Origin of the sequence: Clostridium sp. TF06-15AC (assembly GCF_003481165.1) — a bacterium.
Classification (GTDB): Bacteria; Bacillota; Clostridia; order Lachnospirales; family Lachnospiraceae; genus Otoolea; species Otoolea fessa.
The window spans coordinates 1-57,671 of record NZ_QUKS01000007.1; the positions used below are offsets into that span (position 1 = coordinate 1).

The window sequence follows — 57,671 nt, forward strand, 5'->3', positions numbered from 1 at the left end:
GATCTTGGAATTCATAATCTGATGACCTGTTATGATTCCGGAAATGGAAGGAGTTTTATTCTAGGAAGAAAATATCTTTCGCTGGAAAGATACTTTCACAAAGAAATCAGCAGGGTTCAATCAATATGGTATGCACAGCAGGTGGAAAACGGCATAAAATATCCCCGATCATCGAAACACATCAAGAGGCTTTATCGGAAAAAACAGAACGCAGTAAAGGATTACCTTCATAAGGTGACCAGATGGCTTGCAGAATACTGTAAAAAAGAAAGGATAAGCTGTGTAATCATAGGAGATATCCGAAACATCCGTAAAGGAAAAGAAATAGGGCACAAGACAAACCAGAAGTTTCACGGACTGCCGTATAATAAACTCTACATCATGCTGGAGTATAAACTGAAACTGTATGGAATATCACTGACAAAACAGGAAGAAAGCTATACCAGCCAGTGCAGCCCGTTTTCACCAGAAATATCAAAAAGATATGCAGAAGCATCAAACCGAAAAGAGCGGGGCATGTATATAACGGATGGAGTAAGATATAATGCGGATGCAGTAGGAGCATTTAATATCCTGCGTAAAAATCTTTCCGTATCCGGAAAACAGAAAGAACTGTCCGTAACCGGATTAAAGAATCCAGAAATAATAAAAGTAGCTGTATAGCCGCAAGGCAAGCAGTAGTGGTGTCATGGACGCACCCTGAAAAAAGGCGGTATCCCGCCAGATTTCAGATGCTCTGGTAACTTAGTTGCCGAGTAGTTCACAACCATATACCTTGCATCATGAGTTCGGATATGTTACATTTATCATATCAAGCATATATTTTTCTTTGTAAACATTTCAAGTATATCTTACATTCCAATCTAATTATGAATCTGAGAAAATCTTATGCTTATCCAATTAAGTAACAATTGAAAAGCAGGAGATTTTCGATGGATTTTGCTCTGACTGTGAGGTGACGGGAGTGTTACAAAGCAGAAGAAATTCTCCTGACAGAAAGGAGGATTTATGAAAAAAGGAACTTACGCAAAGAATATATGCTTTTGGTTGACAGAATTCGTAGATATACAGCCAAGTACGGAGACATACACACAGCTGTTGAGAAAGCGGTGACCGAATGTATCGCAGAAAATATATTGGCTGATTTTCTTAGGAGGAATCGAGCGGAGGTGGTAGAAGTGTGTATATTTGAATACGATGAAAAGCGTGAGAAAGAGCTGATTTGAAAAGCGGAATTCGAACAGGGTGTGAAGGTTGGTCGTGAAGAAGGTCGCGAAGAAGGAGAGAGTATAGGCGAAGAACGTGTATTTGAAGATATGCGGATTCAACAAGGATAACACAGGAAGAAACAGCGTATCCAAAAGCGGCAGAAGAGAAAGAAAAATAACGACAGAATCAATTTAAGTGATAAAATGGGGGATGTTCCGTGAGAGATACAGACTGGCAGATCTTACAGGCACTTTATAAAAATCCAAATATGACGAAGGTTGCCAATTCGTTTTACATGACGCAGCCGTCTTTGACCAAGCGGCTCAAGCAGATGGAGGAGGAATTTGGCGTGACGATCGTCAACCGGACGCCGAAGGGGCTTTCGTTTACACCAGAGGGACGCTACCTTGCCGATCAGGCGGAGCGGTATCTGGTGTTTATGAAGGAGACGACGGAGACGCTGGCGGCAATGCAGAAGAGCACGGAGGAGACGATCGTGATCGGTTCTTCCTATACATACAGTAAATACATGCTTTCGGAACTTTTATTCCAGTACCGGAAAGAACATCCGAGTGTGCAGTTTGAGGTCGTGACGGATCAGAGCGATGCGCTGTTTCGCAAGCTGCTTGACGGGACGGTGGATGTCGGATTTATCCGCGGCGATTATGAGGGGGCGCTGGAGCGCATCCGGGTCGGTAAAAGCGCCGCCTGCCTGGTGACGAAGGAACCAGTTAAGATGGAAGATTTGCCGGGTTTAGATCGGATCGAGTATAAGACGAATGACCGGACAAGAGAGATTCTGGAGCGCTGGTGGAATGAAAATTTCAGCACCCCGGTCGGCAATGGTATGCCAGTTGGTTATATTGATGTGGCATGGCAGATGATAGAACGAGGGTTTGGTTATACACTTTGTTTTCTTCCAGAACATTTTGCCAATGAACACAACCTATGCCTGACTTCACTTTTCTGGAAAGATGGGACGCCGGTGGAACGGAATACCTGGTTTTTCTATCCGAAGAGTAAGCGGCTGTCCCCGGCGCTTTCGCAGTTTGTGGAGTATGTGGCGGAAGGTGCGAAAGCTGGGAAAAATAGAAAATAAAATTCATCCTGAATTATTCATGAAGCAATCCGCAGAACTTCATTTTTCATGATATCTGCGGATTGCTTACCCTTAAAAATAATGATATAACTCACAAAACAGAATTATTTTTGTTACGAAAAAATCTTTTACTGTGCGCTTAGATAGAACAGGCCCTTATTGTCAATCAAAATTAAATTTATCAAATTGTAATATAGAAGACCAGGAAATTATGTCTGGAGAGTTATCATGTTCCTGCGGATATCGTGCTGCGATTCGAAATGGAATAATCTGTGGAGATACAGGTCCGATTAGTCCTTATGATGGAGAAGATTCAAAACGAAATTGTTATCGTATGATGAGCTCGGAGCTTCTGAGTCTGATACAGAAGGCTTATTTGTGGCTTGATGATAAATTAAATACATGTGATACCAACAACAAGGTTATTTTAGAAGATTGTATCAACAATTATTTCTTTTGTTATGCAAATCTGGAAGAGCTTAATCCAAATGCATTCTATATTGTCAGTGATAAGTTTGAAGAAGTTGTAAGTATGTACAAAGATCTTATCGAAAAATTGAATCTTCAAAGGAATATCTTGTATATTGCAGCAGGAAGCCATCTTCTTCCATTGCGTCATGGATGTGTGGATTATTATATTGATTTTGACTCTTCAAATGAATATGCGATCTTGAATCAGAAGTTCGCTTTTAATGAAGTGGAAGAGTATCTTTCTTCCAGTGCAAAGTATTTGGGTGCATTTTTTGGTTTTCAGAGGGGCTGTTCATCTATGCGTGAACTTCGCAGACAATATCCGGATGCTGGAATGCATTGCTTTGATGTATCTTATTTCAAACAATGTCTCAGTCAGAAATGGAACCATGTTTGTTTTGAAGACGAATTTGGTGTTGTCACAGATTCTGGATATGGGGAATCATTTACGTATCATATAAATAATGAACCATTGCGACTTAGTATGTATTTTTGTGAGGGAAGGGATATGAAGAAATAATTTGCTGGTTGCTTTGAAGTGAAAAGGTGTTTACTATAGTCATAGAGGGTTCCTTTGTTTGGGATTGTTAAGACTTTGATCACTTTGATTTTACCAAAAATGGTGTTCTTTTTTCATTCACTTAATAAGTGCAAAGCAATATGCAATTAAAATGTTGAGATAAAGGAGAACTGGAAGAAAATGCGGGAACTAGACTGGCTGATTCTTAGAAAACTGTATGAAAGGCGCAGCATGAGCAAGGCAGCGGAGGATTTGTATATAACGCAGTCCGCCCTGACAAAGCGGGTCAAGGCAATTGAGCAGGAATGGGGCATAGAGGTTGTCAAACGGAGCAATCAAGGTGTAACATTCACAGAGGATGGACGATATCTTGTAAAAAAAGCAGGTATCATGCTAGATTTTCTCGGCGAGATACGTGAACATTTTTCAGAACGCCATGGAGTCAAGGAATTGGTGCGCGTCGGTGTCCCGAACTCCTTTGCAAGACTCCATATGCCGAAACTGCTGAAAGGTTATGTGGACGCGTACAACCGCCTTCAGTTTAAGACATTTCCAAACTCCAGCGATATGCTGATCCGCCAGATTACCGACGGAACGATCGATATCGCGATCGTCTGCGGCGATTACCCATTTCTCGGGGAGAAAATCTGCCTGTTTGAGGAAGAACTTTACATCATGGCGCCGATGGGGACCGCACTGGAGGACGTCGAGCACCTGCCAATCATCGAATCATATTTAAATCCGATGGTAAAATTGCTGCTCAACCAGTGGTGGAAGGATCACTTTGGAGAATCCCTCCATGCCGCTCATTTCGTCCCATATTCGGATATCGCGATCGAGATGGTAGAAAATGGACTTGGCATCTGCTTTCTCTTCGGCTCCGACTGGGCGTTTGACCGCAGCCGTTTCCAGCTCATCCCGATCTACAACAAAGAGCAGGAACCTGTCTCACGCCGCGTCTGGATGATGCTTTCCGATTCCTGCTATCGGAACCAGGATATCATGGATTTTATATCCTTTACAGAAGAGTACTATCACGTCAATAAGATAGAGCGGAAATAAATATGGTAACAGGCGCAGACCCAAGAGCGCAAGCATTTTCTGGAAGAATATCCCTGGGTCTGTGCTGTCCCTCTCGCGATCTCATCCATCACCCGCACCATTCCATTCTGGAATACCCCTACATTCAAATCCTGAATTTCCATTTGTCAATTCTCCATGTTACAATTTTATCAAACCAAGAAATAAAGAATCCGCATATTCGAGGGAACGCGGATTCTTTGGGTAAAAATAAAATGCATTAAAAGGGTCAGGAGGAAACAAACATGAGTTACGCATACGTAGGATGCCGTACCACCCGCGAGAGAAATGCACGCGGCAAGGGCTTAAAGGTTTACGAAATTTCGGAGGCAACCGGCGAATGGAAAGAGATTCAGTGCTTAGAGACGCTGCCGAATCCGTCCTATCAGGCGATGGATCTGGAGGAGAAATATCTCTACTCCGTACACGGCGACAATACACAGGTCAGCAGCTATAAGATCGAGGCAGACGGAACCTTATCTGCCTTAAACACCATCGAGATCGGCGGCAAGAATCCGGTTTTCATCACACCGGACCGCACCAACCAGTACATGGTAGTGGCAGCCCTGCAGGGCGGCGCTGTCTATGTCATCCGCCGCAATGCGGACGGAAGTCTGGGAGAGATTGTCCACACTGCGCATATGGCAGGAAAGAAAGAAGGCGCTATCTCCTTTGCACACCAGTGTATTTGGGATCAGAAGAAAGAATACCTTTTTGTTGTATGCCAGGCGAGACTGCAGGGCTACGGACAGATCGTCGTATTCCGTTTTAACCCGGAGGACGGCAGCCTGACACAGACCGACTGCTACCGCGGACGCGAGTACGATGAGCCGCGCCACGTATCGATTCATCCGAACAACCGCTTTGTTTACTTAATCAATGAAAAAGGAAATTCGATGACCTACCTTTCATTTGATGACAAGAACGGTAAATTAAAGGCGCTGCAGGTACTTCCGACTCTGCCAGATACCTATACGGGCGAGGGACAGGCGAGTGCATCCTTGCTCAGCAAAAATGGCGAGATTCTCATCGGTTCCAACCGTATCCATGAGTCTATCGTGCTCTACCGTATCGACCAGAACACTGGATATATGAAGGAATTAGGCTATTACCCGACTCTGGGTCTGACACCACGTTTTATCTCCTTCAACCGCGATTACAGCTTGTTTTATGCGGCAAATGAGGACAGCGATACCATCGTAGAGATGCGTCTCTGCGAGGAAACAGGCCGCATGGAGTATACCGGACGTATCATCCACACCGAGAGCCCGGTCTGCATTACATTTCGATAGGAGGCTGCTATGAACTTAGGACTTATTTCTTTAATCTGCCTTCTGGCAGCTATCGTGATTGGCTTTGTGAAAAACTGTAACGTCGGTATTCTCTGTACCGGTATCGCTGCCGTGCTGGCGCTGGTATTCGGCATCAAGGCATCCGATATCATCAAGGGATTTAGTGCATCCCTGTGCATCCAGATGGTCGGTATTACTTATCTGTTTGCAATTATTAACGGAAACGGAACCCTGGAACTTTTAGCACGCAAGATGGTAGCGCTGGTTGGCAAACAGAAACGTCTGATTCCGTTTGTTATCTATATTTTAGGATTTATCATCAGTGCCGTAGGACCGGGCGCAATTCCGAGCCTGGCAATCATCCCGGTTATCGCAATCCCGGTTGCGGCATCCGCAGGCATCAACCCGATTATGACGGCGATCATCGGAGACCTGGGCGTTATGTCCGGACGTATGAGTCCGCTGACCCCGGAGGCAGCCGTTGTCCGTGAACTGATGGCAGCACAGGGACTGGAGGCAGATACCGTTCCGATCATGTTCTGCCTGATTCTGACGGCGCTGGCAACCATGGTACTTGTCTACATTTACTATAAAGGCTGGAAAGTGGATGTAAATGCAGTCGGAAAAGAAGCAGAGCTTCCGAAATTTACCGGAAAACAGCTCCTTTCCCTGGCAGCACTGGCTGGTCTGGCAGTCGGCGTTCTGTTCTTCTCCTGGAATGTCGGCCTGATGGGATTTTTAATGGGGTCGCTGTTAATTATCTTTGGCTGCGGTGATGAGAAGAAAGCAGTTCAGATGGTGCCGTGGAATGTGATTATCATGGTTTTAGGTGTTGGCATTTTGATGAATGTTATCTCCCTGTCCGGCGGTATCGATATCATGGTAGCGGCTCTGGAGCACGTTATGAGCAAACGGACTGCTGCGATGATCATGGGTATTACTTCTGGGTTTATGTCCTTCTTCAGTTCCGGTCTTGGAGTTGTATTCCCGACCCTGATTCCGACAGCAAGCGGACTGGCTTCAACGCTGGGAGCAGATGCCATCGAACTGGTATCGGTGATTGTAATCGGTGGAACGATCGTAGGATTTACTCCGATTTCCACAACCGGCGCGCTCATCATGGCAGGTGTTTCTCAGCAGGAGAATGCGGAAGAACGTTTCCCGCAGAACCGTATGTTTGTAGAGCTGTTTGCCGTTTCCTTCCTGGCACTGGCAGTGGTAGCGGTATTTTCTTTCCTGGGTATTTACCATCTGTTTGTATAGTGGAAAAAAAGCATCATATCGGATAGATGAAAGAGCCGGGCAGAAGCCTGTAAAGATATGGTTTGAGAATAGGAAGAGGAAAATATGACAGCAGAAGAGAGAATGATGTGGGTGGAGCGCTATAGCGCCCTCCCGACCGGAAATGTGGCAGATGCCATGGACGGACTTGGTTTAAAACGCGGCAGTGTGCTGGGACTTCATCCGATCGATCCCTCCCAGAAGCGTGCAGCCGGATTTGCCCGCACGATTTTGCAGAAGCGCCGGAGTACACCGTGGGACGGCATGAACCTGGCAAAGCACGGAAAAGTGATCGATGACAAAACGGAACCGGGCGACCTGCTGGTGATTTCCATGGGCGGTATCATGGATGTATCGACGGGCGGTGACCTGCTGGCACTCCGGGCACAGCTTCGCGGCGTGCAAGGCGAGCTGACCGACGGCTGCCTACGCGATACCGATGACATCGCGGCATTTGGTTTTCCGGCATACAGCGCCGGAACTGCACCGAACAAGAGTGCTTACGATATCGAGACGGTCAGCGTGGATGTGCCGGTGACACTCTGCGGCGTCCTGATTTTTCCAGGCGACATGGTCGTGATGGATCGGACCGGCGTGGTCGTGGTTCCGTCCGGAAAGATCGCGGAAGTCTACGAATCTGCCTCCCGGATCGCGAAGCGCGAGGAGCGCGTGGCGGTTCATCTGCGCGAGGGAAAGACGCTGACGGAGTCGCGAAAGCTGGCAGCGGCGGAAGTTGGGCAGTAGGACTCAAAAATCGGCATATGACTTAAAAATAAAATTTGAATGACCCATTTATGAGCACATAAAAGCTCATAAATGGGTCATTTTTTTACATTATGAAAAAATGAGACAAGAACGAGTCATTCCTGGAAGGTTATCAAAAAAATAAATAAAAATTTTAATTCGACAAAAACCTTGTATTTACAAGGAAAACCTCGAATTTTTTGGAAAATAAAAAAGAAAAATATTAAATAAAATCGAAAAACGTAAAAGTTGGCACGGAACTTGCTGTATATATGAGTATCAAGCAAAAGTATCAAGCAAAAAGAAAAATATATTACATGGAGGGAACACATTATGAAAGTTGGCGTATTGAAAGACATCAAAGTAGGCGAGTACCGTGTCATCGCAACCCCGGCAGAGGTAAGCATGCTGGTAGGTGACGGCAATGAGGTTTACGTCCAGAAGGGCGCGGGCGAAGGTTCTGGATTCCAGGATGAAGCATATGTGAAAGAGGGCGCGAAGCTGGTTGATACAAAGGAAGAAATTTATGCAACCTGCGATTTCGTCGCAAAGGTAAAAGAGTTTGAACCGTGCGAGTACAAACTGCTCCGTGAAAACCAGATCGTATTTACCTGCATCCATCCAGCAGCACATCCGGAAGAGGTACAGGCACTTCTCGACAGCAAGTGTATTGCATTTACCGCAGAAGATTCCCACCGTTACGGTTCACCGAACTGTGAGGCAGCTGGTAAGGCGGGTGCACTCTTTGGCCTGGAATCCCTGCTTTCCATCAACGGCGGCAAGGGCAAATTCGTCAACGGTCTCGGCGGTGCTCCGGGCGTTAAGGCGCTGGTCATTGGAGGCGGCGTGGTAGGACGCGCAGCAATCTCTGTTCTTCATGCGCTGGGCGCGTGGGTAACGGTTATGGATATTAATATCGGAACCCTGCGCGATATCGGAAAACAGTTCAATGAGGAAGTCAACACCCAGATTTCCAACCGTTATAATCTGAAAAAGATTTTACCAGAGATAGATGTCGTATATAATTGTGTTAGATGGCCGAAGGATGCCAAAGAATACATGATCGACCGCGAGATGGTCCGCTCGATGGAGAAAGGTTCCGTTATCGTAGATATCAGCAACGATTATGGTGCAATCGAGACATTCCATGAGACCACCCATGAAAATCCGCGCTACATCGAAGAGGGCGTCGTACATTATTGCGTAAGCAACATTCCGGGTGCAATTTCTCAGTCTACCTCGATCGCATACGCAGCATCCGTACTGCCGCACTTCAGAAGCATCATCAACAATGGCGTGGCGCAGGCATGTGCAAAGGATGGTTTCCTGCGCCGCAGCTTAACCACCTACAAGGGATACTTAACCCATGAGGAGACAAGTGCCATCCAGGGCAGACCGTGGGTTCGTCCGGAAGACATCTTAGAGATCGCAGATCAGAAACTGGATCTGGCTCCGTCGGCAACCAAGAGCCATTCGGATAACTTTATCAAATTAGAAAAGTGATTTTCAGATAAAGGATACCGGCAGAACGCTTTTCGTGAAACGTATGGGGATACGGATGAAAAGCGCTCTGCCATTTGAGGGGAGAATAGAAGCGCTTCCAGATGGGAAATAGCTGGAGGCGCATTTGATACAGAAGAATAGGAGGGGTATCTGTGAGTGTTACAGACATTTTAGTGGACTTTGCGATCGCATCGTTTTTTATAGCGGTTGGTCAGCTTTTACGTGCAAAAGTGCCGTTGGTACAGAAATTTTTCATTCCGCCAAGCATGATTGCCGGATTTATCGCGCTGGCACTCGGGGCGCAGGGACTGGGAATCCTGCCGTTTTCTGAAAATATTGGTTCTTATGCAAGTGTTCTGATTATCCTGATTTTCGCAGGTGTCGGAATTAATGGATTTTCTTTCAACAAGAAAGATTTTAAAGCGGAAATTGACCGGATTGGTTCTTATTTTTCCTATAAAGTGTTGGCACAGGCGATTCAGTTTTCACTGGCACCGTTGTTTAGTATTTTAGTAATTTCGAAATTATTCCCGAACATTAACTATGGCTTCGGTCTGCTGCTGGCAGCTGGTTTCTCCGGCGGACACGGAACGGCAGCGGCTGTTGGTACCGCGTTTGAGAGACTGGGTGATCTGGATGCAATGGATATCGCGATGACCTGTGCAACTGTTGGTATTTTATCGGGTATCTTTGGCGGTCTGTTCTTCATCAAGCTGGGAACGAAAAAGGGCTGGACCAAATATATGAAAGGCTTCAATCAGATCTCCGATGATCTGCGCTGTGGTCTGGTGCCCAAAAATGAGCGCAAGTCGATGGGCGAGGAAACTATTTCATCCAACGTCCTGGATCCGCTGGCATGGCATCTGGCAGTGATGCTGATCGCATCCGGTATCGGTGTGGGACTCAGCAAGGGAATCTATGCAGCGATCGGTCTGGATTTGCCGAATTACCTGATGGCATTTTTGACCGCGATCGTGATGTTCCTCGTTTTCCGAAAAGTCGGCGTCGGTGATTATATTGATGAAAATGTAGTGGGACGTATCTCCGGTACTGCGACGGATTATCTGGTGTTTTTCGGAATCGCTTCCATCAAACTGGCAGTTATCGTTAAATATGCAGCTCCGCTGGCACTTCTTCTGCTCTGCGGTATTGTAATCGTAGTGGCAACTCTGATGTTCTTTGGTCCGGCGATGAACCGCGGCAGCTGGTTTGAGCGCGCGATCTTCGTATTTGGCTATTCAACGGGCGTTTTTGCGATCGGCTTCATCCTTCTTCGAATCGTTGATCCGGAAAACCGCTCCAAGACGCTGAACGATACTGCATTTGCAGCGCCGTTTACAACTCCGGCAGAGATGTTTGCGTGGTCGATGGGACCGATGATGCTCTTAAATGGCAGCCATTGGAAGTTTATCGGCATCTATTTGGTAATCATGGCAGCATGCATCATCGCAAATATCGTATTTAAATGGTGGTGGCTGAAACTTCCGTTGGATCGCCCAGGTGTGGAGGAGATCGGATAAACTTGTCTTTGCCTGTTTCCTCTGATACACTTGGAACAGGTGTAAACATAACACCGTTGTCAGGCCGGATGAACGCAGATTCAAGTCGAACGTCCGTGAGACTTAGCGCGTGATTCCGGTCAGCGGTGTTTCAGACAGGGGAGAAATGCATGGAGTTTTTAAGACAGTTATTTCATGGAAAAGGATATATTGACGGAATCACGATCATCAACCTGGATGGCGAGATTCTGTTTTCAGCAAAGTTAAATAGTAAATTTTCAAACCGGAAAGAGAGAGAAGCTTACCAGGCGTTGGTGGGACAAAATTTTTTCGATGTATTTGAAAACCTGAACGCTAAGAACAGCAGCATGATCCGGGCGATGGAGGTCGGACTGCCGGTTTACGTGGAAAACCAGCTGCTGCAGACCAAGGGGCAGGAGGGCATCCATATCAGCTCTCTTTCGATTCCGATCAAGAGCGGGCGCGCCGTGGTGGGCGCGATCGATCTGTCGATGGAGGAGATGACAGACGGCGAGGAAGAGCCGGAGAGTGTGGAACTGACTTCGGAACAGATCCCGGTCGGTGGCGCTGGAAAGCTGAAAAAACACAGCGGCGCATCTTTTACGATGGAAGATATCATCGCAGTGGATGAAAAAATGAAAAATGCCAGAGACTATATACCGGTGGTGGCGGCGTGCGATCTGCCGGTTATGATCTATGGGGAAACGGGAACCGGAAAAGAGGTGTTTGCACAGTCGATCCACAATGCCAGTGAACGGAGGGATAAACCGTTTATCGCGCAGAACTGTGCGGCGCTGCCGGATACCTTGCTCGAAAGTATCTTATTTGGAACGTCCAAGGGCGCGTTTACCGGGGCAATGGAAAATAAGGGACTCTTTGAGCTGGCGGACGGCGGAACGCTGTTCCTCGACGAGATCAACTCGATGCCTCTGTTTTTGCAGTCAAAGCTTCTGCGGGTTCTGCAGGACGGCAGTTTCCGCAGCCTGGGCGGCAGTGAGACGAAACGCACGAATGTGAAGATCATTGCGGCGACCAATGTGGAACCGCTTGAGGCGATCGAGAAAGGACAGCTTCGGCGCGATATTTATTATCGTCTGAGCATGATGTCGATCCGGATTCCGCCGCTGCGGGAACGGAAGGCGGATATTGGACATTTTGTCAAGTTTTATGTAAACAAACACAATGGCACGTTCCACAAGCAGGTTCAGTATGTGTCAAAGGATCTGCTAAAAAAACTGGAAGAATATGACTGGCCGGGCAATGTCCGGGAGCTGGAACACGTGATCGTTTACGGCATGAGCATGGTGGACGAGACGAGCGCCTTGCTCCAGTATAAAGACATCAAGGGAAAGCTTCTGCTGGAAAAGCAGGCGGACAGGAAAAAGACGCCGGAAAGCCTGGAAGAAGTTCCAAAACTCTGCTCGTCGCTTCGTGAGGCGGTGGCTGCCTATGAGGAAAAACTGATTTGGCAGGCGTTGGAGGCGGCGCACGGAAATATATCTGAGGCAGCGCGGATTCTGGATGTGCCGAGGCAGACGCTGCAGAGAAAGGCGAGCCAGCTGCGGGGCGAAAAGGCGAAGGAAAAACAGGAAAAAGAAATCTGAGCGATGGAGGATAGATACGGAAAATTGAGGACGATGCGGGAAGCAGAACCAGCAGAATCAGCCCGGAAAGGATGGAACGCTCAGACAGAATAACAGGAGGAAATGCAGAAATGGAGAAATACATTGGAAAATATTCTGTAAAAGATTTTTTATATCTGATTCTGGGCGCATTTATCTACAGTATCGGCACGCACAGCTTTATTGAGACGGCGAATATTGCGCCGGGCGGTGCGGTCGGCGTGGCACTGATGTTAAACCATGTGACGAACCTGCCGGTCGGACGGCTGACACTGATGGTCAATGTGCCGCTTTTAATATTGGCGTGGTTTCATTTGAGCCGTGCCTTTGCGCTGCGGACGGCGTTTGCGTGCGGAATCTGTTCGGTGGTTCTTGACTACGTGATCGCCCCGGTCTTTCCAGTTTATATGGGCGACCAGCTTATGGGAAGTCTCTACGGCGGCATTCTGGTCGGCGTCGGCATGGCATTCATCTTCCTGTCCGGTTCGACGACGGGCGGAAGCGATGTAGTCGGCTACCTGCTTCAGAAGAAATATCCGCATGTCTCGATCGGGCGCGCCCTGATGATGATCGATGGAATCATTCTCTCCACCTCGATCTTCGTCTTTGGAAATGTCGATGCGGCGCTGTTTGGACTGATTTCCCTGTACGCACAGACGAAGGTCATCGACATGATCATCTACGGAAATGACGCCGGAAGCGAGGCGTCGATCGTGACGAAATACCCGCAGAAAATCGCAGAACGTGTCATCAAGGAAATTGACCGTACAGTAACACTGCTTCCGGGCAAGGGGGGTTACAGTGGCGAGGACACTACGGTGGTTTTATGTACCGTCCGCAAAACGGAGTTCAATCGTTTAAAACGCATTATTGCGGAGACGGATGAGAATGCGTTTGTGATTGTGAAGGAAACCTCGGGCATTTTTGGACTTGGTTTTAAGGATGTAGCGGAGGTACAGCAGTAGGAGCCGGGATTGGAATTAGAAAATAGCGGGATATGCCGTGAACAAGGCGAATATAGATATTATAAGAATGCATCAGGAGCGGTGCACTTGAACGAATGGTTTGAAACACACTCGTTTCTAAAACAAATGCGAAGGCGGCTGTCAGTGGAATTGGCAGTCTGCCTTCTTTTATTTTGCGGCGTCTTTCTGGCGGCACGGTATGCGGGGCTGGCGTCAGCGGGGGCGGACGCTGTGCTTGGGAAGAAAAAGCCGGTTGTTTTCTTGGACGCCGGACATGGGGATTTTGATCCGGGAAAGGTGAGTGTGGACGGAAGCCTGGAAAAGGACATCAATCTGGCGATCGCGAAGCGCCTGAAATGGTATCTGGAGCAGTCGGATGTGGAGGTCGTGATGAGCCGGGAGGATGACCGGGGACTTTACGATACGTCAGCCGGAAGCCGGAAAATGTCCGACATGAAAAACCGCTGCGCCCGCGTCGAGGAATCCGGTGCGGATCTGGTCGTCAGCATCCACCAGAACAGCTACCACCAAGAGGACGTATCCGGCGCTCAGGTATTTTATTACCGGAAGTCGGAGAAGGGAAAACGGCTGGCGGAAATACTGCAGAAGCGCTTCGACTATGCGCTGGGAGACCAGAACCGCAGAAAAGCCAAACCGAATGACAGCTATTACCTCCTGCTCCACGTCAAATGCCCGATTGTTATTGTCGAGTGCGGATTTTTGTCTAACTGGAAAGAAGCGGCGCTGCTGAAAACAGAAGAATATCAGGACCGCGTGGCGTATACGCTGCATATGGGGATCATGGAGTATCTGAATGGGCGCTGAAACCTTGAACTGGCGAGGAATCTTGTGTATACTAGGAGTACTTAGCGAGGTATTTTCGAGCTTAGTACGAGTCATGCCGCGCATACTAGGAGTACTTAGCGAGGTATTTTCGAGCTTAGTACGGAAGATAGATTTATTCATTGTAAGATAGTAGAAAGAAGAATCAATATGCAAAACGAAACCAAAAAAGAACTTCACACCCAGATGTGGAAGATAGAAAATCCAAAGGACTTTACGGCGCATGACCGGGAGGTGCTTGAGAAGGCGGCAGCGATCATCCGCGCGGGCGGTCTGGTGGCATTTCCGACGGAAACTGTGTACGGCTTGGGCGCGAATGCGCTGGATGAGGCAGCAGCGAAGAAGATTTATGCGGCGAAGGGACGCCCGTCTGACAACCCGCTGATCGCGCATGTGTCCTGTCTGGAGGAGGTCGCGCCGCTGGTATCGAATATGCCGGAAAATGGCAAAAAGCTTGCAAAGGCATACTGGCCGGGACCGATGACGATGGTATTTCCTAAGAGCGCGATCGTGCCGTATGGAACGACCGGCGGGCTTGACACGGTGGCAATCCGGATGCCGTCCGATCCGATCGCGGCAGAGTTAATCCGTCTGTCCGGCGTGCCGATCGCGGCTCCGAGTGCGAATACATCGGGACGCCCAAGCCCGACGCGTGCGGATCACGTGCTTCAGGATATGGACGGAAAGATCGATGCGATCATCGACGGCGGTCCGGTTGGAATTGGTCTGGAATCGACGATCGTGGATGTTACGGAGGAAATGCCGATGGTTTTAAGACCGGGTGCGATTACCGTGGAGATGCTGCGTGAAACGGTCGGGGAAGTCGGCATTGATCCGGCGATTTTAGGACCAGTCAGCGCGGACGTGCGCCCGAAAGCACCGGGAATGAAATACCGCCATTATGCACCGAAAGCCGATCTGACACTGGTCGAGGGCGAGACGGAGGCAGTTGTGGAGACGATCAACCGCCTGGCAGGCGAAAAGCTGGCAGAAGGGCGCAAGGTTGGAATTATCTGTACGGACGAGACGAAAGACCGTTACCCGGCGGGGATGCTGGAAAGCATCGGTGCGCGGGCACGTCAGGAGACCGTTGCACACAACCTGTATGCGGTTCTGCGCGATTTTGACGATCGCGGTGCGGAATATATCTTTTCGGAAGGATTTTCGGAAGACAATTTAGGACGGGCGATTATGAACCGGCTCAATAAGGCGGCTGGCTATCATATTTTGAAGGTGTGAGACGATGCGGTACTTATTGGCGGCGATTAATGCCAAATATATACATTCAAATCTGGGAATTTACAGCCTGAGACGATATGCGATGGAGCGGCTGGGGCTGGGACAGAAGGATGAGCAGGGTGCGGCTGTTGGAATGGAAATGGTTTCGGAGGCAGCAGAAGGCGCGAATCGAACGAAAACCGTGTCGGAAATCCAGATCGATCTCGGCGAGTACACCATCAACCACCAGATGGATCAGATTCTGCAGGATATTTACCGGAGAAAACCGGATGTGGTGGGATTTTCCTGTTATATCTGGAATATCGTTTACGTGAAGGAACTGATCCACGATTTGAAAAAGGTTCTTCCGCAGGTCCGCATCTGGATGGGAGGTCCGGAGGCTTCGTATGACGCGGTTCACCTGATGGATGAGCTGCCGGAGGTCGAGCTGATCATGCAGGGCGAAGGCGAGGAGACATTTACGCGGCTGGTGGAGGCGTGTGAGCGCGGGACGGAAGTTTGTTTTTCAGAGATCCCCGGCATTGTCCTACGCTGTTCGGACGATACCGTCGAGGTCCATCGCCCGGCGCCGCTCATGAATCTGGACGACATTCCATTTTCCTACGGAGATTTAAGCGGGCTGGAACACCGCATTATTTACTATGAGAGCAGCCGTGGATGTCCATTTTCCTGTAGTTACTGTCTGTCCTCGATTGATAAAAAAGTGCGGTTCCGCAGCCTTTCGTTGGTGACGAAGGAACTGCAGTTTTTTCTTGACCGGAGGGTGCCGCAGGTAAAGTTCGTAGACCGGACGTTTAACTGCAAAAAGAGCCATTCGATGGCGATCTGGCAGTATTTGCTGGAACACGATAATGGAATTACCAACTTCCATTTTGAAATTTCATCGGATCTTCTGGATGATGACGAGCTGGCGCTGATGAAACAGATGCGTCCGGGGCTGATTCAGCTGGAAATCGGCGTGCAGACGACGAACCTGGTGGTTGTGAAGGAGATCCGGAGGACGATGGATCTGGACAAGGTGGCGCGCCGTGTGGCGCAGGTCAACACCTTTGGCAACATCCATCAGCATCTCGACCTGATTGCGGGGCTTCCGTATGAGGATATCGAGAGCTTTCATCGTTCCTTCAACGATGTATACAAAATGGAGCCGGAACAGCTTCAGCTTGGCTTTCTGAAGGTGCTGAAAGGTTCCTATATGGAAGAAATGAAGCAGAAATACGGTCTGCTCAGCCAGAGCAAGCCGCCGTATGAGGTGCTTAGAACCAACTGGCTTTCCTATGAAGAGGTGATCCGTCTCAAGGGTGTGGAAGAGATGGTCGAGGTCTATTACAACAGCGGGCAGTTCCGCCGCACGATGAAATGCCTGTCGCAGGAATGGGGCGATGCGTTTGATTTGTATGACCGCCTGGCGGCATTTTATGAGGAAGAGGGACTGAATGGAGTGAGCCATAACCGGCTGGCACGGTATGAGATTTTGTATCTGTTTATTCAGAAATGGGGGAACAAAGAAATTTCCTATCAGGATCTTCTCATTTATGACCTCTACCTCCGTGAAAACGTCAAGAGCCGTCCATCTTTTGCAACGGATCCGTCGGAGTGGAAGAACGAGACGAAGCAGTTTTTCATGCGCGAGGCGAAGGAACGCCGTTATTTGAAGGGCTACGAGGCATACGATTCCAGGCAGATGGCGAAAATGGCGCATTTAGAGCGGATGGAAGACGGAAGCTTTGTGCTGTTTGATTACAAAAACCGGGATGCTCTGTTTGGCAATGCGGCGGCATTTTCCATTTCCCAGGATGAAATATAGTGAGAAATGGGATTTTCCAGAGAAAGACAGGAAAAAGAAATTGCGGATGGCGGCAGTCTGAACATCTGAGAATGGGAAGAAATGTAAGATAGCCATATTTTAAATTAGATGGATAGTAAACTGTTCAGTAGGTCTGTGCATTTACTGCGCGTGACTGTGAAGGTACTGAACAGTTACGATGGATAAATAAAATGGAAAAAACAGACAATTCTTATATAGCGATTGACCTGGAGACAACAGGGTTAAATCCCAAAACCGAGCGGATCATCGAGATTGGCGCGGCGCGGGTGGAAGATGGAATCGTGGTGCAGACGTATTCGACGTTTGTCAACCCGGAGCGGGAACTGGATGCGCGCATCCGGGAGCTGACGGGAATCTGTGACGATGATTTGAAGGATGCGCCGGTGCTGGATACAGTTTTGCCGGAACTTCTGGCATTCTGCGGGGAGCTGCCGCTTCTGGGGCATCATGTTATCTTTGATTTCAGCTTTCTCAAGCGGGCGGCGGTCAACCGGAAGTATACATTTGAGCGCGCGGGGCTTGATACCTTGAAAATCTGCCGCCATTTTATGCCGGAGGAGGAAAAAAAGAATCTGGCAGCCGCGTGCCGGTATTTTGCGGTGGATCCGGGCGAGAGCCATCGGGCGCTTTCGGATGCGCTGGCGGCGCACCATCTGTATCAGGAGCTTAAAAACAGGTATTTTCTGGAAGTGCCGGAGGTGTTTGCACCGCAGCCTTTGATTTACAAGGTAAAACGCGAACAGCCCGCGTCAAAAAAGCAAAAAGAAGTCTTGCGGGAATTACTAAAATATCATAGAATAAATTTATCTGCGCAGATTGATTCGCTTTCGAAAAATGAGATTTCGAGACTTACGGATCAGATTATCGCGCAGCATGGCAGAATGCAGAAGAGGTGAGAGATATGTTTAAATTTTCAAATCAGAAAACACGCCAGATCGTATCAGCGGTTGTTATTATAATCGTAGTAGTAGCGATGGTAGCGGGAACCATTTTGGCAGGTCTTATGATGTAAAGGTTCGGTAGATGATGAAAAAAAGAAATTGGATGGCAGGCGTATGCGGTGCGGCAGTGATGGGACTGCTTATAGCCGGTACGGGCACCGCGTCAGCGGGGACGATTCCCACGGGCTTTCAGGTCGGTGGGTTTGATCTTTCCGGGATGACACGGGAAGAGGCGGATCAGACGATTGAGAAATCGATCGGGGAGATGGAAAATCAGACCATTTCGATCCGGGTAGAAGGTCATGAGGTTCAGACGACGGCGGCGGAGCTGGGATTTTCCTGGGTCAACCAGAACGAGATTGATGAGGAAGTGGAGAAACTTTCCGGCGGAAATCTTCTGCGCCGGTATCTGAATCAGAAGGAATTAGAGCAGTCCGGCATGGATCTGCAGATTGAGACAGCGGTCGATGAAGCGAAGGTTGCCGAGTTTGTGCAGACCCGGTGCGCGGAATTTACGACAGCGCCGCAGGACGCTGTGATCACGCATGAAAATGGAGTCTTTCAGGTCAGCCAGTCTTCGGCGGGACAGGAAGTGGACATAGATGCGACGACAAAAGCACTGAATGAGGCGCTCGCGGGCGGTCTTTCGGAACCGGTTTCGGTGGATGCAACAGTCAAAAATGCAGAGCCGACCCGCACGACAGAGGCATTATCTACGATTCAGGATGCACTTGGAACATTCAGTACCGGATTCAACCCGGGAAATGTGTCGCGTTCCAAGAATCTGCGGAACGGTGCGGCGAAGATCAACGGCACGGTTCTGATGCCGGGAGAAGAATTTTCGGCTTATACATGGCTGACCCCATTTACGGTGGAAAATGGCTATGCATCGGCAGGTTCCTATGCGAACGGTCAGGTAGTCGATACGGTCGGCGGTGGCGCCTGCCAGATCTGCACGACGCTCTACAATGCAGCGCTTCTGGCGGAGATGGATATCACCCAGCGCCAGAATCATTCGATGATTGTTACTTACGTTCCGGCATCGCAGGATTCGGCGATCGCGGGTACTTATAAGGATCTGAAATTTAAAAATCCATACGATACCCCGATCTATATGGAAGGGGCAGTGAACGGCGGGACTATTTCATTTACGATATATGGAAAAGAGACACGGCCGGCAAACCGGACGATCAAATACGTTTCGGAGACACTGTCGAAGAAGGATCCGGGCGAGCCGATCACAAAGGTGGATGCATCTTTGAAGCCGGGTGCGAGGGTGAAGGAACAGTCGGCGCACTATGGGCTGCAGTCACGGCTCTGGAAATACGTCTACGTGGACGGCGTGGAGACGGAGAAAACCTTGCTGCAGACGGATACCTATATGGCATCGAAGGCAATCTACCGTGTAGGTCCGGCCGTTGCAGCTGCGGCACCGGCGGTTCCGGCTGGACCGCAGCCTGAGACACCGCAGCCTGAGATACCACAGCCGGAAAATCCGGTTCCGGCACCGACGGAAGCACCGGCAGCACAGGAGCCGACCCCGGCACAGCCGCAGGGACCAGCCGGTCCGGCGCAGGAAGCAGCGCCGCCGATGGAGTGATAGCTTATATCGGATCATATATAGTGATGGTATGAGAGCAGAGATTTGTGGTAACATGGTGTGGTAAACGCAGAAAATTACTGTACTTGAATGTGAAGCTGGGAAAGGAATCAGAATGAACATAAAAGATGAAATTTTCGAGGTATACGGGGAGATGAAAGCCGAGCAGGATCTTCTGGCGGTCGGTTACACCGCGCTTCTTGGTACCTCGATGGCGGCAAAAAGCGGCGAGGCGGCGCTTTTGAACCGATTTTCTGCACGGTATGTGAGAGAATGCCAGAATCTCTATGAGAAATGGAATCCGTCTCCGCTTCTGGAGACATTTGCTGCACATAAAGAGCGGAAAGTGCTGACCCGTCTCGGCGCATCTGCGTGGTATCCGGCGGGCGGGGGCGGCGTCATGGCAGCGCTGTGGCATTTTTTTGATGGATTCGGACTCGGATTTGAGATGGATCTTAGGAAACTTCCGATCCGCCAGGAGACGGTGGAGGTCTGCGAGGTATTTGACCTCAATCCATACCGTTTACAGTCGCAGGGCTGCATTCTGCTGACGGCGTCTAGCGGTCCGAAACTGCTAAAGAATCTGGAGAGAGAGGGCATTCCGGCGGCGCTCATCGGTCGGACGCGCACCGCGATCGGACGCGAGATTTACAGCGGCGAAGTACATAGCTTTCTTGACCGGCCAAAACCGGATGAGATAGATAAAATGAAAGACTTACCAAAATCCCATTAACAGGAGGTAGTAAAGTGAGAGAGAGAATTTTAGCGGTCATTGAAAAAAACAGCCGCATCAGCGTCAAAGAGCTGGCGGATTTACTCGGGGAAAATGAAGCTGCGGTCGCGGCGGAGATCGCCGAAATGGAAAATGAACATATCATCTGCGGTTACCATACCCTGATTAACTGGGATAATACAGATGAGGAGAAGGTCATTGCACTGATCGAAGTAAAGGTAACGCCGCAGCGCGAGATGGGCTTTGACAAGATTGCCGAGAGAATCTATCAGTATAGCGAGGTGACTTCGGTATACCTGATGTCCGGCGGCTATGATTTTACCGTTATGATCGAGGCGAAAACCATGCGTGCAGTTGCACAGTTCGTGGCAGAAAAGCTTTCCACGATCGATTCTGTGCTGAGTACCGCGACCCATTTTATTCTTAAAAAATACAAAGACCATGGTACCGTTCTCTGCGACGGTCCTCAGGATGAAAGGATGTTGATTGTTCCGTGAGAAACCCATTATCAGATACGATTGTAAATATTCCGCCGTCCGGAATCCGGAAGTTTTTTGACGTTGTCAGCGAGATGAAGGGCGCGATCTCCCTGGGCGTGGGCGAACCGGATTTTGATACACCGTGGCATATCCGCGAGGAGGGCATTTATTCGCTGGAAAAAGGACGTACCTTCTATACGTCGAACTCTGGTTTAAAGGAACTGCGCCAGGAGATCTGCCATTATCTGAAACGTCGTCAGCGCCTTGAGTATGATCCGAATACAGAAGTGATGGTAACGGTCGGCGGCAGCGAGGCGATTGATATCGCCCTGCGCGCGATGCTCAATCCGGGCGATGAGGTTCTGATTCCGCAGCCGAGTTACGTTTCCTATGTGCCGTGTACGGTGCTGGCGGGCGGTACGCCGGTCATTATCGAGCTGGAGGAGAAGGATGAGTTCCGTCTGACGCCGGAGAAGCTGCTGGAGAAAATCACACCGAAAACAAAGGTGCTGATTCTTCCATTCCCGAACAATCCAACGGGCGCGATCATGAACCGCACCGATCTGGAGGCGATCGCGAAGGTGATTGAGGAGAAGGATCTGTTTGTGCTGAGTGATGAAATTTATTCCGAGCTGACCTACAGCGGCAAGCACGTTTCCATCGCGGAGATTTCCGGGATGCGTGACCGCACGGTGTTGATCAACGGATTTTCCAAGGCATATGCGATGACCGGGTGGCGTCTCGGCTATGCGGCGGCTCCAGCGCTTATCTTAAAACAGATGCTGAAAATCCATCAGTTTGCGATTATGTGTGCGCCGACCACCAGCCAGTATGCAGCGGTTGACGCCCTGCGGAATGGCGATGAGGACATTGCCCGCATGAAGAAAGCCTACGATGAGCGCCGCCGCTATCTTTTGAGAGAGTTCCGGGGGCTCGGCATGGACTGTTTCGAGCCGTATGGAGCATTTTATATGTTCCCGTGCATCAAACGGTTTGGCATGACCTCGGATGAATTCGCAAACCGCCTGTTACAGGAAGAGAAGCTGGCGCTTGTGCCGGGCACCGCGTTTGGAGACTGCGGCGAGGGCTATCTGCGTGTTTCCTATGCGTATTCGCTGGAGGATCTGCAGAAGGCGATCGAGCGCATCAAGCGGTTTGTGGCACGGCTGGATGGAGAGAAAAAATGTTAAATATTGTACTCTATGAACCGGAGATGCCGATGAATACAGGAAATATAGGACGAAGCTGCGTGGCAACGAACACGCGGCTTCATCTGATCGAGCCTCTCGGTTTTAAATTGAATGATAAAATGGTAAAAAGAGCGGGTCTTGATTACTGGCCACATCTGGACGTGACAGTTTACAGTGATTTTAAAGATTTTCTGGAGAAGAATCCGGGCGCGCGCCCGTATATGGCGACCACGAAGACGACGCAGGTGTATACGGACGTTCACTACGATCCGGACTGCTATATCATGTTCGGACCGGAAAGCCGCGGCATCCCGGAAGAACTCCTGATCGAAGACCCGGAGCGCTGCGTCCGCATCCCGATGTGGGGTGAGACGCGTTCTCTGAATCTGTCAAACTCGGTGGCGATCATTCTGTATGAGGCGCTGCGGCAGAATGGGTTTGAGAAGATGAATACGGAGGGGCATCTGCATCACCTCCAGTGGAAATAAGGTGGATTCTCTCCCACACGTGCGTCATCAACGTCTCAGATGAAACAGGAATTAGTGGCACCAAGTCCCACAGGCACTGATATTTCCGTCGCATTCGGCGTCGGAGTCAGTGCCATTTTTATTGTTGTCCGGCAGGTGGACGCCGCAGGATGGTCCGTTATTTCCGCTCCGGTCAAAGTGAAGCATTCCGTTTAAGAAGTCTTCGACGCGGTCTTTAGGAGCGCCTTTGGCGCCGCCGAGAACCTGGATGCTGGTTTCGCGCAGGGCGATCATCATCGGAATTGGGAGAGCGTCGCAGAGGAGGACGGCAATATTTTCTTTTTTGAGAAATGCCACCAGCGCGCCGGGATCGTTTGAATAGGCCTGTTCCACAGTTTTGGTGGAAATGATCTCATCGTCAACTACATCGAAAATTAAAAACTCCTTTACCTGAGCCAGGTGGGAGCAGATTTCTCCGTTTTCATAAGGGACTGCAATTTTCATGATTGACCTCCTTTTTTAGAGATAGTATAGCGCTTAAAATTGAAAAATCAATATAAATGTATATTTAATTTTATGGATAGATAGAAGAAATTTCTATCAAGAAAAGAACCAGCAGAAGGGAAGTTCCCAATAAGACAGTACGAGAACATTACTGACATAGGGTAGCTGCCGTACAGGAGTGCGGCAAGAAAAATTGGCGATACTTGGTTTTCATAGCCAGGTATCGCCTTTTTCTATCTTTAACAGAATGTTTGAATAACGCAGTAAGTCCCTTAATCCGACTTGACTTCTTTCCACAAACTATTATAAAGCTCGTCCGCCTCATCCCCAAGATACCGGTAAACCTCGCAGTTTTTCAGCTGCTCCGCATCTGGGAAGACGGCTTTGTTGTTCTGGATTTCTTTGTCCAGCATTTCCTTGGCTGCCTTGTTTGGCGTCGCGTAGGTAATGTACTCAAAGTTTTTGACTGCGACATCCGGGCGGCAGAGGAAATTGATCCATTTTTCTGCGTTTTCCTTATTTTTCGCATTTTTCGGAACTACCCAGGAATCGAGCCAGACGTTGGTTCCCTCTTCGGGGATCACGTATTCCAGGGAGAATGGGAGGTTCTGTGCGGCTACCTCATCCTGGATGTACATGATCTCGCCGGAGTAGATGACGCCGATGGCTGCCTCACCGCCGATCATCTTGTCACGTACCTGATCGATGACGTAAGCCTGTATGAGCGGTTTCTGGTCAATCAGATCCTGCTTTGCCTGCTGGAGTTCGGTTTCGTCGGTCGAGTTGGCAGAGAAGCCGTCTTTTTTGAGCGCTACCATGAAGGCATCGCGGACGCTGTCCTGCATCAGGATCTCGCCTTTATAAGCCGGATTCCAGAGATCGGACCATTTGGTCGGAACTGGAAGTCCTTTTTCTTCGATGAGCTTCGTATTATAAAGAATACCGACGGTTCCCCAGGTGTATGGCACGGAATATTTGTTTTCCGGGTCGAACTGCTTGGACATTTCCATGTACTGCGGGTCAATGTTTTTGACATTTGGAATATTGTCAAAGTTGAGTTCGGCAAGCAGGTCATTTTCCTTCATTTTCTGAATCATGTAGTCGGATGGGCAGACTACATCGTAGTTGACGCCGCCGGCTTCGATGACCGGATACATTTCTTCCAGGGTCTCAAATACGTCGTAGGTAACCTTGATTCCGGTTTCCTGTTCAAATTCCTCAATCAGGTCCGGATCAATATATTCGCCTGCATTGTAGACGTACAGTTCGTTTGAATGAGTCGTGGTGTAGCGGCTGTAGGTGCTGACACCAACGACAAGCAGAATCAGCGTGCAGGCAAGTCCCAGAACGCCGTTCTTGATCTGGTTGTTGCGTTTGCGGCGCTTGATGGTCTCTGTGTCAATCACAGTCGCATTGCCGGTGGATTTTTTCTCCGGGGCAAAGTTGGTGATCACCAGGAGCACCAGGACTGCCACGAAAATCAGCGTGGACAGGGCGTACATCGTCGGCTGGATGCCTCGGCGCACCTGGCTGTAGATCAGGGTGGATAAGGTATCCATACCGGCACCTCTTGTAAAGTGCGTAATGATAAAATCATCGAGGGACATCGTAAATGCCATCAAAAAGCCGGAGAGGATACCCGGGACGATGTCCGGAAATACGACCTTGAAGAAAGCATATAGCGGGCTGGCGCCGAGATCCAGAGCGGCTTCGTAGGTGTACCGGTTCGTCTGCTTGAGTTTCGGCATGACACTTAATATCACATATGGAATATTAAATGTGATATGCGCGATCAGCACGGTTTTAAATCCGAGAGAGATACCGAACGCGATAAATGCCAGCATCAGGGAGATACCGGTTACGATATCGGAGTTCAGCATCGGGATGTTGTTGATTCCCATGACGATGGTGCGCGGAATCCGTTTCATGCTGTTGATGCCGATGGCGGCGATCGTGCCGATGACGGTCGCGATCAGAGCCGACGCAAACGCGATGAGCAGCGTATTGTTTAAGGCATTCATGATGGCGGAATCCTGGAACATCTGCGTATACCAGCGGGTGGTAAAACCGCCCCAGACGGTTCTCGATTTTGTGTTGTTAAAGGACAAAACGATCATGGTCACGATCGGGATGTATAAAAAGAGCAGGATGAGCGCCAGGTAAAAGTCCTGGAAAAACTGTTTTAAGCGGTTATGTTTCATCAGAACGCATTGCCCTCCCCTTCTTTATCGTATTTGGCGATAAGCGCCATACTCAGTAAAATGAAAATCATCAGAACCAGCGAGAGACCGGAACCTAAGTGCCAGTTGCTTCCCTTGGTGAACTCCTGCTCGATGACATTTCCGATGAGCAGAATCTTGCTGCCGCCTAAGAGACTGGAAATAACGAAGGTTGTCAGCGCCGGGACAAATACCATGGTAATGCCGCTGATGATGCCCGGGATGCTGAGTGGAATCCAGATGTGAATGAGTGTCTGGAAATTGTTTGCACCCAGGTCTTTGGCGGCGTTGATGGTATTGTCGTCGATCTTTGCCAGCACATTATAAATCGGGAGAATCATGAAAGGCAGGAAGTTGTATACCATGCCCAGAATGATCGCCCACGGGGTATTGATGATGGCAATATTTGGCAGATGGAGAAAGGAAAGAATGCCGTTGATAACGCCATTTTTCTCCAGGAGCGTCTGCCACGCGAGGGTGCGGAGCAGGAAATTCATCCACATCGGAAGGATGAAGACGAATACCATGAAGCTGCCTGCCCCAATGCCGCGGCGGCGCAGCACCAAAGCCAGCGGATAGGACAAAAGCAGGCAGATGGCGGTCGCAGCCAGAGACAGACCCAGGGATAAGAGCAGCGCCTTCATATGCTCCGGTGTCGTGATGGAACAGACATTTGCCAGTGTAAATGCCCCGCTTTTGGTTGTCAGACCGTAGTATACGATCAGCAGGAGCGGGATGATGGTAAAACCGATCATCCAGAGAATATAAGGACCGGCGAAGAGCCGTTTCACGTTTGATTTCATGCTAAGTCCGACTCCTTTCTATTCATTGACGCCCACAGCTTCCTCGTCCTCTGACGCCGGCTTGTTCATGATCTGGATGTCAAACGGGTCTACATGGATGCCGACCTTCTCGCCGACCGGGAACATATCCGTGCTGTGAACCAGCCATTCATAGCCGTCCGGTGTGGTGACTTCCATCTCATAGTGGACGCCCTTAAAAATCAGGTGGGTGACAATGCCCTGCAGCGTGCCTTCCTCCGGTTTTACGAGGTCGATGTCCTCCGGGCGGATGACAACGTCTACCGGTTGGTTTGTTCCGAATCCCTTATCGACGCAGGCAAATTTCGCACCGAAGATTTCAACCAGCTCGTCGTGGATCATCAGACCGTCCACGATGTTGCTCTCGCCGATGAAGTCGGCAACGAATGCGTTTTCCGGCTCGTTGTAGATCTGTTCCGGGGAACCCATCTGCTGGATATAACCCTGGTTCATGACAACGATGGTATCGGACATCGTCAATGCCTCTTCCTGATCGTGGGTAACATAGATAAAAGTGATGCCTAACTCATTTTTCAGACGGATCAGCTCATACTGCATGTCCTGTCGCAGTTTTAAATCTAGGGCACCGAGCGGCTCATCGAGAAGCAGGACCTTTGGCTCGTTGACAATCGCACGCGCAATGGCGATACGCTGCTGCTGACCGCCGCTCAAAGAGTCAATGCTGCGATGCTCAAAGCCGTTTAGGTTTACAAGCTTTAAAGCGTACTTAATTTTGTCATCAATATATGCTTTTGATTTATTCTTAATTTTTAGCCCAAATGCGATATTATCTGCGATGCTCATATGCGGAAACAGTGCGTATTTCTGGAATACGGTGTTTAGCTGGCGCTTGTTTGGCGGAAGTTTGGTGATGTCTTCGCCGCCGAAAATTACTTTTCCTGTATTTGGGGATTCAAATCCGCCGATGATGCGGAGCGTGGTCGTCTTGCCGCAGCCGCTGGGACCTAAGAGCGTTACAAAGGAATTTTCCTTTACTGAAAGGCTCAAGTCATCCAGGACCAGGGTGTCGTCAAAGCGTTTCGAGATATGCTGTAAATCGATTAATGGCTGGCTCATGCGTTTCCTCCGTAAATAGTAAAATAATGTGTAGTATTAGAAACTTGGCGGCGAGCTGACCCAGAGGATCGTCGCGCCGGAGCGGCTTTCAAGGTAATGCGTCTTGTCGCTCGTATAGTAAAAAGATTCGCCCTTTTTGGCTTTGTACGTCCGGTTCCCCAGATGAATCAGGATGCTGCCGGAAAGAACGTAGCCAAATTCCTCACCCTCATGCGGGCTGTCCGGATAGGTGGAGCCGCCGGCACCGAGTGTCAGGCGGATCGGTTCCATCGTGTTCTTCTGGGCGTTCGGGATGATCCACTGAATCTCATTTTTCAGTTCCGGATCTTCCTTGATAAAATAGTCGTTTTTTTCAAATACAATCTGCTCTTCCGGAGCCTCGTTGAAAAACTCCCCTATGGTTGTGCCGAGACACTGGAGAATATCCATCAAAGTAGCGATGGACGGGGAGGTCAGATCGCGCTCTACCTGGGAGATAAATCCCTTCGAAAGCTCTGCGCGGTCAGCCAGCTCTTCCTGCGTCAGACCCTTTAAAATTCGCAGTTCCTTTAATTTTCCTCCTATACTCAACAGAGGGAACCTCCTTTCCTGGTTTCATAGGAAATTGCGTCCTACGAAACAAAAAACGCTCCGCGAGGATGCGCTAGGGCACATTCTTTTTTATAAAAACCGGGTGGGAAAACCATCCGTCCGGCGTTTTTTAGAAACATGCAAAAGTAAGATGAAAGTTTAGAAATTCTAAAATGAATGTAAAATTAATCTTTTTGTTTAGAAATAATAAACTTGCTTCCGAGTATCTATTATACAGAATGTGGGGAAGGTGTCAAGGAAAAAAACGGGAAAATCCGGGGACTCTCAAATTGTGTGAAAAAAGGGTGCAAAAATGGCGGTATGATGATAAAATAGGGGCAGATAATTTGATAGAAACCGTTATAACGGTTCTGGGGGATCAAAGGAGGAACATTTCATGCAGGATAAGTATATGGCATATGTGGGTTCTTACTCATACAACGGTCAGGCAAAGGGAATTACCGTGTATGATGTGGATGTAAAAAAGGGAAAATTTATCTACCGGTGCGAGGTGGAAGTGGACAACTCTTCCTATTTAACTGTTTCACATGACGGGCGGATGCTCTATTCCATCGCGGACGAGGGCGTTGTGGCGTTCCGGATTCTGGAAAACGGCGCACTCAGCCGTGTGAACAGCGCAAATATCAAGGCGATGCGCGGCTGCCATATTGCGACCGATGCGGAGGACAAGTTTATCTTCGTATCCGGCTATCATGACGGCAAGGAGACGGTGGTCCGCCTGAAACCGGACGGTTCTATCGGGGAAGTGACCGACGGCGTTTACCACAAGGGACTTGGAAGCGTGGCAGAGCGTACGTTCCGCCCGCATGTGAGCTGTGCGGAGCGCACGCCGGATGGCAGATTCCTGCTGGTAGCCGATCTGGGAATTGACCAGGTCAAGATTTACAGGTTTGATGGCGAGAAGGGAACCCTTTCATTGGTGGACGCGATCCGCTGTGATTTGGAATCTGGTCCGAGACATTTCATGTTCAGCAAGGATGGAAAATTCTTGTATTTGATGTATGAAATCAAAAATGTGATTGATGTATACACGTATGAAACGGGCGATCGTGTGCCGAAGATCGAGAAGATCCAGACGATCCCATCGACCGCACCGGAGCGCACCAGCCAGCTGACTGCAGCGTGCACGATCCGGATGTCCGAGGACGAGACACATCTGTTCTGCAGCAATGCGGGCGATAATTCAGTCAGTGTCTACGAGCGTGATGCACAGACGGGGCTTTTGAAGCTGCTCTGCTGTCTTCCGATCAGTGGAGATTACCCGAAGGATATCGCGATTTTTCCGGATGGAAACCATCTGGCGTCGATCAACCACGGCAGTAACAGCATTTCTTTCTTCCAGGTGGAATATAAGGAGAAACTGCTGGTGATGAGCGGACGCAGTATTTCGGTGAATGAGCCAAACTGCTGTGTGATTACAAAGGTACCTACGAGAGGAAAGAAAGCAGACTAAATGGCAGAAGGAGTTAATAGCGAGAATGGCAGGATCAACATACGGAAAAATACTGACAATGACAACGTGGGGCGAATCCCACGGCGCAGGCGTGGGCGTGGTCGTAGATGGCTGTCCGGCGGGGCTTGCGCTTTGTGAGGAAGACGTTCAGCGTTATCTGGACCGCCGCAAACCGGGGCAGAGCCGTTTTACGACGAAGCGCAGCGAGAGCGATACGGTGGAGATCCTGTCAGGCGTTTTTGAAGGGCGGACGACGGGCACGCCGATCTCGATGCTGGTGTGGAACCAGGATCAGCATTCGAAGGATTACAGTGAGATCGCCAGTTATTACCGTCCCGGACATGCGGATTATACCTTCGATGAAAAATACGGTTTCCGGGATTACCGGGGCGGCGGACGTTCTTCGGGACGCGAGACGATCGGACGCGTGGCAGCAGGCGCCATCGCGGCAAAGTTGCTGGAATCCTTGAACATTCAGGTAAAAGCATACACGAAAGCGATCGGACCGGTGGAAGTGGCGCAGGAACGGTTTGAACTGGCAGAATGTGAAAAGAATAAGCTGTATATGCCGGATGCAGTCGCAGCCGCAGAGGCAGAACAGTATCTGGAAAGGAAGATGGCGGAGAAAGATTCTGCTGGCGGTATCGTGGAATGTGTGATTGCCGGTCTTCCGGCAGGGCTTGGCGAACCGGTTTTTGATAAATTTAATGCGAACCTGGCAAAGGCAATCTGCTCGATCGGTGCCGTTAAAGGCTTCGAGATCGGAGAGGGATTTCATGCGGCGCAGATGGCAGGGAGCGAGAATAACGACGCATTTGTCATGGAGCCGGATGGAAGCGTCGGCAAGGCGACGAACCATGCAGGTGGCATTTTAGGCGGTATGACGGATGGAAGCGAAGTTGTGTTCCGTGCGGCATTTAAACCGACCCCGTCGATTGCCGCAGAGCAGAGAACCGTCAATAAGAGCGGCGAGGAGATCGGCATCAGCATCAAGGGACGCCATGATCCGATCATTGTGCCGAGAGCGGTTGTCGTGGTTGAGACGATGGCGGCATTTGCGGCGGCGGATATGCTGCTGGGCGGCATGACGGCGAGGCTGGATCGGATTCAGGAGTTTTACCGGAAGTAAGGGAATGCAAATAAAAATTTTGGAAAAGCTGCGGCGGGCTCAGCCTGTTTGGTCCGCGGCTTTTTCTGGTATTAAATCAGGAGGCAGCAGGATGAGTGCAACAGGAATTTCAAAAGAAATAGAGACGGCAGGACAATTAGAGGAGCTGCGCCAGGAGGTACGGATTGCCGCAGAGGAACTTCTCAGTGCGGCAAACATGAAGACGGGACAGATTTTGGTGGTCGGATGCTCGTCCAGCGAGATTGCATCGCATAAGATCGGTTCCTATTCCAGCGCCGAGATCGGAAAAGCGGTGTTTGAGGAGCTGTATGCAGTCACCAAGTCGCAGGGGCTTTATCTGGCGGCACAGTGCTGTGAACATCTGAACCGGGCGCTGATTGTGGAAGAAGAAGCGGCGGAAAAATATGGTCTGGAGATGGTAAACGTCGTGCCGCAGCTAAAAGCAGGCGGTTCTTTTGCAACGGCAGCCTATGCGGGATTTGAACATCCGACAGCCGTAGAGCGGATTCAGGCACACGCGGGCATCGATATCGGAGACACTTTCATCGGTATGCACCTGCGCCCGGTTGCAGTTCCGGTGCGGACCTCGATCCGTGCGATCGGCGGCGCCCATGTGACGTGTGCGAGAACGAGGCTGAAATATATTGGCGGAGAGCGGGCGCATTATCTGGATGCGAAATAAAGAAAATGAGGAGTACAAAAAAACGTGGAAATCAGGAAAAATGATGAATTTGAACTGACAATCGAAGATATGAGCGAAGATGGAGCCGGGATCGGAAAGCAGGACGGCTATATCTGGTTTGTAAAAGATGCCGTGATCGGGGATCGGATCCGGGCGCGGGCGATGAAAATGAAGAAAAATTACGGCTTTGCCCGTCTGATGGAGGTGCTGGAAGCATCCAAAGACCGCGTGATGCCGGAATGCCCGGTCGCAAGACAGTGCGGCGGCTGCCAGCTTCAGATGATGAGTTATGAGGCGCAGCTTCATTTTAAGGAGCGCAAGGTCTACAATAACCTGCGCCGGATCGGCGGGATGGAGAATCTGCGGCTGCCGGAGCAGGCAGATAGTGTGATTGTGGATAAAACCATCGTGATGGAGCCGATCCTGGGGATGGAGCACCCGTGGCGCTACCGCAACAAGGCACAGTTTCCGTTTGGGCGTGATAAGGATGGAAGAATCATTGCCGGATTTTACGCGGGACGCACCCACCATATTGTGGAAGCGGAGGATTGCCTGCTGGGTGTCGAAGAAAATGCGGTAATTCTGGATATTATCAAGAAAATCATGGAAGAATACCAGATTGCGCCATATGACGAGGAGACGCACAAGGGTCTGATTCGCCATGCATTGATTCGGAAGGGATTTTCAAACGGCGAGCTGATGGTCTGTCTCGTCATCAATGGAAAGAAGCTGCCGCACGCGGATATTTTTGTGGAACGCTTAAAAGAAGTCCCTGGCATGACCAGTATTTCCTACAACATCAATCAGGAAAAAACAAACGTGATTCTTGGTTCGGAGCTTGTAAACTTATACGGACCGGGCTATATCACAGATAAAATCGGAAATGTATCGTACCAGATTTCACCGCTTTCCTTCTATCAGGTCAATCCGGTGCAGACGGAAAAGCTCTATGGAACGGCGCTGGAATATGCAGGTCTGACCGGGGGCGAAACCGTCTGGGATCTGTACTGCGGAATCGGAACCATTTCCCTGTTTCTGGCGCAAAAAGCGAAGAAAGTGTACGGCGTAGAGATCGTCCCTCCGGCGATCGAGGATGCCCGCCGGAACGCGGCATTAAATGGCATGGAAAATGTCGAGTTTTTCGTCGGAAAAGCTGAAGAGGTACTTCCAAGGGAGTATGAAAAAAATCAGGTCTATGCCGATGTCATCGTCGTCGATCCGCCGCGCAAAGGCTGTGACAGCGTCTGCCTCGACACGATCGTCCGGATGCAGCCAAAGCGGGTAGTCTATGTCAGCTGCGATTCCGCCACATTGGCGCGCGATGTGAAGTATCTGGATGAAAGAGGATACGCGGTGGAGCGCGTGAGATGCTGTGATATGTTCGGGATGAGCGGGCATGTGGAGACGGTAGCTTTATTAACTAAAAAGATAGCGACAAGAGAAGTGTAAAATTCAGGGTATCCTGCGTGCGTATATCGCACAGGGCGAGGTGCTTCCGGTCGCGACGCATTCCTTTGGTTTCATCGGTATTTTTGCCATCCCGGAGATTGGCTTTAACCAGCCGAAGGGAATGCTTTATAAGACGGAGAATCCATTTGCCTGAACAATAAAAAGAATATTTGCTGATTTCTCATGAACGTGATACACTTATAGATAAGCTGTATCGGCTGTCGATCACGACCGTTTCGGCGGTGTGAAAATGAGAAATTCCGGCACCGGAGGCTTTCAGAGTCACGATCATGCGATCGTGCGAAAGTTCCGGTGCCTTTTTATTTCAAAGGAAAGTGCGCCCTGATGAAAGCGGCAGAGAATATTTTGAGCGGTATTTGAGAAAGGAAACAGGAGATGGATGACAAAAAAATAGCCGTACTGATCGATGCGGAAAATGTGTCCGGCAAGTATATCAAGCTGATTTTAGATGAGGTCAGCAATTATGGAAGTGCGACATACAAGCGCCTTTACGGCGATTTTCAGACGCCGAGCGTGCGGGCGTGGATGAAGAACCTGCGCGACTATGCGATCACGCCGGTTTTCCAGTACAATTATACGCAGGGGAAAAATGCCTCCGATTCGGCGCTGATCATCGATGCGATGGATATTTTATATTCGGGCAATGTGGATGGCTTCTGTATCGTCACCTCGGACAGTGATTTTACGAAGCTGGTGCTGCGCCTGCGTGAGTCAGGCATGACGGTGATCGGCATGGGAGAGCGCAAGACGCCGAATGCATTTGTCTCGGCGTGTGAGACATTTAAATTCCTGGATATTTTATTAAACGATGAAAATCCGTCGCAGAATCCGTCCCTGCCGCAGACGCGCAAGGAGAGTGAGGCGGATGGTTCCAGAAAAGAGGCAGAGAAAGAAAGCGATCCGAATGCAGTCAGCAATATTCCGAACATGGAGGAGATGGAGAAAGAGATTATCTCGATCATCAATACACATGCGGACGATGACGGATGGGTGGATTTATCGGAGCTGGGAGACAATCTTCCAAAGCGTGTGCCGGGATTTGACCCGCGAAATTATAAATGCACGAAGTTAAAGCAGTTTATCGAGCTGTTTGATTCCGTTGAGGTTCGGTCAGCGCGCAATCCGCACAATAAGATTCTGTCGATCATCTATGTGCGTGTCAAACAGAAAGAAGAAAAGCCGGTACTTTCCAAGGTACGGCGCGGCGGAAAACGAAAGAAGGATGCGGACGCGGAAGAATAGTAAGCATATGCGGTTCGTATGAGAATAAAAAGTTGCAGAAGCGGCTGTGATTCGTATGAGGCTGGAAGAATGCAGCAGTGGTTGTAGTGTTGTGTCAGGTGTTACAAAGACAGACTGTAAATTGAAAAGTGAAGGATAGCAGATAGGAGAGACAGGAACATGACAAAGGAAGAGCTTGCATTAGAGGTAATTGACCGCCTGAAAAAAGAATATCCGGATGCGGGTTGTACGCTGGACTACAATCAGGCGTGGAAGCTGCTGGTCAGTGTCCGTCTGGCGGCGCAGTGTACCGATGCGCGTGTCAATGTGGTAGTCAAGGGATTGTTTGAGAAATATCCAAATGTGGCGGCATTGGCGGATGCCCCGGTGGAAGACATCGAGGCGATTGTGAAGCCGTGCGGTCTGGGACACAGCAAGGCGCGGGACATCAGCGCTTGTATGAAGGTGCTGCGCGACGAGTACGGCGGGCATGTGCCGGATGATTTTAACGCTCTGTTAAAGCTTCCGGGAGTCGGCAGAAAGAGCGCCAACCTCATTATGGGGGATGTGTTTGGAAAACCGGCGATTGTCACGGATACGCACTGCATCCGCCTGGTAAACCGGATAGGGCTGGTGGAAGGAATCAAGGACCCGAAGCGCGTGGAAATGGCACTCTGGAAGCTGATTCCACCGGAGGAGGGCAGCGATTTCTGCCACCGCCTGGTGTATCACGGGCGTGAAGTCTGTACGGCGCGGACGAAGCCGTACTGTGACAAGTGCTGTCTGCAGGATATCTGCGCGAAGGCAGGCGTGGAGTAGAAAGTCTGAAAAAGTCATGGAAACAGATGCAGATAGGAAAAGGATGACAGGAGGCAGAAAAATGGACGAAGAACGGCAGGAGACAGCGGATTGGCGCATCGTTTGGCAGATGTTTTTTCCGTGCGTCATCAGCGATTTAATCGGCGGATGTGTGGAGGTGCTGGGACATCTGGAGGGAAATGCGGGAAGAACCGTGTCGTCGTTGCTTACATTTGCCGTGATTTATCCATTTTACTGGCGGAGGATCCAGAAAAAGAAAGAAAACAGGCGCATAGCAGAGGCAGACGGGATGAAAGAGCAGGTCTCTCCACAGATAGAGACGACAAAGGAAGAGAAAAGTGGATATTTCTGGGAAAAAGTGCCGGATGTGTGGAAAATCCTGCTGGGGGCAGCTGCGTTCAGCGCTGTGTTTAACATGATTTTCTGGGCATTAGAAAAAAAGGAGATTTTCCTGGGAGTGCTGCATATTGCAGTGCAAAAGGTTCGGATGACTGGGCAGGCAGCTGAAGCGGTGTCTCTGTGTTTGAAAATGCCTCAGGGGGATATGCTTGCGGCAGCTCTGGGAAAAGGTGCGTCGGAGGGCACCGCCGCTTTATTTTCCGGCGCCCTGTGGCAGCAGTTCTTTCTCATGGGCATTGCCGCCCCACTTTCCGAAGAACTGCTGTTTCGCGGCATTTTATTTGAGCGCCTGCGTATGGCGCTCCCATTTTTCTGGGCGGCACTTGGATCGGCGGCATTTTTCGGGTTGGTGCATGGAAACTGGGCGCAGGGGATTTATGCGGCGCTCATGGGACTTATACTGGCGTGGCTGTATGAAAAAAAGAACCGTCTGTGGGAACCTGTGTTATTTCACGGTGCAGCAAATTTGACGGCGATGCTGATGCGGGTGCTTCTCTGGCACTGGTGAGGACATAAGAATACAAACAATTTCGGGAACGCAGGATTGTGTTTGCTCGAAGAAAGAACAGGAGGAGATACTACGATGCTTTCATTTGCAAGCGATTATACAGAGGGCGCCTGCGAGGAGATACTTCAGAAGCTGGCGGAGACGAACCGGGAGAGTCTGCCGGGATATGGCATGGACCGGTACTGCCAGAGTGCCGCCAGAAAAATACAGGAGGCGACCGGATGCCCGGAGGCGGAGGTTTATTTTCTGGTGGGCGGTACCCAGACGAATGCGGTCGTGATCAGCAGCATTCTTGCACCGTATGAGGGCGTAGTGGCAGCGCAGACAGGGCACGTGAGTATTCATGAAGCCGGGGCGATCGAGTACACCGGGCATAAGGTGTTGCAGCTTCCGGAAAAAGATGGGAAGATTGATCCGGCGGATCTGCAGGAATATCTGCAAAATTTCGAGGCGGACGCAAACCATGATCATATGGTATTTCCGGGAATGGTGTATCTTTCCCATCCGACGGAATACGGAACCTTATACAGCCGGAAGGAGCTGCAGGCGATCTCGGAGATCTGCCGTTCATATGAAATCCCGCTCTATCTGGACGGGGCGCGTCTTGGATATGGTCTGGCGGGAGAGGAAAATGACCTGAGTCTTTCGGAGATCGCGCATCTGTGTGATGTATTTTATATCGGCGGCACGAAGGTTGGCGCATTCTGCGGAGAGGCAGTTGTATTTGGTGAGAAGAATGTTCCGGCGCATTTTATTACCCGGATCAAGCAGCAGGGCGCGCTGCTGGCAAAGGGACGCCTGCTGGGAATCCAGTTTGATGTGCTGTTTACAGACGGGCTGTACGAGCGCCTGGGACGCCATGCGGTAGAGATGGCGGCAGCTTTAAAGAAAGGGTTAAAACAGCGCGGTTATACGTTTTTCCGTGAGTCCCCGACCAACCAGCAGTTTGTGATCTTGGAAAATGATCGGATGGAGCAGATTGAAAAAGAGGTTTCCGTGAGCTTCTGGGAGCGGTATGACGAGGATCACACCGTTGTCCGTTTTGCGACGAGCTGGGCGACCAGAGAGGCGGATCTGGAACATTTGTGGGAGATTTTAGATCGGATTGAGGCAGAAAGAGAGAAGTAGAGATGGAACGTAATGTAACGATGGCGGAGATTTCAGATGGAAAGCTGTACAGCCGGGACGATATGGTAAAAGCCGGATGCGATGATTGCCGGGGATGTTCGGCGTGCTGCCACGGAATGGGTAATTCGATCGTGCTGGATCCATATGATGTGTACCGTCTGACCACCTTGCGCGGGGACACGCTGGAACATCTGCTGGAGGAGAAAAAGGTGGAGTGGAACGTCGTGGACGGACAGATTCTGCCGAATCTGGCGCTCCGGAGCGGGGCGGATGAAGCCTGTGGGTTTCTCGATGAAGCAGGGCGCTGCCGGATCCATGCATACCGGCCGGGTATCTGCCGCCTGTTTCCACTGGGGCGCTTTTATGAAAATGGAAGTTTCCAGTATTTTCTCCAGATTCATGAGTGCAAAAAGGAAAACCGGACGAAAGTCAAAGTGAAAAAATGGATCGATACGCCGGATTTAAAGCGGTATGAGGCGTATATCAGCCGGTGGCATTATTTCTTAAAAGATATAAGAATGGCGGAAACGGAGGCGGCGCAGAACCTTTTGGCAGAACCATGCATCGGAACGCCGGAGGAACAGGAGATACAGAAGAAAAACCGTGCCACTGCGGCAGCCGAGCGCGAAAAACGGCGCAATCTGTTGATTATGAAACTGTTCTATCTGCTTCCGTATGATGGAGAGAAGGACTTTTACGAGCAGTTTGAAAAGCGGATGCAGATGGCGGAGCGGAGTTTGCGATAAATCCTTTGTTGAAGATAAATCCGCAAGGATGTTTGCCCGCAGCTGTGAAGAGGCTGAACCGTTTTGACAGAGTGAAATAAGAAAGGAGATTACCGATGCTTCATACGGATTTTCACACCCACACCACGTTCTGCGACGGAAAGAGTACGCCGCGGGAGATGGTGGAGGCGGCATACCGGATGGGAATGACCGATTTTGGTGTTTCAGGACATGCTGATTTTTCGATGTTTGAGCCGGGATTCGGGATGGACGACGAGAAGCTTCGCCAGTATACCGAAGAACTTCAAGAACTCCGGGAGGAATACCGGGGAAAGATGAATCTCTATATCGGGATCGAGCTGGATGGACTGGGACCGGTGCAGAAAGCAGAGTACGCGATCGGCTCGACCCATGCGCTCATCAAGGATGGCGGGTATGTTTGTGTGGATGATACGGAAGAGAAACTGGTAAAAGCAGTCGAGACGCTGTGGCATGGTGACTGGTACGCCTTTGCACGGGAGTATTTCGAGGCAGAGGCGCAGATTTATGACCGGACAAAATGCGATTTCATCGGACATTTTGACCTGTTGACAAAATTTAATGAGGGATATAAACATTTTGACGAGACGAAAGACGTCTATCTGGAACCGGCGATCACGGCGATGCACAAACTGGCGGCTCTGGGGATTCCGTTTGAGATCAACACAGGCGCCATGTCCCGCGGCTACCGGAGTGCGCCGTATCCGTCCGCAGCCCTGTTAAAAGAGCTGTGTGCCTGCGGCGGACGTATCCTCATCAACTCCGACAGCCACAGTGCCGACACGATCGGATATGGGTTTAAGCAGGCGCAGGAGCTGGCGGTGGCGTGTGGATTTAAAAGTGTGTGTGCCCTGAAACCGGGTGGCGGATTTAGGGAGATACTTCTTGTATAAAAAAGACAGAAAGAAAAATATACAAATTCTAAATTTCAACCTTAAAAATGCTGAAAATAAAGCCGAAATATTTTTATTTTTAGTGAATCGTTTTCAGAGAACCCTGCTATAATATGAGCCGTAACAAGGAGATAGATACTTAACAAAACCCCATGGCTGAGGGCTGCTAAGCACAATGTGTTTTCCACACAGAGTGTGCGGAAGGCGCAGATCAGATTTTTGGAGGAAAAGACAAATGACTACTTTAAAAGCTGAAAAAAGAAGCATGGATGTTAAGGCAAAGAGACTCAGAAGAGAAGGCTATGTAACAGGCAACGTATTTGGCAAGAAGATTCAGGGCTCCATTCCTGTTAAGATGGAAAAGAAAGACGTGGATCGTCTGCTGAAGAACGAGACCAAGGGCGGACAGATTATGCTGGATGTAGAAGGCGAAGTCTACGATGTCCTGATCAAGGAAGTTGACTATGATGCAATGGCAAATCAGGTTGTAGAAATAGATTTTCAGGCGCTGGTAAGCAATGAGAAGGTTCATTCCGTTGCTGAGATTATCTTCGAGAACCACGACAAGGTAGAAACTGGCGTTCTGCAGGAGGTACTGAAAGAAGTATCGTACCGCGCATTACCGGCTGCACTGGTTGAGAAAGTCAAAGTTGATGTTGGTGAGATGGAGATTGGTGATACAATTCGTGTCAAAGACCTTTCGATCGCAAAAGATAAAGACGTTGATATTCTGACCGATCTGGAGGCAGTAGTTGCTACCGTCACAGCGGTTCACAACAATGTACCGGAGACCGATGAAGAGGCTGACGCAGAAGAAGCTAAATAATTGGTGCCAGGATGAAGTGAAACGGGATGCTGTCCGCAAGGCAGATAAAAAGTTTCGCGGAATGATTGAAACATGAGAAAAGGCGGATGTACTGACCAGATGGTCGGTATATCCGCTTTTGAATTTTGTATGAACTTTTTTTGCAGACGGTAAAAGAAGATGAGGTTATGGCTCCATATATGCGTCATAAATTTCCGGATCAATATTCTCGCGGATATTCTCATATACGCTTCCAGCCGCCTCCCGGATGGCATCGCGCGTTTCATCCGAGAGAGTTAAAATCGCGGTGCCGCTCGCTTCGATCGTAGCGATACGGTTGGAGATGCGCGCGTCGGACTGTTCTCTGGCATACTCGGTCGCGGTTTTGGCTGCCTGCGTCATGATTTCCTGTTCTTCCGGATTTAGGTTCTGGAAGAAATCGTCATTGACAATCAGGGAGATCAGATGCGGCAGGTGGTTCGTCTCGACCACATAATCCTGCTGTTCGTAGAGACGGTTGGAGACGATGACCTCATACGGGTTCTCCTGCGCGTCGATCGTGTGCTGCTGGAGACCGATATACACCTCGCTGAAGGTCATCGGCGTCGGATTGGCGCCGATTGCTTTCCAGAATGCGAGATGATAGCTGTTTTCCATGGTACGGATTTTCTGCCCTTTGAAATCCGCCAGGGAGTAAACTGGTTTATTTGTGCTCATGATGCGGAATCCTTGATCTGCCATGCCGAGCAGGTGGTAACCGCCGTCGGTGTACACCTGGCTGATGAGATTGTAAAAATCCGGATCATCCAGCTTTTTGCGGCAGTCATCCAGCGAATCAAAGACGCATGGAAGGTCAAAAACGGCGAGATCCTTCATGAAAGAAACCTGAGGGGCGGTGTTCTGCACGACAAACGGGATATCGCCGTCCGCGCACGTTTCGAGCAGGTCGCGGTCACCGCCGAGTGTGGAGTTGGCGTAAACCTGAATCCGCATTGCGCCGTTGCTTAAGTCATGTACTTCCTCCGCAAATTTTTCGGCAAACAGCTGCGTTACCGTGTCCTCCGGGCTGGCGGTCGCCAGTGGCCAGGAATAGCGCTGTTCTTCCTTGCTGGAGGCGCAGCCGCTCAGCGCGAGCGAGGCACCGAATAAAAGAACCGAGGAAGAAATGAGCGCCGCAGCGAATCGGGAAGAAGTCCGGCATCGGCGGGACACTAGGTTTGAAATATAAATCATAATGGGAGATCCTTTCAAATTTAAAAACATCCATTTCATATGTGAAATATTCCATTCACAGCCTGAAAGCGTGAAGCAGGTCGTTATATGAAATCTTTCAGAACTTCAACATTTCCAAGCGTCCATTCAGCATTATAACAATCCCAGCGACAAAGCCGGTATAAACGTAATCAGCAGCAGCGCCACCAGGAACAATCCAATCATTGGCATCGCTTTTTTGGCGATCGCCATGATCGGGACGTCGGTCAGGGAGCTGGCGACAAAGAGGTTGACGCCGATCGGCGGGGTTACGAAGCCGATTGCCAGATTGACAACCATGATCACACCGAACTGGACCGGATCCATGTTGATCGCTGTCACGATCGGGAGCAGGATCGGGGTCAGAATCAGGATCGCCGGGGTTGTATCCATGACCATTCCCACGATAAGCAGGAACAGGTTGATGACAAGCAGGATCATGACCGGGCTGTTGAAATGTTCCAGGATAAAGCTGCTGACCGCCTGCGGCACCTGCATCAGGGTCAGGACTCTGGAAAATGCCGTGGAAGCTGCCAGAATAAAGAGGATCGGTGTGAATGTGCGGATCGCTTCCACAAAAATTGGCGGGATATCCCGGAATTTCATGGTCCGGTAGAGGAACAGGCTGACAAACAGGGCATAGAAAACGGAGATAACCGCTGCTTCCGTGGGGGAGGCGATGCCGCTGTAGATACAGCCAAGGATGATGACCGGGCTTAAGAGAGCGAAAAAGCTTTCGCGCAGCACCCGGAACAGTCCTTTTTCGTGCAGCAGATGGATTTCAGCGTGGATTTTTTCTCTATCTTCACCGTAACGTCGGCAGTGATAGATGGCATACAGCATCAGGAGCAGACCAATCATCAGACCCGGAATGACGCCGGCTAAGAACAGGCTGCTGACAGAGGCACCGGACGCCATGCCGTACATGATAAACGGGATACTCGGCGGAATGATAACGCCCAGACCGCCTGCGACTGCCACGATCGCGGTAGAGAAAGTCCGGTCATAGCCGAGGGCGCTTAAAATCGGGATCGTCATGCTTCCGACGGCTGCGACGGTTGCCGGGGCAGAGCCGGAGATAGCGCCGTAGAAGAGGCAGGTCACGATGACCGCGCATGGCATACCGGCGGTAAAATTGCCAAGAAAGAAGGCGAATACGTCAAACAGTTTCTTGGAAATACCGCCCTTTGCCATGATGATGCCGGATAAGACGAACATCGGCACGGCGAGCAGGGGAAAAGAATCCAGTCCGCCGAACATGGCGCGGATCAGATACTTAGCGCCGACCGTGAAGGACGGGTCAAAAACGGAAGGGAGAACCGAGGCGATACCGAGCGTGATCGATACCGGGATCGCGATGACAAGCAGCACGACAAAGATAACAAATAAGAGAGCAGCAGGCATCAGTGTTCCTCCTTTCCAGATGGTGTATTTGCCTCGATGAGAGATTCGATTTCATTGGATTCCTTTTCCGGCATATCTGCATTTGCATGGATAAAGGATTCCGGTGTATTGCGCTCCGGGTGGGCCGGATCGTAGACATCTTCGCCGCGGGCAACCTTAAATTCGATGATCCAGCGCTGCAGAATGCGGAATGTTACCAGAAGAAAGGAAACAAACGGCGCTGCCTGAATATAGTACATCGGAATCCCGCAGGCGGGGGATAACTGTCCGCTGTGAATGGTGGACATCATGTAAGAGTATGCAAATGGGATCATATAGAGGAAAAAAATCAGCTCAAAGGTGTGGTTGACAACCTTAAAAAGAGCCTTACCTCTGCGTGGAAAGGCAGCGACGAACTGTTCGATCTTGATAGACAGGCACTTTTTGCTGCAATAGCTGACGCTTAAAAAACCGCTCCAGATAAAGAGAAAACGGGTAACCTCCTCGGACCAGGACAGCGACTGCCCAAGCGCGTAGCGGGAAAATATCTGGATTCCCATAATGAGTGTCATCGCAGCCAGCATGACAACCAGCAGAAATTCTTCCAGGTTTTCATCCAGCCAGTGAAGTGTTTTTTTCATGAATAATCCCCTTGTAAATACGGATAATAGGTTGCTGTTTATGCAGGCACGTTTGAAAACGGATGTGCCGCTTGATAACAATAATAGACCTGCGATGGAGGTAGCAGGTCTTGAGTGTCTCGCGGAAAATCCCTCCGTACCCGCAGGTACAGGGATTTCCGGGAGTAAAAAAATAGGTGGCTAAAAGTATAATATAGGCACTTTTGGAACCGAAAGTGCCGTAAGATAGCGTGGTGGCAGCTGGAATTTGCCGTATTTAAATGCGAAGCCACGGCAAATTCAGTTACTGGGCACGTTAGCGTGAACAGTAACCGAATAACTGGATAAGCCAGATATTACATCGCACTGTGAAGCAGTCCCAGTACAGTCTCCAGATCCTTTACGCCCATCTGACCCGGTGCGGATGCTTTCTTGGCAGCGCCGAAGGTCATGGAAGAACCAAATACCTCGCCGCAGAGACGGCTGATAACGCCGGTGCCAGCCATCGACATGGTAATGATTGGACGGTCCGCATAGAGGGAAGTCATTTCCTCAGTGGCAGAGAGAAGTGTTAAAACATCTTTCTTGTTCTGCGGCATAACTGCGATCTTCGGGATATCTGCATTCATATCCTGCATCTTACGCAGGCGGTAGATGATGTCGGATTTCTCCGGCGTCTTGTGGAAGTCATGGTTGGAAGCGATGACTTTCACGCCAGCCGCATGTGCGCCGTCGATGATCTTGGTTACAATTGCGTCGCCGGTAAAGATCTCTACGTCAATGAAATCGACATAGCCGGTCTGAGCTGCCTTGATGTTCAGCTTTGCGTAATCTTCCGGCTCGATGGATTTCTCGCCGCCCTCTTTGGAGGTACGGAAGGTCATCAGAATCGGAGTCTCGCCGAGAACGGCACGCAGTTCCTTTAAGACGTCTTCTACCTTCTCAAAATCAAAGACATCTTCGAACCAGTCTACACGCCATTCTACCACATCAACCGGAATAGAATCAAACGTTTTGGCCTCGTCGATGATTTCCTGTTTGGTAACGCCTACGATCGGAACGATGATCTTCGGTGTGCCGGAGCCGATTTCGATATTTCTAACTTTGATAGTATTCATAATCAGAGAATCCTTTCATTTTATCAATAAATATTTATTCGTCGCTTTCTGCCAGAGACATCATTTTCGCGTAGCGGGCATTGACAAAGAGTCCCAAGAGAACGCCGATGGCAGTCAGTACGATATTCATTATCATAACATGGGATGGTGCCATTTTGGAAGCGGCAGTCAAAATTGTGTAATTACATAAGGAAGAAGCAATCATAACCAGTGCGGTTACGGTTCCCTTGATCTTCGGGAACAGCATGTTGCAGACGGAGGTTACAATCTGTAACAGACCGCCCGCGCCTGCCCAGCCGATGATGAAAGCGCCTGCAATCATAAGGGTCTGGCTGTGACCGATGAGTACGGCAACCAAAGTAACGAGGCAGATAACCGGGTAAACGAGGATGAAACGTACATCCTTGATTTTACGGGTCAGCAGGGAGGTGACAACGAGCGCCATCAGGGTACCTGCGGAATAGTAGGTCTGCATGATGGACGGGTTCGCCCAGCCTGCATTTTCTTTTGCGAAGTTCTGCGCGCAGTTTAACCATAACTGGAAGGTACCGGTGCAGGTGAAACCAATCACGATCATGGCGATGGACTCAAACGAAAAATTTGTGTGTTTTAAGCTGGCGATGAGTCCCTCGGATTTGCCCTCTGCCTTCTGCTCAGAATCTGGCAGCGGGAACAGGAAAATAAGTACAAATAAAACAGCGTAAATAATACCGCATCCGATAAATAACGGATTGTAAGATACCATGCCGGTGGCGGTGGTTGTCACAGCAACACCGAGTACGAACGGCAGAAGCATCTGCGCGATCGCAATGAAAAATTTGATTCCCATGGTAGCGACACCCGGAGCGCTGCTGATAATCTCGGCAACCGCCGGATAGATACCGGTATCAAGGAACGAATTGGAGATACCTCCGATGATTGCACATACATAAGCGATTTGATAGCCGCCGTTTTGTCCGGCGCTGAAAGCGAAAGCAAGTCCAATCAGGTAAACCGCGTAGGAGGCGCTGCCGATCGCGGTTGAGATGCGGCGTCCCAGTTTGTCGGAAAGTGGTCCGGCAAATGGAAGTGCAATCAGACGTCCGAGTCCTAAAGCAGCGGAAATCGCGGTGATCGCCATTGCCTCAACGCCCCAGGCTGCGGCAAGCGCTTCCTTGATGACTGCCTGTCCGAGAATCGAACAGCCGACGCCATGGATAAAGTAGTTTAAGTACATGATAAGTGCACTTGGCAGATATTTCTTGTTCATGATTTTCTCCTTAATTCAAGATCCGCCTGTCGTGCTGCCGTTTCGGAAACCGGGCGGATGATGGCTGATGTTCTGTCACAAACACAAAGGAGATGCCGATATAAAAAGTTCTGTTTTAGTGTTAGAAAAATAACACGTTTGATGCCTTTATTCTAATAATTATTATAGCCGAAGTCTAATACTTTTATAGCAAAAAAACAATGCATTTTAAGCATTAATGTGTTATAAATATGATTATGGGTTACTGTTCACGGGTAGGCACTTTTGGAACCGAAAGTGCCGTAAGAAAACGTGGTGGCAGCAGGAATTTGCCGTATTTAAATGCGAAGCCACGGCAAATTCCGTTACTGGGCACGTATGCGTGAACAGTAACGATTATGGAAGTTTGGTGTGATGCATTTACGGCTGATATTGCGAAGAGTTAATACGAAGATACATAAAGACGGGGGACGTTAGGAATGACATTGAATCAGATTTTATATTTTCAGAAGATAGCGAATCTGGAAAATTATCATCAGGCGGCGGAAGAATTATATATATCACAGCCATCCCTGAGCCGGTCGATGGCGTCACTGGAAAATGAGCTGGGCGTGACGCTCTTTGAAAAAGAAGGGCGCGGGGTGACCCTGACGAAGGCGGGGAAGATGTTTTTGGAGTACGCGGACCGGATTCTCACAGACTGCCACATAGCGGTCGGGAAAATGCGGGAAATTTCGATGAATGGGGGAAAGATCGACATCGGTTACGTGTTTCCGCTGGCCGGTCACTATATCCCGCACCGGGTCAAGCTCTTTTTAGAACAGCCGGAAAATCAAAAGGTTGTGTTTAATTTCTGGCAGAATCACACACCGGCGATTGCAAAAAAGGTAAAAACGGGTGAATTAGATGTAGGCTTTGGCGGCTGTCTGGAAAAGGATGACATGGAATTTTTCCCGGTGGCGAACCAGAAGCTTGTCATCATCACGCCGAAGGATCATCCGCTGGCAGAGCGGGAGAGTATTCCATTTGCGGAGCTGAACCGGTATCCGGTAATTGGATACGATAAGGACTCCTGGATGGGGACGCGCACCCGCGCGCTCTATGCGAAATACAACATCCAGCCGGACATCATTGTGGAGTGTCCGGACGAATATTCGATCGTCGCACTGGTGCGGGAGAGTTTTGGCATCGCACTGATGCCGCGCACGGACATTCTGGAGCTTTCTCAGGGAGTCTGCATTCACCCGATTGAAAATCTGGACATTTATCACCAGATTTTTATGTTCTGGATGAAAGAACGCTACCGGCTTCCGGCGGTGGAACGCTTTATTGAATATATGAAACAGCAGGCGCGTCAGGACGGTCTGCAGGCGGAACGGGAAACCGATAGCAAAAACGTATTGAAAATTTACTTGAAAGATATTGTTAATTTTTAAGCAAAACGGTTAAGATAAAAGTGTCACAAACACAGGGATGCCTCTCATGCAATGGAGAAGGAGAATTTCATCATGAAGAGCAAATACCCGAAAATTTTTGAACCGATTACCATTAAGCGCATGACGATCAAAAACCGTGTTGCCATGACGCCGATGGGTACTAACTATGGCGAGACGAGCGGTGAGATGAGCAACCGCCATATGAATTATTATTCCCTGCGTGCCAAGGGAGGAACTGGTCTGATTATTCTGGAGAATGCCAATATCGAATATCCGGTTGGTTCCAATGGCACAAGCCAGATCCGCATCGATCACGACAGCTTTATGCCGCGTTACTATCAGTTAGTCGAGAATCTTCATAAGAATGGCGCGATGGTAGCGATTCAGGTCAACCATGCGGGTGCTTCTGCATCCTCTGCCAGAACCGGTATGGAGACGGTGTCTTCCTCCAATATCCCGACCAAGGCAGGCGGCGAGATTCCGCGTCCGATGACAAAGGAAGAGATCCTGACGACCGTAAAAAAATACGGCGAGGCGGCGAAACGTGTACAGGCGATCGGATTTGATGCGATTGAGATCCACTGCGGTCATTCTTATCTGATGAGTCAGTTTATTTCCCCGTATTACAACAAAAGAACCGATGAATTCGGCGGCTCTGTCGAGAATCGTCTCCGTTTCCCGAAGATGGTTCTGGAAGAGGTGCGGAAAAATGTAGGTCCGTGGTTCCCGATCATCGTCCGTATCTCTGCGGAAGAGCGCGTGCCGGGCGGCAACACGCTGGAAGACACACTGGAATACCTCGAATATCTGGATGAGTACGTAGATATGTACGATGTATCCTGCGGTCTGAACCCGTCCTTACAGTATCAGATTGACTCGAACTTTCTGCCGGATGGCTGGCGTTCCTACATGGCAAGAGCCGTGAAGGATAAATTTGGTAAACCGGTTATCAATGCGGGCAACTACCGCGATCCGGAGGTCGTTGAGAAAGTATTGGAGAGCGGCGATGTCGATATTGTCGGCATGGGACGCGGACTCATTGCAGAGCCGAACTGGGTCAGCAAGGTGCAGAACGGCGAGGAAGAGATTCTCCGTAAATGTATCTCCTGTAACGTTGGCTGTGCGGGCAACCGAATCGGCGTCAACCGTCCAATTCGCTGTACCGTCAACCCGGCTGTTCCGGAGGGCGATATCTACAAGAAGCTGAAAGTCAATAAAAACTGCAACGTAGTTGTAGTCGGCGGCGGTACAGCCGGTCTGGAAGCAGCCTGCACGGCAGCCGAGGTTGGATGCAACGTATTCTTATTAGAAAAGAGTGGTAAATTAGGCGGACTTTCCACCTTTATCTCTGACTTGCCAAGCAAGAACCGTATGAAAGACTTCCCGAAATATCTGGAAGCACGTGCGAAGAGACTGAAAAATCTGTATGTATTTCTGAACTGCGAGGCAACCGTGGACAAGATCAAACAGTTCAAGCCGGATATCATTGTCAACGCAACCGGTTCCGTTCCAGTCGTTCCGCCGATCAAGGGACTCAAGGAAAACATCGCAGCCGGTCATGTCGATACCATTTTCGAGATGATTCAGAAAGTAAAAGCCGGAGAATACCCGGAAGATTTCTGCAAGGGCAAAAAAGTGGTTGTAGTCGGCGGCGGCTCTGTTGGTCTGGATGTTGTGGAGTATTTCGCACCGCGCGGCGCGGAGTGTACTATCGTGGATATGCTCCCGCAGATTGGTATGCTGGCAGATCCGATCACGAAATGTTCCATGCGTGAGACACACGACAAATATGGTGTGAAAGAGTATGTGAATACTGCGCTGCAGGAAGTCAAAGAAAACGCATTTACCGTGAAGCTGCCGGATGGCACGATCGAGGATCTGAACTTTGACCTCGGCTTCAACTGTCTGGGAATGCGCGCCAACAATCCGATTCTGGCACAGCTTGAAGAGGCATTTGACAACACAGATACCTTCATTTACCCGATCGGAGACTCTGTCCGCGCCCGCCGTATCATGGAGGGAACGATGGAAGGACGTGCGATTCTGAACGTGCTGGAAGCGAGAGGATTTTTAGAGCTGGCACCGTTGGAGTAAGAAATTGAATATCGCATTTGAAAGATTCTGACTGTTCGCTGAACGAATGATATCGTTTTATTTGATTATAAAAAATAGAGAAGAAAAGAGGAAATTATCATGCCAAACATTACAGGACATACCGAATTAGTAGGATTAATGGCTTACCCGATCCGTCATACACAGTCTCCGACCACCCACAACCTTGCCTATGACAAGAATGGCGACGATGTTATCCAGCTTGCGTTCGAGGTAGACAACGATACCCTGGAAGCAGCAGTTGAGAGTATCCGTGCGCTGAAGATGCTGGGTTCCAACATCTCCATGCCGAACAAGACCGTCGTTCACAAATATCTGGATGAGGTAGACGAGGCTGCAAAGCTGTGCGGCGCGATCAACACTGTAGTCAACACCCGTGACAAAGACGGCAATGTAACCGGATACCTGAAGGGTTACAACACTGACGGTATGGGTTACTGGCAGGGAATCAAGGAAGAAGGCATTGATTTCAAGGGAATGAAGATGGTTCTCATCGGTACCGGCGGTGCAGCGACCGCTATCGCAGTACGCGGCGCACTGGACGGCATTGCAGAGCTGCATATCTTCAATATCAAAGATAAATTCTATGCACGCGGCGAGGAGATCGTTGATATCATCAACAAGAACTCTAACTGCAAGGCCGAGATGCATGACCTGGGCGATCTGGCACTCTTAAAAGAGAAAATGCACGAAGCAGACATTTTCTGTGATGCAACCGGCGTTGGTATGCACCCGCTGGAGGATCTGTCCAATATCCCGGATCCGTCCTATTTCCGCAAGGATCTGATCGTAACTGATACGGTATATGCACCGCGTGAGACCGTGATGATGAAGCAGGCCAAAGAAGCTGGCTGCACCCGCGTATACAACGGCATGAGCATGATGCTGTTCCAGGCGCTGATCGCGATTGAACTGTATACAGGAAAATCAACACCGGTGGATTACATGAAGGAGAAGCTGGGAATCTAATTAAACGATAGCCCCCACAGTTATACCTGCTATTCCGCATTAGCACTTGCGTTCATATCCTGATTCGGGTATAATAATAAAACACACTTTCAATGTAAAGTGCAAAAGTGATTTGAATGAATACAAGTGAAGAAGGATGAGACAGATGGATGAATTAAAGAAGCTGCGAAATGATTTGGACATGTGCGACGAGATTCTGATCGATGCCCTGCGGATGCGCTGCCAGATTATCCAGGAGATTACAAATTATAAACAGAAAAACGGACTTCCGATTTATCAGGCAGAGGAGGAAGAGCGCAAGAAGAGCAAGATGCTTGCGAAGCTGGATGATTATGAATACAAAAAGTCAATCATGGCAGTTTACGACAGCGTCCTCTACCGGAGCAAACGGATCCAGTCCCATGAGTTGTTTGGATTCAATATTTTCCTGATCGGATTTATGGGAGTCGGAAAGAGCACCGTTTCGAATGCACTGCAGAATACCTTTGCGATGGATGTGGTGGAAATGGATGAAATGATCGCGAAAAAGAACAACATGAGCATTTCCGAGATCTTCGATCTGCACGGCGAGGAATATTTCCGCAACGAGGAGACAAACCTGCTTAAAGAGGTAGGAAACGAGAAGAACAAGATTGTATCCTGCGGCGGCGGCGTAGCGATGCGCGAGGTCAATGTACAGGAGATGCGAAAGAGCGGCAAGGTTATACTTCTGACCGCGAAGCCGGAGACGATTCTGGAGCGTGTCAAAGAGAACCATGACCGTCCGCTTCTGGAAAATAATAAGACAGTGGAATATGTTTCCGAACTGATGGAGAAGCGCAGACCGGCGTATGAAGCGGCAGCGGATATTGTGATCGCGACCGATGGAAAATCAGCGAATGAGATCTGCGAGGAGATCATTGCACAGGTGAAGAAGTTTAAATAATGTGACTGCTCAGAAAGTTCTGACAGAGAAAACGAAAGGGGAAAAAGATGTCGAATCATATCACAGGACACACAGGTTTACTTTGTTTACTGGGAAGCCCGGTCGCACACAGTGTTTCGCCGGAGATGCACAACGAGGCGTGCAGCCAGTTGGGTCTGGATTATACATATCTGGCGTTTGATGTGCCGGAAGAGAAGATGCCGCAGGCGGTTGAGGGACTGCGGACGATGGGCGCGCGCGGCTGGAATATCACGATGCCGGGCAAAAATATCATGTGCAAGCTGGCAGACAAGGTTTCACCGGCTTCCGAGATTTCCGGCGCCTGCAATACGATTGTCAACGACGACGGTGTTCTGACTGCTTATACGACCGATGGCGTCGGATTTATGCGTGCAGTTGCAGAAAATGGTGTAGACATCATTGGCAAGAAAATGACGCTTTTAGGCGCTGGCGGCGCCGCAACCGCGATTCTTGTACAGGCAGCTTTAGACGGCGTGGCAGAAATTAACGTATTTAACGTCAAGGACGCGTTCTATCCGAGAGCCGAGGAGATTGTAAAGAAACTGAACGAGCGCACAGGGTGCAAGGTAACCCTGCATGATTACTCCGATCCGGAGATCCTGCGCCAGTCCATCGCAGACAGCGCGATTCTGGTAAATGGTACTTCCGTCGGCATGGCTCCGAAGACAGACAACACGATCATTACTGATACAACGATGTTCCACAAAGACCTGTTCGTATTCGATGTCATCTACAATCCTCAGGAGACCCGTTTACTGCGCGAAGCAAGAGCGGCAGGCTGCAAGACCAGCAACGGTATGTACATGCTTCTCTATCAGGGAGCTGCATCCTTTGAACTCTGGACAGGACAGCAGATGCCGGTGGAGATCATTAAAGAGAAATATTTTACAAAATAGGATTTGAAGAACGGCACACCGCATTCTCGTTACTTAGTGATGAGAATGCGGTGTGCTAATTATTTTAATAACCGTTATTATATAAAAAGTTTGCACAATGCGTGAACGGCAGCATCTAAAAATGTTTTCACAAATTCTTCATAAAAAATTAGCACTCTACTCTTGACAGTGCTAACAACAAGTGTTATATTACTGCTAGAACAAAAGAAGACCAAAAGGTTTTCACAGATTGTTCGAAAGGAGGCAGGTTTATGAATATCAGTAAATTTACCCAGAAGTCTCTGGAAGCCGTTCAAAATACGGAAAAGCTGGCGTATGAATATGGAAACCAGCAGATTGATCAGGAACATTTGCTGTACAGTCTTTTGACTGTGGAAGACAGCTTGATTTTTAAATTAATAACAAAGATGGGAATCTCGGGCGACCAGTTCCGTGATGAGGTGCAGCAGGCGATTGGAAAGCTGCCGAAGGTATCCGGCGGTCAGGTGTATTTCTCCAACGATGCCAACAAGGTGCTGGTGAACGCGGAGGACGAAGCCAAGGCGATGGGGGACGAGTATGTTTCCGTCGAGCACTTATTTCTGGCGATGTTAAAACAGCCGAATAAGGCGGTCAAGGAACTGTTCCGTCTCTACGGCATTACGAAAGAGAGCTTTTTGCAGGCGCTTTCGACCGTGCGCGGCAACCAGCGTGTTGTCAGCGATAATCCGGAGGCAACGTATGACACTTTAAATAAATACGGTTACGATCTGGTGGAACGTGCGAGAGATCAGAAGCTCGATCCGGTCATCGGCCGTGACGGTGAGATCCGTAACGTGGTTATGATTCTCTCCAGAAAGACGAAAAACAACCCGGTTCTGATTGGTGAACCTGGCGTCGGTAAGACAGCCGTTGTCGAAGGACTGGCACAGCGTATCGTGCGCGGCGATGTCCCGGAGGGCTTGAAGGACAAGAAATTGTTTGCCCTGGATATGGGTGCTCTGATGGCGGGCGCGAAGTACCGCGGCGAGTTCGAAGAGAGACTGAAAGCGGTGCTTGACGAGGTCAAGAAGAGCGAGGGACAGATTATTCTGTTTATCGATGAGCTGCATACGATCGTCGGCGCGGGCAAATCCGAGGGCGCGATGGACGCCGGGAATATGCTGAAGCCTATGCTGGCTAGAGGTGAACTGCACTGTATCGGTGCGACGACCCTGGATGAGTACCGTAAATACATCGAAAAAGACGCAGCTCTGGAACGTCGTTTCCAGCCGGTTCACGTTGATGAGCCGACCGTGGAAGATACGATTTCCATTCTGCGTGGTCTGAAAGAGAGATATGAGGTTTACCACGGGGTCAAGATTACCGACTCTGCGCTTGTATCGGCGGCAATCCTCTCGGATCGTTATATCACGGATCGTTTCCTTCCGGATAAGGCGATCGACCTGGTTGATGAAGCGTGCGCGATGATCAAGACAGAGATGGATTCAATGCCGGCGGAGCTGGATGAACTGTCGAGACGTATCATGCAGCTGCAGATTGAAGAGGCTGCGCTTAAGAAAGAGACTGACCGCTTAAGTCAGGATCGCCTGGCAGAACTGCAGAAAGAACTGGCAGAGCTCAAGAGCAGCTTTTCGACCCAGAAAGCCCAGTGGGAGAATGAAAAATCTTCCGTTGATAAGCTGTCCAAACTGCGTGAAGAGATTGAGCATGTAAATGGCGAGATTCAGGCAGCGCAGCAGGCATATGACCTAAACAAAGCGGCTGAACTCCAGTACGGCAAGCTGCCGGAACTGCAGAAACAGTTGGCGGAAGAGGAAGAGAAAGTGAAAAATCAGGATCTCAGTCTGGTACATGAGAGTGTCACCGAGGATGAGATTGCCCGGATTATTTCGAAGTGGACCGGTATTCCGGTTGCCAAACTGACCGAGAGCGAGCGCAGCAAGACCCTGCATATGGACGAACTGCTGCATAAACGTGTCATCGGACAGGATGAGGGCGTTACCAAGGTAACGGAGGCGATTATCCGTTCCAAAGCGGGCATCAAGGATCCGACGAAACCAATCGGTTCGTTCCTGTTCCTAGGTCCGACCGGTGTCGGCAAGACAGAGCTTGCAAAAGCGCTGGCGGAGGCATTATTTGACGATGAGAACAACATGGTTCGTATCGATATGAGTGAATACATGGAGAAACATTCCGTTTCCCGTCTGATCGGAGCGCCGCCAGGATATGTCGGATATGACGAGGGCGGTCAGCTGACCGAGGCAGTACGGCGCAAACCGTATTCCGTTGTCCTCTTCGATGAGGTTGAGAAAGCGCACCCGGATGTATTTAACGTCCTGCTGCAGGTTCTGGATGATGGACGTATCACGGATTCGACCGGCAAAACTGTCGATTTCAAGAATACGATCCTGATTATGACCTCCAACATCGGTTCCCAGTATCTGCTGGACGGCATCGATGAAAAGGGACAGATCAAGCCGGAGGCGGAAAGCTCCGTTATGCATGACTTGAGAGCGCACTTCCGTCCGGAGTTCCTGAACCGTCTGGATGAGATTATTCTCTTTAAGCCGCTGACGAAAGGCAACATCGGAGGCATCATTGAGCTTCTGATTGCAGATGTCAACAAACGTCTGGCGGATAAGGAGTTAAAGATTGCCCTGACGGACGAGGCAAAGGATTTCATCATTGAAAATGGCTACGATCCGGTTTACGGTGCAAGACCGCTGAAACGGTACCTGCAGAAGAACGTTGAGACACTGGCAGCGAAGCTGATTCTGGCGGACGGCGTCCGTGCGGGCGATACGATAGAGATCGGGCTTTCGGATGGCAAGCTGACGGCTTCGGCTGTCCATAGCGCGTAAGCGGAAAACGTCTTACGGCGGATTTATAACTATTATATAGAAGAAACAATAGGGCGCGGAGAAGTGCGAAAGAGCTTCCTCTGCGCTCTTTTTATGTATTTCTGAGATTTTCACAGTCTTGACATTGCCCGGCAACTTTACTAAAATGATTCCATAATGACCGGACTATATCATTTGTTCCGGAAGTCAGTCAGATGAGGAGAAGATGAGATGAAAATTGCGATTGGAAATGACCATTCGGCGGTAGAACTGAAGAACATTATTGTGGATTTCCTGAAAGAAAAAGGAATCGAAGTGTTAAATCTGGGTACAGACAGCAGCGAGAGCTGTGATTATCCAGTTTATGGAGAGAAGGTAGGTCGTGCAGTTGTTTCCGGCGAAGCCGATCTGGGTATCGCAATCTGCGGTACCGGTCTTGGTATTTCACTGGCAGCTAACAAGGTAAAAGGCGTGCGCGCCTGCGTGTGCAGCGAGCCGTACACAGCGGTGATGTCCCGCCGCCATAACGATGCCAATGTACTCTGCTTCGGCGCCCGCGTGGTAGGAAGTGAGCTTGCGAAGATGATCGTTGACGAGTGGATCAACGCAGAATTTGAGGGCGGACGCCATCAGAGACGCGTGGATATGATTATGGCGATTGAGGAGAAAGACTGATTCAGAGTCAGAGGTAACGGATGAAATCATAAGGCAGGCTGACAGCAGGATGCGGGATGCCTGTGAGAACAAAAAGAGGCAGCTGTAAAGAGATGGAGCAGCTGCGAAAAGAACAGGAGGAAGCAGGAAATGATCACAGAAGATATTCGCTACATCGGTGTAAACGACCATGACATTGACTTGTTTGAGGGGCAGTATCAGGTGCCAAATGGTATTTCATATAACTCATACGTGATTATGGATGAAAAGATCGCGATCATGGATACGGTAGACAAGCGCAAACAGACGGAATTTCTGGAAAATCTGGAAACCGCACTGGCTGGAAGAACCCCGGATTATCTGGTAATCAGCCACATGGAGCCGGATCATGCATCAAGTATCCAGGCAGTCGTAGAACGGTACCCGGAAATCACACTGGTAGGCAATGCGAAGACATTTCCGATGCTGAAACTGTACTTTGATCTTGATACCAGCCGTGCGCTGACGGTCAAGGAGGGCGATACCCTGAAACTGGGGCGCCATGAGCTGACGTTCGTCATGGCACCGATGGTACACTGGCCGGAGGTTATGGTAAGCTATGATTCCTGCGACAAGGTGCTGTTCAGCGCCGACGGTTTCGGCAAGTTCGGTGCGCTTGATGTGGATGAGGACTGGGACTGCGAGGCGAGACGCTATTATTTCAATATTGTAGGAAAATATGGAATGCAGGTGCAGACACTTCTTAAGAAAGTAGCCGGTCTTGAGATCCAGCTCATCTGCCCGCTGCATGGATCGGTTCTGAAAGAGACGATCGGTCATGTGCTTGAAAAATACCAGATTTGGAGCAGCTACGGCGTCGAGTCTGAGGGTGTATTTATCGCATATGCGTCCCTGCATGGCAATACCGAGGATGCGGCGAAGAAATGCAAGGAAATTCTTGAGAAAAAAGGATGCCCGAAGGTGGCAATCGCGGATCTGGCGCGCGGTGATATGGCGGAGGCGCTGGAAGATGCATTCCGGTATGGAAAAATTGTATTGGCAGCACCGTCCTATGACGCGGGTGTGATGCCGGTTATGGCAGATTTCCTGCACCACTTACAGAGCAAGAATTACCAGAAACGCACCGTTGCCCTGATTGAAAACGGTTCCTGGGCGCCGAGTGCAGCGCGCACGATGAAGGGAATGCTGGATGCGATGAAGGAGATCACGGTGGTTGAACCGGTCGTTACGGTTCGCGGGGCGCTCAAGGAGAGCGATATTCCGTCGCTGGAGCAGATGGCGGAAGCGCTGCTGGCATAAGAAGCGTCTGGTGACAGAATGAGCTTGTTTGCTTTTGACAGATGGCGAAGTAAATGAGCAGAGAAATTCAAAAAATTGCGAAATAGTGAGCGTATTTAATGAGACTTGAAAAAGGCTTTTTTAAATAAAAAATCCGGAGAGACAAAAGTGTGGTTTTTATATTTATATATGAAAAATCCACTTGATGATTTTGTATGGATGACAGAAAAGAATAGGAGAAACAGACATGGTAGATGAGGTAATGAAGTTCATTACAGAGGCAGACCCGGAAGTGGGAGAAGCCATTGAAGCAGAGGCGGCCCGTCAGAGAAGAAACCTGGAGCTGATCGCTTCGGAGAATATTGTATCGGAGCCGGTTATGATGGCGATGGGATCGGTATTAACCAACAAATATGCGGAGGGATATCCGGGAAAACGTTACTACGGCGGATGCCAGTGTGTCGATGTTGTAGAGTCCATCGCGATCGAGAGAGCGAAAAAGCTGTTTGGCTGTGATTATGCAAACGTACAGCCGCATTCCGGCGCGCAGGCAAACATGGCGGTATTTATCGCAATGCTGAAGCCGGGTGATACTGTTATGGGCATGAACCTGGATCACGGCGGACATCTGACACACGGAAGCCCTGTCAATTTCTCCGGTTTATATTTCAACATTGTGCCGTATGGTGTCGATGACAATGGCGTGATTGATTACGAAGAGGTAGAGCGCATTGCACTGGAAGCAAAACCGAAGCTGATCATTGCAGGTGCAAGTGCCTATGCAAGAGAGATTGATTTCAAACGTTTCCGTGAAATTGCAGACAAAGTAGGCGCATACCTGATGGTCGATATGGCTCATATCGCTGGTCTGGTAGCAGCCGGTCTTCACCAGAGCCCGATTCCGTATGCAGATGTTGTTACGACAACCACTCATAAGACACTGCGCGGACCGAGAGGCGGTCTGATTCTGGCAAATAAGGAAGCAGCTGAGAAGTTCAACTTCAACAAGGCGATTTTCCCGGGAACCCAAGGCGGTCCGTTAGAGCACATCATCGCTGGCAAGGCAGTCTGCTTCGGCGAGGCGCTGAAGCCAGAATTTAAAGAGTATCAGCTTCAGGTAAAGAAGAATGCAGCAGCGCTGGCAGCCGCACTTCAGAAGCAGGGATTCAAGATTCTGACCGGCGGAACCGATAACCACCTGATGTTAGTTGATCTGCGCGGCATGGATATTTCCGGTAAAGAGCTGCAGAACCGCTGCGATGAAGTATACATTACCCTGAACAAAAACACCGTTCCGAACGACCCGAGAAGCCCGTTCGTTACCTCCGGTGTCCGCATCGGTACTCCGGCTGTTACCACCCGTGGACTCAAAGAAGAAGACATGGAAGTCATCGCAGAGTGCATCTGGCTGGCAGCTACCGACTTCGAGAACAAGGCAGATTACATCCGTGCAGAAGTGACGAAGCTGTGTGAGAAGTATCCGTTATATAAATAAGTAGAGAAGAATACGGAGCGAAAAATTTGCCAGTCTATAGATTCAGAAAAATGCTGGAAAATTAATGCACAAATAACAATAAGAAAAAGGCTGTATTGCCTGCCGCATGGAAGCGCGCGGTGGGTGATACAGCCTTTTTTATTTCAACCATTTTTCCTAGAAATTAAGTTTTTGTCCAATTCCTTTGTCCAATGCTTTTTCATAGATAAGCTGTGCCGTCCGCACATCAAAAAGTCCCATGCCGACTGATTTAAAGCAGCGGGTCTCGTTCTGCTCATGCGGATGTCCCTGCTTGGTATCTTCGATCAGATCCTCGATAAAGTGGACGCGCTCCTGTGTCAGAACGCCCTTTTC

51 protein-coding genes (1 of these 51 running past the window's edge) are annotated in these 57,671 nt (G+C 49.6%); 40 read left to right on the forward strand and 11 right to left on the reverse strand.

The window, feature by feature from the left end:
- From DXC57_RS12815 to trmL, 20 genes are all read left to right on the forward strand, one after another.
- Nucleotides 1–663: RNA-guided endonuclease TnpB family protein (locus DXC57_RS12815; protein ID WP_147354104.1), on the forward strand; the 663-nt coding region annotated here is incomplete at its 5' end.
- 763 nt (nucleotides 664–1,426) lie between these two features.
- Nucleotides 1,427–2,308 carry a LysR family transcriptional regulator gene (locus tag DXC57_RS12825; protein ID WP_118652986.1) on the forward strand — a complete coding sequence of 294 codons (882 nt, stop codon included), beginning with the start codon at nucleotides 1,427–1,429 and terminating at the stop codon, nucleotides 2,306–2,308.
- Between the two features lie 211 nt (nucleotides 2,309–2,519).
- Nucleotides 2,520–3,299, forward strand: coding sequence for a hypothetical protein (locus tag DXC57_RS12830; RefSeq protein WP_147354105.1), 780 nt, complete (start codon nucleotides 2,520–2,522; stop codon nucleotides 3,297–3,299).
- A 180-nt stretch (nucleotides 3,300–3,479) separates the two neighbouring features.
- Complete coding sequence (locus DXC57_RS12835) at nucleotides 3,480–4,361, forward strand: LysR family transcriptional regulator (RefSeq protein ID WP_118652990.1); 882 nt, start codon at nucleotides 3,480–3,482, stop codon at nucleotides 4,359–4,361.
- A 263-nt stretch (nucleotides 4,362–4,624) separates the two neighbouring features.
- Nucleotides 4,625–5,671 (forward strand): beta-propeller fold lactonase family protein, encoded by a 1,047-nt coding sequence (locus tag DXC57_RS12840; RefSeq protein ID WP_118638471.1) that lies wholly within the window; start codon nucleotides 4,625–4,627, stop codon nucleotides 5,669–5,671.
- A gap of 9 nt (nucleotides 5,672–5,680) precedes the next feature.
- Nucleotides 5,681–6,934 (forward strand): SLC13 family permease, encoded by a 1,254-nt coding sequence (locus DXC57_RS12845; protein WP_118638472.1) that lies wholly within the window; start codon nucleotides 5,681–5,683, stop codon nucleotides 6,932–6,934.
- 84 nt (nucleotides 6,935–7,018) lie between these two features.
- The gene (locus tag DXC57_RS12850) at nucleotides 7,019–7,696 is read left to right on the forward strand and encodes an RraA family protein (protein ID WP_118652992.1); all 678 of its coding nucleotides are present in this window, start codon (nucleotides 7,019–7,021) and stop codon (nucleotides 7,694–7,696) included.
- Between the two features lie 333 nt (nucleotides 7,697–8,029).
- Nucleotides 8,030–9,199 carry an alanine dehydrogenase gene (locus tag DXC57_RS12855; protein ID WP_118652994.1) on the forward strand — a complete coding sequence of 390 codons (1,170 nt, stop codon included), beginning with the start codon at nucleotides 8,030–8,032 and terminating at the stop codon, nucleotides 9,197–9,199.
- Between the two features lie 152 nt (nucleotides 9,200–9,351).
- Nucleotides 9,352–10,719 (forward strand): sodium/glutamate symporter, encoded by a 1,368-nt coding sequence (locus tag DXC57_RS12860; RefSeq protein WP_022358860.1) that lies wholly within the window; start codon nucleotides 9,352–9,354, stop codon nucleotides 10,717–10,719.
- Between the two features lie 149 nt (nucleotides 10,720–10,868).
- The gene (locus tag DXC57_RS12865; protein WP_118293786.1) at nucleotides 10,869–12,323 is read left to right on the forward strand and encodes a sigma 54-interacting transcriptional regulator; all 1,455 of its coding nucleotides are present in this window, start codon (nucleotides 10,869–10,871) and stop codon (nucleotides 12,321–12,323) included.
- 110 nt (nucleotides 12,324–12,433) lie between these two features.
- Complete coding sequence (locus DXC57_RS12870) at nucleotides 12,434–13,306, forward strand: YitT family protein (protein ID WP_118652996.1); 873 nt, start codon at nucleotides 12,434–12,436, stop codon at nucleotides 13,304–13,306.
- An 87-nt stretch (nucleotides 13,307–13,393) separates the two neighbouring features.
- Nucleotides 13,394–14,131, forward strand: a complete 738-nt coding sequence (locus tag DXC57_RS12875) for an N-acetylmuramoyl-L-alanine amidase (protein ID WP_347502091.1) — start codon at nucleotides 13,394–13,396, stop codon at nucleotides 14,129–14,131.
- 204 nt (nucleotides 14,132–14,335) lie between these two features.
- Nucleotides 14,336–15,388 carry an L-threonylcarbamoyladenylate synthase gene (locus DXC57_RS12880; protein ID WP_182457317.1) on the forward strand — a complete coding sequence of 351 codons (1,053 nt, stop codon included), beginning with the start codon at nucleotides 14,336–14,338 and terminating at the stop codon, nucleotides 15,386–15,388.
- A 4-nt stretch (nucleotides 15,389–15,392) separates the two neighbouring features.
- Complete coding sequence (locus DXC57_RS12885) at nucleotides 15,393–17,195, forward strand: B12-binding domain-containing radical SAM protein (protein ID WP_118653000.1); 1,803 nt, start codon at nucleotides 15,393–15,395, stop codon at nucleotides 17,193–17,195.
- Between the two features lie 191 nt (nucleotides 17,196–17,386).
- Complete coding sequence (locus tag DXC57_RS12890; protein ID WP_118653002.1) at nucleotides 17,387–18,112, forward strand: 3'-5' exonuclease; 726 nt, start codon at nucleotides 17,387–17,389, stop codon at nucleotides 18,110–18,112.
- 127 nt (nucleotides 18,113–18,239) lie between these two features.
- Entirely contained in the window at nucleotides 18,240–19,757 is a 1,518-nt protein-coding gene (locus DXC57_RS12895; protein WP_243101479.1) for a VanW family protein, read from the forward strand.
- Nucleotides 19,758–19,872: 115 nt separating this feature from the next.
- Nucleotides 19,873–20,490 carry an AIR synthase-related protein gene (locus DXC57_RS12900; protein WP_118653004.1) on the forward strand — a complete coding sequence of 206 codons (618 nt, stop codon included), beginning with the start codon at nucleotides 19,873–19,875 and terminating at the stop codon, nucleotides 20,488–20,490.
- A 14-nt stretch (nucleotides 20,491–20,504) separates the two neighbouring features.
- The gene (locus DXC57_RS12905; RefSeq protein WP_022358850.1) at nucleotides 20,505–20,987 is read left to right on the forward strand and encodes an Lrp/AsnC family transcriptional regulator; all 483 of its coding nucleotides are present in this window, start codon (nucleotides 20,505–20,507) and stop codon (nucleotides 20,985–20,987) included.
- Entirely contained in the window at nucleotides 20,984–22,159 is a 1,176-nt protein-coding gene (locus tag DXC57_RS12910) for an aminotransferase class I/II-fold pyridoxal phosphate-dependent enzyme (protein WP_118492791.1), read from the forward strand. Before DXC57_RS12905 ends, DXC57_RS12910 begins: the two co-directional genes overlap by 4 nt.
- Nucleotides 22,153–22,647, forward strand: coding sequence for a tRNA (uridine(34)/cytosine(34)/5-carboxymethylaminomethyluridine(34)-2'-O)-methyltransferase TrmL (gene trmL, locus DXC57_RS12915; RefSeq protein ID WP_022358848.1), 495 nt, complete (start codon nucleotides 22,153–22,155; stop codon nucleotides 22,645–22,647). Before DXC57_RS12910 ends, trmL begins: the two co-directional genes overlap by 7 nt.
- A gap of 51 nt (nucleotides 22,648–22,698) precedes the next feature.
- On the opposite strand, the gene DXC57_RS12920 is transcribed toward trmL, so the two are convergent.
- The 5 genes from DXC57_RS12920 to DXC57_RS12940 form a co-directional block, all read right to left on the reverse strand.
- On the reverse strand, nucleotides 22,699–23,130 hold the full coding sequence (locus tag DXC57_RS12920; protein WP_118653006.1) for a NifB/NifX family molybdenum-iron cluster-binding protein: 432 nt from the start codon (nucleotides 23,128–23,130) through the stop codon (nucleotides 22,699–22,701).
- A 272-nt stretch (nucleotides 23,131–23,402) separates the two neighbouring features.
- Nucleotides 23,403–25,331 carry an extracellular solute-binding protein gene (locus DXC57_RS12925; RefSeq protein ID WP_118653008.1) on the reverse strand — a complete coding sequence of 643 codons (1,929 nt, stop codon included), beginning with the start codon at nucleotides 25,329–25,331 and terminating at the stop codon, nucleotides 23,403–23,405.
- Entirely contained in the window at nucleotides 25,331–26,152 is an 822-nt protein-coding gene (locus DXC57_RS12930) for an ABC transporter permease (protein WP_022358845.1), read from the reverse strand. The genes DXC57_RS12925 and DXC57_RS12930 overlap by 1 nt, the downstream gene beginning before the upstream one ends.
- A gap of 18 nt (nucleotides 26,153–26,170) precedes the next feature.
- Nucleotides 26,171–27,247, reverse strand: coding sequence for a spermidine/putrescine ABC transporter ATP-binding protein (gene potA / locus DXC57_RS12935; protein ID WP_107001835.1), 1,077 nt, complete (start codon nucleotides 27,245–27,247; stop codon nucleotides 26,171–26,173).
- Between the two features lie 36 nt (nucleotides 27,248–27,283).
- Complete coding sequence (locus DXC57_RS12940; protein ID WP_022358843.1) at nucleotides 27,284–27,817, reverse strand: helix-turn-helix domain-containing protein; 534 nt, start codon at nucleotides 27,815–27,817, stop codon at nucleotides 27,284–27,286.
- A 397-nt stretch (nucleotides 27,818–28,214) separates the two neighbouring features.
- Here DXC57_RS12940 and DXC57_RS12945 point away from each other — a divergent pair, with 397 nt between their 5' ends.
- The 11 genes from DXC57_RS12945 to DXC57_RS12995 all read left to right on the forward strand — a co-directional run bounded on the left by DXC57_RS12945 (nucleotide 28,215) and on the right by DXC57_RS12995 (nucleotide 39,130).
- Nucleotides 28,215–29,291, forward strand: a complete 1,077-nt coding sequence (locus DXC57_RS12945) for a lactonase family protein (RefSeq protein WP_107001837.1) — start codon at nucleotides 28,215–28,217, stop codon at nucleotides 29,289–29,291.
- Nucleotides 29,292–29,316: 25 nt separating this feature from the next.
- Nucleotides 29,317–30,420 carry a chorismate synthase gene (gene aroC, locus DXC57_RS12950; RefSeq protein ID WP_118653010.1) on the forward strand — a complete coding sequence of 368 codons (1,104 nt, stop codon included), beginning with the start codon at nucleotides 29,317–29,319 and terminating at the stop codon, nucleotides 30,418–30,420.
- A gap of 91 nt (nucleotides 30,421–30,511) precedes the next feature.
- Nucleotides 30,512–31,102 (forward strand): TIGR01440 family protein, encoded by a 591-nt coding sequence (locus tag DXC57_RS12955; RefSeq protein ID WP_118653012.1) that lies wholly within the window; start codon nucleotides 30,512–30,514, stop codon nucleotides 31,100–31,102.
- A gap of 24 nt (nucleotides 31,103–31,126) precedes the next feature.
- Entirely contained in the window at nucleotides 31,127–32,551 is a 1,425-nt protein-coding gene (gene rlmD / locus DXC57_RS12960) for a 23S rRNA (uracil(1939)-C(5))-methyltransferase RlmD (protein ID WP_347502097.1), read from the forward strand.
- A 396-nt stretch (nucleotides 32,552–32,947) separates the two neighbouring features.
- Entirely contained in the window at nucleotides 32,948–33,814 is an 867-nt protein-coding gene (locus DXC57_RS12965) for an NYN domain-containing protein (RefSeq protein ID WP_022358838.1), read from the forward strand.
- A gap of 159 nt (nucleotides 33,815–33,973) precedes the next feature.
- Entirely contained in the window at nucleotides 33,974–34,612 is a 639-nt protein-coding gene (nth, locus tag DXC57_RS12970) for an endonuclease III (protein WP_117796723.1), read from the forward strand.
- Nucleotides 34,613–34,673: 61 nt separating this feature from the next.
- Nucleotides 34,674–35,519, forward strand: a complete 846-nt coding sequence (locus DXC57_RS12975; protein ID WP_182457309.1) for a CPBP family intramembrane glutamic endopeptidase — start codon at nucleotides 34,674–34,676, stop codon at nucleotides 35,517–35,519.
- A 75-nt stretch (nucleotides 35,520–35,594) separates the two neighbouring features.
- Nucleotides 35,595–36,647 carry a low specificity L-threonine aldolase gene (locus DXC57_RS12980; RefSeq protein ID WP_118653016.1) on the forward strand — a complete coding sequence of 351 codons (1,053 nt, stop codon included), beginning with the start codon at nucleotides 35,595–35,597 and terminating at the stop codon, nucleotides 36,645–36,647.
- 2 nt (nucleotides 36,648–36,649) lie between these two features.
- Nucleotides 36,650–37,393 carry a YkgJ family cysteine cluster protein gene (locus DXC57_RS12985; protein ID WP_118653018.1) on the forward strand — a complete coding sequence of 248 codons (744 nt, stop codon included), beginning with the start codon at nucleotides 36,650–36,652 and terminating at the stop codon, nucleotides 37,391–37,393.
- A 95-nt stretch (nucleotides 37,394–37,488) separates the two neighbouring features.
- A complete protein-coding gene (locus DXC57_RS12990) occupies nucleotides 37,489–38,304 on the forward strand; it encodes a histidinol-phosphatase (protein ID WP_118653020.1) in 816 nt (271 codons plus the stop codon).
- Nucleotides 38,305–38,539: 235 nt separating this feature from the next.
- Nucleotides 38,540–39,130, forward strand: a complete 591-nt coding sequence (locus DXC57_RS12995) for a 50S ribosomal protein L25 (RefSeq protein ID WP_118469307.1) — start codon at nucleotides 38,540–38,542, stop codon at nucleotides 39,128–39,130.
- Nucleotides 39,131–39,295: 165 nt separating this feature from the next.
- Here DXC57_RS12995 and DXC57_RS13000 read toward each other — a convergent pair whose 3' ends face one another.
- The 5 genes from DXC57_RS13000 to DXC57_RS13025 form a co-directional block, all read right to left on the reverse strand.
- Entirely contained in the window at nucleotides 39,296–40,342 is a 1,047-nt protein-coding gene (locus tag DXC57_RS13000) for a TRAP transporter substrate-binding protein (protein ID WP_118653022.1), read from the reverse strand.
- 132 nt (nucleotides 40,343–40,474) lie between these two features.
- The gene (locus tag DXC57_RS13005) at nucleotides 40,475–41,764 is read right to left on the reverse strand and encodes a TRAP transporter large permease (protein ID WP_118472534.1); all 1,290 of its coding nucleotides are present in this window, start codon (nucleotides 41,762–41,764) and stop codon (nucleotides 40,475–40,477) included.
- A complete protein-coding gene (locus tag DXC57_RS13010; protein WP_118653024.1) occupies nucleotides 41,764–42,384 on the reverse strand; it encodes a TRAP transporter small permease in 621 nt (206 codons plus the stop codon). Before DXC57_RS13010 ends, DXC57_RS13005 begins: the two co-directional genes overlap by 1 nt.
- A 335-nt stretch (nucleotides 42,385–42,719) precedes the next feature.
- The gene (gene aroD, locus DXC57_RS13020; protein WP_333489849.1) at nucleotides 42,720–43,484 is read right to left on the reverse strand and encodes a type I 3-dehydroquinate dehydratase; all 765 of its coding nucleotides are present in this window, start codon (nucleotides 43,482–43,484) and stop codon (nucleotides 42,720–42,722) included.
- Nucleotides 43,485–43,515: 31 nt separating this feature from the next.
- On the reverse strand, nucleotides 43,516–44,730 hold the full coding sequence (locus tag DXC57_RS13025; protein WP_118629590.1) for an MFS transporter: 1,215 nt from the start codon (nucleotides 44,728–44,730) through the stop codon (nucleotides 43,516–43,518).
- A gap of 458 nt (nucleotides 44,731–45,188) precedes the next feature.
- Between DXC57_RS13025 and DXC57_RS13030 the strand changes: the two genes are divergently transcribed.
- The 9 genes from DXC57_RS13030 to glyA all read left to right on the forward strand — a co-directional run bounded on the left by DXC57_RS13030 (nucleotide 45,189) and on the right by glyA (nucleotide 57,317).
- Nucleotides 45,189–46,145 carry a LysR family transcriptional regulator gene (locus DXC57_RS13030; protein ID WP_118469295.1) on the forward strand — a complete coding sequence of 319 codons (957 nt, stop codon included), beginning with the start codon at nucleotides 45,189–45,191 and terminating at the stop codon, nucleotides 46,143–46,145.
- Between the two features lie 72 nt (nucleotides 46,146–46,217).
- On the forward strand, nucleotides 46,218–48,239 hold the full coding sequence (locus DXC57_RS13035; protein ID WP_118469293.1) for an FAD-dependent oxidoreductase: 2,022 nt from the start codon (nucleotides 46,218–46,220) through the stop codon (nucleotides 48,237–48,239).
- 99 nt (nucleotides 48,240–48,338) lie between these two features.
- Nucleotides 48,339–49,226, forward strand: a complete 888-nt coding sequence (locus DXC57_RS13040; RefSeq protein WP_022358823.1) for a shikimate dehydrogenase — start codon at nucleotides 48,339–48,341, stop codon at nucleotides 49,224–49,226.
- Between the two features lie 145 nt (nucleotides 49,227–49,371).
- Nucleotides 49,372–50,151 (forward strand): shikimate kinase, encoded by a 780-nt coding sequence (locus DXC57_RS13045; RefSeq protein WP_117796710.1) that lies wholly within the window; start codon nucleotides 49,372–49,374, stop codon nucleotides 50,149–50,151.
- Nucleotides 50,152–50,198: 47 nt separating this feature from the next.
- Nucleotides 50,199–51,068, forward strand: a complete 870-nt coding sequence (gene aroE, locus DXC57_RS13050; protein ID WP_117796709.1) for a shikimate dehydrogenase — start codon at nucleotides 50,199–50,201, stop codon at nucleotides 51,066–51,068.
- A 251-nt stretch (nucleotides 51,069–51,319) separates the two neighbouring features.
- Nucleotides 51,320–53,911, forward strand: a complete 2,592-nt coding sequence (gene clpB, locus DXC57_RS13055; RefSeq protein ID WP_107001854.1) for an ATP-dependent chaperone ClpB — start codon at nucleotides 51,320–51,322, stop codon at nucleotides 53,909–53,911.
- Nucleotides 53,912–54,121: 210 nt separating this feature from the next.
- On the forward strand, nucleotides 54,122–54,565 hold the full coding sequence (rpiB, locus tag DXC57_RS13060; protein WP_022358818.1) for a ribose 5-phosphate isomerase B: 444 nt from the start codon (nucleotides 54,122–54,124) through the stop codon (nucleotides 54,563–54,565).
- Between the two features lie 129 nt (nucleotides 54,566–54,694).
- Nucleotides 54,695–55,843 carry an FprA family A-type flavoprotein gene (locus tag DXC57_RS13065; RefSeq protein WP_118653028.1) on the forward strand — a complete coding sequence of 383 codons (1,149 nt, stop codon included), beginning with the start codon at nucleotides 54,695–54,697 and terminating at the stop codon, nucleotides 55,841–55,843.
- Between the two features lie 226 nt (nucleotides 55,844–56,069).
- Nucleotides 56,070–57,317, forward strand: a complete 1,248-nt coding sequence (gene glyA, locus DXC57_RS13070) for a serine hydroxymethyltransferase (RefSeq protein WP_022358816.1) — start codon at nucleotides 56,070–56,072, stop codon at nucleotides 57,315–57,317.
- 156 nt (nucleotides 57,318–57,473) lie between these two features.
- Here glyA and DXC57_RS13075 read toward each other — a convergent pair whose 3' ends face one another.
- Nucleotides 57,474–57,671: the end of an ornithine cyclodeaminase family protein gene (locus tag DXC57_RS13075; RefSeq protein WP_182457311.1), read on the reverse strand. 789 nt of this gene lie beyond the right edge of the window; the window shows 198 of its 987 coding nt (coding positions 790–987); its start codon lies beyond the right edge, outside the window; the stop codon is at nucleotides 57,474–57,476.

Coding starts and splice junctions, on each gene's coding strand:
- DXC57_RS13035 (WP_118469293.1), top strand. CDS start 46,218: ATGAAGAGCAAATACCCGAAAATTTTTGAACCGATTACCATTAAGCGC.
- DXC57_RS12920 (WP_118653006.1), bottom strand. CDS start 23,130: ATGAAAATTGCAGTCCCTTATGAAAACGGAGAAATCTGCTCCCACCTG.
- DXC57_RS12990 (WP_118653020.1), top strand. CDS start 37,489: ATGCTTCATACGGATTTTCACACCCACACCACGTTCTGCGACGGAAAG.
- trmL (WP_022358848.1), top strand. CDS start 22,153: ATGTTAAATATTGTACTCTATGAACCGGAGATGCCGATGAATACAGGA.
- DXC57_RS12890 (WP_118653002.1), top strand. CDS start 17,387: ATGGAAAAAACAGACAATTCTTATATAGCGATTGACCTGGAGACAACA.
- DXC57_RS13030 (WP_118469295.1), top strand. CDS start 45,189: ATGACATTGAATCAGATTTTATATTTTCAGAAGATAGCGAATCTGGAA.
- DXC57_RS12850 (WP_118652992.1), top strand. CDS start 7,019: ATGACAGCAGAAGAGAGAATGATGTGGGTGGAGCGCTATAGCGCCCTC.
- DXC57_RS13005 (WP_118472534.1), bottom strand. CDS start 41,764: ATGCCTGCTGCTCTCTTATTTGTTATCTTTGTCGTGCTGCTTGTCATC.
- DXC57_RS12945 (WP_107001837.1), top strand. CDS start 28,215: ATGCAGGATAAGTATATGGCATATGTGGGTTCTTACTCATACAACGGT.
- DXC57_RS12955 (WP_118653012.1), top strand. CDS start 30,512: ATGAGTGCAACAGGAATTTCAAAAGAAATAGAGACGGCAGGACAATTA.
- DXC57_RS12980 (WP_118653016.1), top strand. CDS start 35,595: ATGCTTTCATTTGCAAGCGATTATACAGAGGGCGCCTGCGAGGAGATA.
- DXC57_RS12880 (WP_182457317.1), top strand. CDS start 14,336: ATGTGGAAGATAGAAAATCCAAAGGACTTTACGGCGCATGACCGGGAG.
- DXC57_RS12885 (WP_118653000.1), top strand. CDS start 15,393: ATGCGGTACTTATTGGCGGCGATTAATGCCAAATATATACATTCAAAT.
- DXC57_RS13040 (WP_022358823.1), top strand. CDS start 48,339: ATGCCAAACATTACAGGACATACCGAATTAGTAGGATTAATGGCTTAC.
- DXC57_RS12845 (WP_118638472.1), top strand. CDS start 5,681: ATGAACTTAGGACTTATTTCTTTAATCTGCCTTCTGGCAGCTATCGTG.
- nth (WP_117796723.1), top strand. CDS start 33,974: ATGACAAAGGAAGAGCTTGCATTAGAGGTAATTGACCGCCTGAAAAAA.
- DXC57_RS12995 (WP_118469307.1), top strand. CDS start 38,540: ATGACTACTTTAAAAGCTGAAAAAAGAAGCATGGATGTTAAGGCAAAG.
- DXC57_RS13025 (WP_118629590.1), bottom strand. CDS start 44,730: ATGAACAAGAAATATCTGCCAAGTGCACTTATCATGTACTTAAACTAC.
- DXC57_RS12930 (WP_022358845.1), bottom strand. CDS start 26,152: ATGAAATCAAACGTGAAACGGCTCTTCGCCGGTCCTTATATTCTCTGG.
- DXC57_RS12975 (WP_182457309.1), top strand. CDS start 34,674: ATGGACGAAGAACGGCAGGAGACAGCGGATTGGCGCATCGTTTGGCAG.
- DXC57_RS13010 (WP_118653024.1), bottom strand. CDS start 42,384: ATGAAAAAAACACTTCACTGGCTGGATGAAAACCTGGAAGAATTTCTG.
- DXC57_RS13065 (WP_118653028.1), top strand. CDS start 54,695: ATGATCACAGAAGATATTCGCTACATCGGTGTAAACGACCATGACATT.
- aroE (WP_117796709.1), top strand. CDS start 50,199: ATGTCGAATCATATCACAGGACACACAGGTTTACTTTGTTTACTGGGA.
- DXC57_RS12835 (WP_118652990.1), top strand. CDS start 3,480: ATGCGGGAACTAGACTGGCTGATTCTTAGAAAACTGTATGAAAGGCGC.
- DXC57_RS12865 (WP_118293786.1), top strand. CDS start 10,869: ATGGAGTTTTTAAGACAGTTATTTCATGGAAAAGGATATATTGACGGA.
- rpiB (WP_022358818.1), top strand. CDS start 54,122: ATGAAAATTGCGATTGGAAATGACCATTCGGCGGTAGAACTGAAGAAC.
- DXC57_RS12895 (WP_243101479.1), top strand. CDS start 18,240: ATGATGAAAAAAAGAAATTGGATGGCAGGCGTATGCGGTGCGGCAGTG.
- DXC57_RS12830 (WP_147354105.1), top strand. CDS start 2,520: ATGTCTGGAGAGTTATCATGTTCCTGCGGATATCGTGCTGCGATTCGA.
- DXC57_RS12840 (WP_118638471.1), top strand. CDS start 4,625: ATGAGTTACGCATACGTAGGATGCCGTACCACCCGCGAGAGAAATGCA.
- DXC57_RS12985 (WP_118653018.1), top strand. CDS start 36,650: ATGGAACGTAATGTAACGATGGCGGAGATTTCAGATGGAAAGCTGTAC.
- potA (WP_107001835.1), bottom strand. CDS start 27,247: ATGAGCCAGCCATTAATCGATTTACAGCATATCTCGAAACGCTTTGAC.
- aroC (WP_118653010.1), top strand. CDS start 29,317: ATGGCAGGATCAACATACGGAAAAATACTGACAATGACAACGTGGGGC.
- clpB (WP_107001854.1), top strand. CDS start 51,320: ATGAATATCAGTAAATTTACCCAGAAGTCTCTGGAAGCCGTTCAAAAT.
- DXC57_RS12855 (WP_118652994.1), top strand. CDS start 8,030: ATGAAAGTTGGCGTATTGAAAGACATCAAAGTAGGCGAGTACCGTGTC.
- glyA (WP_022358816.1), top strand. CDS start 56,070: ATGGTAGATGAGGTAATGAAGTTCATTACAGAGGCAGACCCGGAAGTG.
- DXC57_RS12925 (WP_118653008.1), bottom strand. CDS start 25,331: ATGAAACATAACCGCTTAAAACAGTTTTTCCAGGACTTTTACCTGGCG.
- DXC57_RS12900 (WP_118653004.1), top strand. CDS start 19,873: ATGAACATAAAAGATGAAATTTTCGAGGTATACGGGGAGATGAAAGCC.
- DXC57_RS12870 (WP_118652996.1), top strand. CDS start 12,434: ATGGAGAAATACATTGGAAAATATTCTGTAAAAGATTTTTTATATCTG.
- DXC57_RS12965 (WP_022358838.1), top strand. CDS start 32,948: ATGGATGACAAAAAAATAGCCGTACTGATCGATGCGGAAAATGTGTCC.
- DXC57_RS13000 (WP_118653022.1), bottom strand. CDS start 40,342: ATGATTTATATTTCAAACCTAGTGTCCCGCCGATGCCGGACTTCTTCC.
- DXC57_RS13045 (WP_117796710.1), top strand. CDS start 49,372: ATGGATGAATTAAAGAAGCTGCGAAATGATTTGGACATGTGCGACGAG.